Raw genomic sequence first — 56,764 nt, 5'->3', positions numbered from 1 at the left:
GCATCACCTACGACTCGGGCGGCATCTCCCTGAAGCCGGCCGGCCACAACGAGACGATGAAGTGCGACATGAGCGGCGCCGCCGCCGTGTTCGCCGCGGTCGTCGCCGCCTCCCGCATCGGCCTGGCCGTCAATGTCACGGGCTGGCTGGCGCTGGCCGAGAACATGCCGTCGGGCTCCGCCACCCGCCCCGGCGACGTGCTGCGCATGTACAGCGGCAAGACCGTCGAGGTCCTCAACACCGACGCCGAGGGCCGGCTCGTCCTCGCCGACGCCATCACCAGGGCCTCGGAGGAGCACCCGGACGCGATCGTCGACGTGGCGACGCTGACCGGCGCGATGGTGCTCGCCCTGGGCAACCGGACCTTCGGCATCATGGCCAACGACGACGACTACCGCACCGCGATCCACGAGATCGCCGAGGAGGTCGGCGAGCAGTCCTGGCCGATGCCGCTCCCGGCGGACCTGCGCAAGGGCATGGACTCCCCGACCGCGGACATCGCGAACATGGGCGAGCGGATGGGCGGCGGCCTGGTCGCCGGTCTGTTCCTGCAGGAGTTCGTGGGCGAGGGCATCACCTGGGCGCACCTCGACATCGCCGGCCCGGCCTTCCACGAGGGCGCTCCCTACGGCTACACCCCCAAGGGCGGCACCGGCTCCGCGGTCCGCACCCTGGTGAAGCTGGCCGAGCGGACGGCCGACGGCGAGCTCTGAGCCGTCGTGTGACGTACACGGCCCCGGGGACCCGCTCCCCGGGGCCGTTCCCGTTGCGCCCTCGACGAAATCCGTAGGTTCGCACGCCTCTGTTACCCGCCCGTACGGACGATCCCCCCGTCTCAGACACCGGCCCCGCGTCCCGCCTTCCGGCAACAAGTGCGAAGATGGGTTCTCGGCAGGACAGGGCCCCCACCACAGGGCCGACATAAAAGCGGCCGAACACCAGCCGCCGCCCGGTCATCGGAGACCGGCGACCGGCGCACATGCATGGAGGACGTGACGTGGCGAACGACGCCAGCACCGTTTTCGACCTAGTGATCCTCGGCGGCGGTAGCGGCGGTTACGCCGCGGCGCTGCGCGGAGCGCAGCTGGGCCTGGACGTCGCACTGATCGAGAAGAACAAGCTCGGCGGCACCTGCCTGCACAACGGCTGCATCCCGACGAAGGCCCTGCTCCACGCCGGCGAGGTCGCCGACCAGGCCCGCGAGGCGGAGCAGTTCGGTGTCAAGGCCTCCTTCGAGGGCATCGACATCAAGGCCGTCCACAAGTACAAGGACGACGTGATCTCGGGCCTCTACAAGGGCCTGCAGGGTCTGGTCGCCTCTCGCAAGGTGACATACATCGAGGGCCAGGGCCGCCTGTCCTCCCCGACCTCCGTCGACGTGGACGGCCGCCGCGTCGAGGGTCGTCACGTCCTCCTCGCCACCGGTTCCGTGCCGAAGTCGCTGCCGGGCCTGGAGATCGACGGCAACCGCATCATCTCCTCGGACCACGCGCTGACCCTGGACCGCGTCCCGGAGTCCGCGATCATCCTCGGCGGCGGCGTCATCGGCGTCGAGTTCGCCTCCGCGTGGAAGTCCTTCGGTACGGACGTCACGGTCATCGAGGGCCTGAAGCACCTGGTCCCGGTCGAGGACGAGAACAGCTCCAAGCTTCTTGAGCGCGCCTTCCGCAAGCGCGGCATCAAGTTCAACCTCGGCACCTTCTTCCAGTCCGCCGAGTACACCGACAACGGCGTCAAGGTCACCCTGGCCGACGGCAAGACCTTCGAGGCGGAGGTCCTGCTCGTCGCCATCGGCCGCGGCCCGGTCTCGGCCGGTCTCGGCTACGAGGAGCAGGGCGTCGCGATGGACCGCGGCTACGTCCTGGTCGACGAGTACATGCGTACCAACGTGCCCACGATCTCCGCGGTCGGCGACCTCGTCCCGACCCTGCAGCTGGCGCACGTCGGCTTCGCCGAGGGCATCCTGGTGGCGGAGCGTCTGGCCGGTCTGAAGACCGTTCCGATCGACTACGACGGCGTGCCGCGGGTGACGTACTGCCACCCCGAGGTCGCCTCCGTCGGCATCACCGAGGCCAAGGCCAAGGAGATCTACGGTGCGGACAAGGTCGTCGCCCTGAAGTACAACCTCGCGGGCAACGGCAAGAGCAAGATCCTGAAGACCGCGGGCGAGATCAAGCTCGTCCAGGTCAAGGACGGTGCCGTGGTCGGCGTCCACATGGTCGGTGACCGCATGGGCGAGCAGGTCGGCGAAGCGCAGCTGATCTACAACTGGGAGGCGCTGCCGGCCGAGGTCGCGCAGCTCATCCACGCCCACCCGACGCAGAACGAGGCGCTCGGCGAGGCGCACCTGGCGCTGGCCGGCAAGCCTCTGCACTCCCACGACTGACGCTCACGTCATCCACGGGCGCGACGACCACTTTCCGCAATTCGTTAGGAGCAACTGAAACCATGTCGGTTTCCGTAACCCTGCCGGCGCTCGGCGAGAGCGTCACCGAGGGCACCGTCACCCGCTGGCTCAAGGCCGAGGGTGAGCGTGTCGAGGCCGACGAGCCGCTGCTCGAGGTCTCGACCGACAAGGTCGACACCGAGATCCCCGCCCCCGCCTCGGGCGTGCTGGCCTCGATCAAGGTCGCCGAGGACGAGACCGTCGAGGTCGGCGCCGAGCTGGCGATCATCGACGACGGCACCGGTGCGCCGGCCGCCGCCGCCCCGGCCGCCGAGGCCCCCGCGGCCGAGGCCCCCGCCGCCCCGGCTCCGGCCGCCGAGGCTCCGGCCGCCCCGGCGCCCGCCGCCGAGGCCCCCGCCGCGGCTCCGGCCGGTGGCGCCTCCGGTACGGACGTCGTCCTGCCGGCGCTGGGCGAGTCCGTCACCGAGGGCACCGTCACCCGCTGGCTGAAGTCGGTCGGCGAGACCGTCGAGGCCGACGAGCCGCTGCTCGAGGTCTCCACGGACAAGGTCGACACCGAGATCCCCGCCCCGGCCTCGGGTGTCCTCCTGGAGATCGTCGTCGCCGAGGACGAGACCGCCGAGGTCGGCGCCAAGCTGGCCGTCATCGGTGCCGCGGGTGCCGCCCCGGCCGCCGCTCCGGCCCCGGCCGCCCCTGCACCGGCCGCCGCTCCGGCTCCGGCAGCACCGGCTCCGGCCGCTCCGGCTCCGGCTCCCGCGGCTCCGGCCGCCCCGGCCGCCGCTCCGGCCCCGGTCGCGCCCGCCGCCCCGGTCGCCGCCCCGGCTCCGGTCACCCCGGCCCCGGCCGCCCCCGCCGCTCAGCCGGCGGACGACGGTGCCTACGTGACCCCGCTGGTCCGCAAGCTCGCCTCCGAGAACGGCATCGACCTGGCGTCCGTCAAGGGCACCGGCGTCGGCGGCCGGATCCGCAAGCAGGACGTCCTCGCGGCCGCCGAGGCCAAGAAGGCCGCCCCGGCCCCCGTCGCCGCCGCCCCGGCCGCCGCGTCGAAGGCCCCGGCCCTGGAGGTCTCCCCGCTGCGCGGTCAGACCGTCAAGATGACCCGCATGCGCAAGGTCATCGGCGACAACATGATGAAGGCGCTGCACGGCCAGGCGCAGCTGACCTCGGTCGTCGAGGTCGACATCACCAAGCTGATGCGCCTGCGCGCGCAGGCGAAGAACTCCTTCGCCGCCCGTGAGGGCGTCAAGCTGTCCCCGATGCCGTTCTTCGTGAAGGCGGCGGCCCAGGCGCTGAAGGCCCACCCGGTCATCAACGCCCGGATCAACGAGGACGAGGGCACCATCACGTACTTCGACTCGGAGAACATCGGCATCGCCGTGGACTCCGAGAAGGGTCTGATGACCCCGGTCATCAAGGGTGCGGGCGACCTGAACATCGCCGGTATCGCCAAGAAGACCGCGGAGCTCGCGGGCGCCGTGCGCGCCAGCAAGATCACGCCGGACGACCTCGCCGGAGCGACCTTCACGATCTCCAACACCGGCTCGCGCGGTGCGCTGTTCGACACGATCATCGTGCCCCCGAACCAGGTCGCCATCCTGGGCATCGGTGCCACGGTCCGTCGTCCGGTCGTCGTGAACCACCCGGACCTGGGTGAGACGATCGCGATCCGCGACATGACGTACGTCGCGCTCTCCTACGACCACCGTCTGGTGGACGGCGCCGACGCGGCCCGTTACCTGACGGCCGTCAAGGCGATCCTGGAGGCCGGCGAGTTCGAGGTCGAGCTCGGCCTGTGAGCGCAAGCTACTGAGCTGTAACAAGCCTCACCTGCGGCGCCCCCACCTGGAAGTGTTTCCGGGTGGGGGCGCCGCCGTATTGTCTTGGGTGTCAACGCGTCTCCTAAGGAGCGGCTTCATGAGCGTGCCCGTCGTCCACTCGCTGCGCGAACAGATCCGCGAGCACATCGTGGAGGGCATCGTCAGCGGTCGCTGGAAGCCGGGCGAGCGGATCGTCGAGCGCCGTATCGCGACGGAGCTGGAGGTCAGCCAGACGCCGGTGCGCGAGGCGCTGCGCGAGCTGGAGTCACTGCGGCTGATCGAGTCGTCGCCGAACAAGGGCGTACGCGTACGGAACCTCACCGCGGCCGACCTGGAGGAGAGCTACCCGGTCAGGGCCGGCCTGGAGCAGATCGCCGCGGAGCTGGCGGCGCAGCGCCTCGCCGCCGACTGCTCGGCCCTGGAGCCGCACGTGACGGCGCTGTACGAGGCGGACCGGACGGCCGACGGGACGGCGCAGGTACGGCACACGGTGGCCTTCCACCGGGAGCTGGTGAAGGCCGCGGGGAACAGCGTGCTGCTGCACACCTGGGAGGGCCTGGGCATCGAGGTGTTCACCGCGCTGTCGATCCGCTGGCTCGGGACGGTCCAGAAGTCGTACGCGGAGGAGCACCAGGAGCTCGTGGAGGCCTTCCGTCGCGGCGACCCGAACATCGGCGCCCTGGTCAAGGCCCATGTCCTCGGCTGCGCGCCGAGAGCCTGAAGCAGCGGGGGCCCGGATCGTCCCCGTACGCCCCGGATTAACCTGAGACCTCCCCGAAGTCTCCCTGAGCGTCTTCCTGAGCGGACCCACCCCCGGTGGGTCCGCTCATTCGTGCGACCCCCCTCTCATTCGCCCTCCCACCTGCGAAAACAAGGCACCGGGTGCCCCTTTTCGCGGCACCCTGTGCCGACTTTCTCGATCTGAAGAGGTTTTCCCCTTCAACCCTTTGATCGATCATCGATCGGCGGCTTACAGTCTTCGGCGGGCCGCTACCCGGCCCTTCGCCCTGTCCTGCCAGACAAGGCACCCCTTCTCCACCCCCACCTGTCCGGAAGGCGGCGATCATGACCGATCCCGTAGGCAAGATTCCGAGTGAGCTCGACCAGCTCCCGGACCGTGACACCGAGGAGACCGCCGAGTGGGCGGCCTCCCTGGACGCCGTCACCAAGGCCGCCGGCCCGCACCGGGCCGCCTACCTGATGCGCCGCACCCTGCAGCACGCCGAAGGCGCGGGCCTCGCCCTGCCCAAGCTGCTGGAGACCGACTACGTCAACTCCATCCCCACCTCCGCGGAGCCCGTCATCGACGGTGACGAGGAGATGGAGCGGAAGATCACCGCCTGGAACCGCTGGAACGCGGCCGCCATGGTCACCCGCGGAGCCAAGCACGGCGTCGGCGGCCACATCGCCACCTTCGCCTCCGCCGCCTGGCTCTACGAGACCGGCTTCAACCACTTCTTCAAGGGCAAGGAGTCCGGGGACGCCGCCGGCTCCGGCGACCAGCTCTACATCCAGGGCCACGCCTCCCCCGGCATCTACGCCCGCGCCTTCCTCGACGGACGCCTGAACGAGGCCCACCTCGACAACTTCCGGCAGGAGTCGGGCGGCAACGGCCTCCCCTCCTACCCGCACCCGCGCCGTCTGCCCTGGCTGTGGGAGTTCCCCACCGTCTCCATGGGTCTGGGCCCGCTCTCCGCCATCTACCAGGCGCGCTTCAACCGCTACCTCACCAACCGCGGCATCAAGGACGTCTCGTCCTCGCACGTGTGGGCGTTCCTCGGTGACGGCGAGATGGACGAGCCCGAGTCGACCGCGGCACTCGCACTCGCCGCCCGCGAGGGTCTGGACAACCTGACCTTCGTCATCAACTGCAACCTGCAGCGCCTCGACGGCCCGGTCCGCGCCAACTTCAAGATCGTGCAGGAGCTGGAGGCCCAGTTCCGCGGCGCCGGCTGGAACGTCGTGAAGTCGCTGTGGGGCGGCGCCTGGGACGAGCTGTTCGCGCTCGACACCACCGGCGCCCTCGTCCGCCGCCTCCGCGAGGTCCCGGACGCGCAGGTCCAGACGTACCAGACCCGTGACGCCGCCTACATCCGCCAGGACTTCTTCGGCTCCGACCCGGCGCTCGTCGCGATGGCGCAGCTGCTGAGCGACGACAAGATCCTGGAGTGCTTCCACCTCTCGCGCGGTGGCCACGAGCCGCGCAAGGTGTACGCCGCGTACAAGGCCGCGCTGGAGTTCAAGGGCGCGCCGACGGTCGTCCTCGCGCAGACCGTCAAGGGCTTCACCCTCGGCGAGGGCTTCGCCTCCAAGAACGCGAACCACCAGATGAAGAAGCTCTCGGTGGACGAGTTCAAGAACATGCGCGACCTGCTCGACCTGCCGATCTCGGACGCGCAGTTCGTCGACGGTGTGGTGCCCTACGGCCACCCCGGCGCCGACTCCCCCGAGGTCCGCTACCTCCAGGAGCGCCGCGCGGCCCTCGGCGGCCCGGCCCCGGCCCGTCGCGTCCAGCCGCTCGCCCCGCTGCCGGCCCCGGCCGAGAAGGCGTTCGCCGCCTTCGACAAGGGCTCCGGCACGCAGTCGATGGCGACCACGATGGCCTTCGTCCGCCTGGTGAAGGACCTGATCCGCGACAAGGAGACCGGCAAGCGCTGGGTCCCGATCGTCCCGGACGAGGCCCGTACCTTCGGCATGGAGTCGCTGTTCCCGTCGCTCGGCATCTACTCGCCGAAGGGCCAGACGTACGAGCCGGTCGACCGCGACCAGCTGATGTACTACAAGGAGGCCGTCAACGGCCAGATCCTCAACGAGGGGATCACCGAGGCCGGCTCGATGGCGGACTTCATCGCCGCTTCGTCGTCGTACGCGACGCACGGCGAGGCGATGATCCCCTTCTACATCTTCTACTCGATGTTCGGCTGGCAGCGCACCGCCGACCAGATGTGGCAGCTCGGCGACCAGCTCGGCCGCGGTTTCCTCGTCGGCGCCACCGCGGGCCGTACGACGCTGACCGGTGAGGGCCTCCAGCACGCGGACGGCCACTCCCCGATGATCGCGGCGACCAACCCGGCCGCCCTGACGTACGACCCGGCGTTCGCCTACGAGGTCGCGGCGATCGTCAAGGAGGGTCTGCGCCGGATGTACGGCGAGGCCGCCGAGGGCGAGGACCAGAACGTCTTCTACTACCTCACGGTCTACAACGAGCCGATGCCGCAGCCGGCCAAGCCGGAAGGCGTCGACGAGGGCATCGTCAAGGGCCTGTACCGCTTCAACACGGCGGAGTCGGCCGGTCTGGACCTGCCGGCGGACGCCGCGCGGATCCAGCTGCTGTCCTCGGGTACGGCGATCCACTGGGCCCTGGAGGCGCAGAAGCTGCTCGCCGCCGAGTGGGGCGTGGGCGCCGACGTGTGGTCGGCGACCTCGTGGACGGAGCTGCGGCGCGACGCGCTGGAGTCCGACGCGGCGCTGCTGCGCGGCGAGGAGCAGATCCCGTACATCCGCAAGGCGCTGGAGGGTGTGGAGTCCCCGGTCCTCGCGGTCTCGGACTACATGCGCCAGGTCCCGGACCAGATCGCCCAGTGGGTCGAGCAGGACTGGTCCTCGCTCGGTGCGGACGGCTTCGGCCTCTCCGACACCCGTGAGGCTGCCCGCCGTCACTTCGGCGTCGACGCGCAGTCGGTCGTCGTCGCGGCCCTCGCCCAGCTCGCCCGCCGCGGCGAGGTCCCGGCCTCGGCCGTGAAGGAGGCGCGCGAGCGCTACGGCCTGTGACACGGCCCAGGGGCGAGTGAGCCCGCTCGGTTCCCCCGGCCCCGCCGGGGGAACCGAGCCTTCACAATGGGTGCATGCGTGCCGCCCGGCTGATCAAGATGGTCCTGCTGCTCCAGTCCCGTCCGTCGATGACGGCGGCCGAACTGGCCACGGAGCTGGAGGTGTCCGAGCGGACCGTCACCCGCGATGCCCTCGCCCTCTCCGAGGCGGGGGTTCCGGTGTACGCGGACCGGGGCCGGGCGGGCGGCTACCGGCTGATCGGCGGGTACCGCACCCGGCTGACGGGGCTGGCCCGCGGTGAGGCCGAGGCGCTGTTCCTGTCCGGACTGCCGGGCGCGCTGCGGGACATGGGGCTCGACGACGCGGCCTCGGCGGCCCGTCTGAAGGTGTCGGCGGCCCTGCTGCCCTCGCTGCGCGACGCCCCCGAGTCGGCGGCCCATCGCTTCCACCTGGACGCGCCCGGCTGGTACCAGGAGCCGCAGAGACCCGAGTTGCTGGCCCCGATCGCCGAGGCGGTCTGGGACGACCGGACGGTCTCGGCCCGCTACCGGCGCGGGGAGACCGAGGTGGAGCGCGAGCTGGCTCCGTACGGGCTCGTGCTGAAGGCCGGGGTCTGGTACCTGTGCGCGCGCTCGGGCGCGGCCTTCCGTACGTACCGGGTGGACCGCTTCGTGGCGGTGGCACTCCGCGAGGAGCGCTTCGATCGGGACGAGGATTTCGACCTGCCCGCCTTCTGGGCGGAGCGCGCGGCGGAGTTCGCCCGGTCGATCCTGCGCGCCGAGGTCGTCCTGCGGCTCTCCGCGCCGGGGGCGAAGCGTCTGCCGTACCTGACGGACCGCGCGGCGGCGGAGGAGGCGCTGGCGTCCGCGACGGCGGACGCCGAGGGCAGGCTGACGGCGACGCTCCGCGTGGAGAACGAGGACGTCGCCTTCAGCCAGTTGCTCGCGCTGGGGCCGGAGGCGGAGATCCTGGCCCCCGCCTCGCTCCGGGCCCGATTCGTGGCGGCGGCGGAGGCCCTGTCGGGGCTCTACCGGTAGTCCTCCACCGACACGTCGCCGCCCTTCTCCTTGGCGATGATGAAGCCCCAGGCGTCCGGCTGCGAGCCGTCCGCGTCCGTGAAGCCGTACTCCCTGGCCAGCTGGCCGCTGGAGAGCGACGTGCCGTTCCAGCGGGCCCGGTCGGGGTCGGCGGCGAGGGCGGCCACGGCCCGGCCGACGTAGACGGGCGACTCGGCGACCGCGAAGTCGGGGAGCTTCTCCGTCGCGTCGCGCCAGTTCGCCTCGGTCACCCCGAAGTGGTCCAGCATCTGTTCGGACCGCAGCCACCCCGGAGTGAGCGCCACCGCGGTCCCGCCCACGTCCTTCAGGTCGTGGGAGAGCGCGTACGCCATCCGGATCGGGGCGTTCTTGGTGAGGTCGTAGAAGAAGTTCTCGCGGAACCGCCTGTTGTACTCGGCCGTTCCGTCGGTCACCTCCACGACGAGGCCGCCCGGGTTGCGGACGAGCAGCGGCAGCGCGAGGGCGCTGGTGATGGCGTGGGTCTTCACACCCAGTTCCAGCATCCGCAGGCCGCTGTCGAGGTCGGTCTCCCAGATCTTCTTCCCGAAGGCGGGGACGAGGAGGTGCTCGCCTCCCCAGACGTCGTTCACCAGGAGGTCGAGCCGGCCCCGCTCCTCGTCGATCCGTTCGACGAGCGCGCGGACCTGGTCGATCTCCAGATGGTCGGTGGGAACGGCGATGCCCTCGCCGCCGGCCGCCGTCACCAGCTCGGCCGTCTGCTCGATGGTCTCGGTCGTGCGGCCGACCTCGCTGACCTTGTCCCGGGTGGTGCGCCCGGTCACGTACACGGTGGCGCCCGCGGCGCCCAGCTCCACGGCGATGGCCCGTCCGGCGCCGCGCGTCGCGCCCGCGACCAGTGCGATCCTGCCGCTGAGCGGCTTGGTTTCCGTCTCCATGGACCGAGCGTGACAGGAAAGTACGACATCTCCTGTCCGGTTTCATTTTGGTCGTTTCCGGGTGCGTCGCCCTCCGGCAAGGTCGATGCTTGGTCCGTGATGGACGAGACGGAGTTCTGGGAGATCATCGACTCCACCCGCGAGGCCGCCGAGGGCGACCCCGAGGAACACGCCGACCTGCTCGTCGAGCGGCTGTTGCGGCTCGACCCCGACTCCGTGCTCGACTTCGCCCGCCACTTCGAGGCCCGCTACAACCGCGCGTTCCGCTGGGATCTGTGGGGCGCGGCCGCGCTGCTGCTCGACGGGGCGGGCGACGACGCCTTCGACTACTTCCGCTGCTGGCTGATCGGGCAGGGCCGCGAGGTCTTCGAGGGCGCGGTGCACGACCCCGACGCACTGGCCGAGCTGCTGGTCGAGTTCGACGAGGAGATCGACGGGGACGGCGAGGAGCTGGGCTTCGCCGCCGACGAGGCGTACGAGCAGCTCACCGGCGCGGAGGCGCCGGATCTGGGGATTCCGCCGCAACCGGCGGAGCCGGAGGGCGTGGCCTTCGACGTGGAGGACGACGCGGCGCTCGCGGCGCGCTATCCACGCCTGTGGGAGCGGTTCGGCGGTTAGGGCTTCCTTCCGGATCACGCCGGGCGCGCGGCGCCCCGGTGCTCCCGCGTGGTGGGGGTACGGATCCGGGGGCCGTCCCTCCCCGGATCCGTACCGGTCCGTCAGCCGGGCCGCAGCCCGGATCCACCTGACCGAGGACCGTGTCCGGCCGTGCGGTCAGCGCCTCAGAAGTGCGTGCCGCCGTCGACGCGGACCTCGGTGCCGGTGATGAACTTCCCGTCCTCGCTGGCCAGCATGGCCACCACTCCGGCGACGGTCTCCGGGCCCGCGAAGCCCTCGCCGAGGGCGGGGGCGAGCTTCGCGAAGAGGGACCAGTCGGTGTCCTCCGGGAGACCGGGGCCGACGGACTGGCGGCTGGCGCCGGTGCCGTCGGTCATGCCGGAGGAGATGGAGCCGGGCTGGACGGCCGTGAAGCGGATGCCCTGCTTGGCGTACTCGGCGGCGAGGGCGTGGGTCATGGACTGGATGCCGCCCTTGCTCGCCGCGTAGGCGGCCATGTAGGGGTGGGCGAACATCGCCGAGGTGGAGGAGAAGTTGACCACGGCGGAGCCGTTGCCCTCCAGGAGCGCCGGGATCGCCTCGCGGATCACGAGGAAGGTGCCGGTCAGGTTGATCCGGAGGACCTGCTCGAAGGCGTCGAGGGTGGTCTCGTGCGTGTGCGAGGAGCGCAGGATGCCGGCCGCGTTGACCAGGACGTCGAGGCCGCCGAGCGTCTCGACGGCGGTGGCGACGGCCGCGCGTACCGAGGTCTCGTCGGCGATGTCGACGACGACGGTGGTCAGCCGGTCGCCGGCGGCGCCCGCCTTGGCCACGGTGTCCTTCAGGCCGTCCTGGCTGACGTCCGCGGCGACGACGGCGCCGCCCTCGGCGAGTATGCGCAGCACGGTGGCCTGGCCGATGCCGGAGCCGCCACCGGTGACCAGTGCGCGGCGTCCTTCGTAGCGGTTCATGTCCTGTCCGACCTCTCGACGACGAGGCTCCCGATGGCGAGCCCACGATGTACCGACACCGTACGTCCATGTGGCACGTTTTGCCATAGCTGCACGAAATGCATGGTCGGCAGGGGTGGGGCGTACCCTTCGTACGGTGAGCACCAAGCCCCCCTCCCTGACGGAGCGCCGCAAGGCCGCCACCCAGCTCGACATCGCCCGGGCCGCCGCCGAGCTCTTCACCGAGCGCGGCCCCGACGGCACCACGGCCGAGGACATCGCCCTGCGCGCCGGGGTCGCTCTGCGGACCTTCTACCGCTACTTCCGCTCCAAGCAGGACGCCGTCGCCCCGCTCCTGGCGGGCGGCGCGGACCGCTGGCGCGAGTCCCTCGCGGCGGCGGAGCCGGGCTCGACGGTGCCGGCGGCGCTGGAACGGTCGATCCGGGAGGCCCTCGCGGCGGCCGACGAGGAGGCCGCGGAGGGGCTGCGCTGGACGCGGGGACTGCTGCGCGCGGCGGCCGCGGATCCGGCGCTGCGGGCGGTCTGGTACCGGGTCAACCAGGAGTCGGAGGAGAGGCTGCTGGCCGTGGTGGCCGGGCTCGCGGGCCCGGACGCCGACCCGCTGGAGGTGCGGCTCGCGGCGGCGGCGGCCACCGACGCGATCCGGGTGGCGCTGGAGGCATGGGCGGAGACGGACGCGCCGGTACGGGGCGAGGGGTCACCGGCCGAGCTCGCGGTGCGCTGCCTGCGCGAACTGATGGGCGGGATGGGCCCGTTGACGCCCCGGAAGGCGGAGGGCTAGGGCGAGCGACCCTGGAGCCGGCGGGAGACCCGCCCCGTCACACCTGGGGCGTGACCGTGCGGCCCATCAGGATGTCGTCGACATAGGCGCCGTCCAGGAGGAACTCGCCCGGCAGGACGCCCTCCACCACGAAGCCCTCCGACTCGTACAGGGCGCGCGCCGGCTTGTTGTGGCCGAGGACGCGCAGGGTGAGCCGGGTACAGCCCTGCCGCCCGGTCTCCGCCACGGCGGCGCGCAGCAGGGCGCGGGCCACGCCCCGGCCGCGGGCGCTGTCGGCGACGGCGAGGCCCTGGATCTGGCGGACGTGCGCGTTGCTGGCGAGCGGGGTGGGCGGCACGAGCCGCAGGTAGCCGACGACGGCCCGCTCCCGCTCCGCGACCAGATAGTCCTCCGGCCGGTGCCGCTCGTCGAAGAACGGTTCGTACGGGGGTTCCGGCGCGGGCGTCACGGCGTGCAGCGGCGACCAGGTGGCGCGGTCCAGCTCCCCCAGGGCGCCCTCGTCGGTGGGCAGGGCCCTTCGTATGTGCGTCTCCGGCGCGATCATGTCGGCAACTGTGCCATGTACGGACCCGGGAAGGCAGGATGTCCCCATGGAACGCTCCCGAATCGCGGTCACCGGCGCCTCCGGACTCATCGGCTCCGCCCTGGTGCGCTCACTGCGCGCCGACGGCCACCAGGTGTCCCGCCTGGTGCGGCGGCCCGCCCGGACCGCGGACGAGGTCGAGTGGGACCCCGCGCGGCTGTACGTGGACGCGGCGGGGCTCGTCGGCGTCGACGCCGTCGTGCATCTGGCGGGCGCCGGCGTCGGTGAGCGCCGCTGGACCGAGGCGTACAAGAAGGAGATCCGCGACAGCCGCGTGCTCGGCACGACGGCGATCGCGCAGGCCCTCGCCTCGCTCGCCGAACCGCCGAAGGTCCTGGTGTGCGGCACGGCACTGGGCTACTACGGCGACACCGGCTCGCGCCCGGTGGACGAGAGCGCACCCGCGGGAGAGGGGTTCCTGCCCTCGGTGTGCGTGGAGTGGGAGGCCGCGGCAGCGCCGGCCGAAGAGGCCGGGATCAGGGTCGCGTACGCCCGGACGGGCCTGGTGGTGGCCCGTGAGGGCGGGGCCTGGGGCCGGCTCTTCCCGGTCTTCCGCGCCGGAGTGGGCGGCCGGATGGGCGACGGCCACCAGTACTGGAGCTTCATCGCGCTGCACGACGAGGTGGCCGCCCTGCGGCATCTGATCGAGACCGACTCCCTCTCGGGCCCGGTGAATCTGACGGCCCCCGAACCGGTCACCAACCGCGAGGTGACCGCGGCGATGGGCCGTGTCCTGCACCGCCCCACGATCTTCACCGTCCCCGCGCCGGCGCTCCGGCTCGTCCTGGGGGATTTCGCCCAGGACGTGCTGGGCAGTCAGCGGGTGCTGCCGGGGCGGCTGTCGGAGTCCGGCTTCCGTTTCGCCTTCCCGACGATCGACGAGGCGATCCGCGCGGCCGTCTGACCACGGCCGGAGCACGGCGTGTGCGACCCCGTGCTTCGTGCACCCCGCCGCGCGCTGCTGGCACCTGTGGGAGCGCTGCCTAGGCTGACAGGCCCTGAATGCGAACGCGGGCATTCCTGGGGCCCGTTGGGGGCATAGGCACCCCACCAGCCGCGCCGACCTGGGGAGGGGCACGTGCTCAGTACCGCACGCCATTCGGACGTCGTCACGGACGTCGTCGTCGTGGGAGCCGGAATCGCGGGGCTCGCGGCCGCCCACCGGCTGACCAGCGCCGGGATCGGCGTCACGGTCCTGGAGGCCGGGCCGCGCGTCGGCGGCCGGATGACCACGGACGACGTCGACGGCTTCCGGCTCGACCGGGTCGGGCCGCTGCTGACCGCCTCGTACGCCGAACTGTGCCGCACGCCCGGACTGGGCGGGCTGACGCTCCGACCGTTCGCACCGGGGGCGCTGGTGCACAGCGACGGACGGTACGTCAGGGTCGGCGAGGCGTTCCCGCACGCGCCCTGGCGCGTCGGGGTCGCGCGGGGCGCCCGGGGCACGGCGAGGGGGGCCGCACAGGGACCCTGGGGGTCCCCGCACCCACCCCGGCGCGCAGGGGGAGCTTTCACCGTGGCGCGCGCCCTCGCGAGCGCCCCTCGCCATCCGGCCGCCTCGCTCGACCAGGCACGGCTGAGCGCCTCGCTGGCACGGCTGGCAGCCACGCCCGCACAGCGGCTGCTGACCCGTCAGGAGCGGGCCGCGCGCGAGGCCCTGACGGCCCGGCTGCCGGCCCGTACGGTCCAGGGGGTGCTGCGGCCTCTGGTCGCCGCGCTGCTCGGCGATCCCGATCTCGCCACCTCCAGTCGCTGGACCGATCTGGCGCTGCGCGCGTTCGCCCGGGGGCGGCTGTGCGCGCCGGAGGGCGGCTCGGGCGCGCTGTCCGACCTGCTGGCGGCGACGCTGCCGCCCGGCACGGTCCGTACCGGCGTCCGGGTCACGGACGTCGCGGTCGACCGGGTCGTGACGGCGGAGCACGGAGTGTTCCGCTGCCGCTCGGTGGTGCTGGCGACGGGGGCGCGCACGGCCGCCGAGCTGCTGCCCGGGCTGCGGACCCCCGCCTTCCACCCGGTCACCGTGCTGCACCACACGGCTCCGGCCGCGCCGACGGCCGACCCGGTCCTGCTCCTGGAGTCCGATCCCGGCGGTCCGGTCGCGCACACGGCGGTGATGAGCGCGGTCGACCCCACCCGGGCACCGGCGGGCCGGGTGCTCGTCACCTCGACGGTCCTGGGCGCCCCGCCGGACGACACCGACCGGCGGGTCCGCAAGCACCTCGCGACGCTGTACGGCACGTCGACGGACGAGTGGGAGCTGCTGGCCCTGCACCACACCCCGGACGCGATTCCGGCGATGCCGCCGCCGCACGACCCGCGCCGGCCGGTCCGACTGCTGGCGGGCCTGTACGTCTGCGGCGACCACCGCGACACGTCCACGCCCCAGGGCGCCCTGTCCTCGGGCCGCCGCGCGGCCCAGGCGGTCCTGGGGGACCTGGGCGTCCGCGCCCGCGAGGAGTCGACCCCGGAGGCGGCCTGACAGCCCGGCCCCGTGTGGGCGGTCGCGTCCCGCTCCCCTCCCGGTGGGGGCGGCGCGGCCGGGCGGGTCAGCCGATCGCGGCGACGCGGTCGCGGTACGTGCGGACGGCCGCCGCGTCGCGGTACGGCTCCAGGCGGCGCTCGAAGTCGCGGACGTACTCCACCGCGCGCGCCGAGCGCATCTCGGACGCCTGCTGCGCCGCCTCCGCGCCCAGCGCGCACGCCTGGTCCAGCTCGCCGAGGCCCAGCCGGGCCGTGGCGAGGACCACACGGCAGAAGAGGCGGCTGCGGGCGAAACCCGGCGCGCGCAGCTGGAGGGAGCGCTCGGCGTGCTGCGCCGCCGGGCGGTACTGCTGGAGGTCCCGGTGGCAGTGGCCGAACTCGTCGGCGAGCTGTGCCTCGTCGAAGGGACGCGCCCAGTACGGCACGTCGTCACCGGGCCGCGCCGCCTCGAGCGCCCGCTCCGCCCGGGCGAGGGACGCGCTGCACGCCCGCGCCTCGCCGAGCACCCCGTGCCCCCGCGCCTCCACCGCGTGCAGCAGCGCCTGGACGACGGGCGGCGCCGAGGAGCCCACGCCCTGCTGAGCGACCCTCGCCAGCTGTACCGCCTCACGCCCGTGGCCGAGGTACACCGCCTGCCTGCTCATGGTGATCAGGACGTACGAGCCGTACGCGCGGTCCCCCGCCGCCTGCGCGAGCCGCAGCGCCTGGACGAAGTACCGCTGGGCGAGGCCGTGGGCCGCAATGTCGTACGAGGTCCAGCCGGCGAGCCTCGTCAGGTCGGCGGCCGCGGCGAAGAGGCGCCGGCCGACGGACTCCCCGTACGTGCCGCGCAGCATCGGCTCGGCCTCGTGCTCCAGGTAGCGGACGAGGGCCTGGCGGGCGTGCCCGCCGCCGTAGGCGTGGTCGAGGGTGCGGAAGAGCTCGCCGACGGACCGGAGGGCCGCGATGTCCCCGCTGGAGACCCGCTGCCCGGGGCCCCGGTCGGTGCCGCGCTGACGGGGGACGGCGACCCTGCCCTGCTGCGGCACCCGGGGGTCCTGAACCGGACGGCGCGCCTCGGTGGCGAGCCGTCCCCCCTCCCCGCCCGGACGCGCCTCGGCGCCGTGCCGCCCCTCCGTCACGAGCCGGGCGTCGGATCCGGCCCGCCCCTCGGAGCCGTGCCGGCCCTCGGCACCCAGCCGCCCGCCCGGCGGCCCCATCTCCCCCCGCGCGACCCGCTCGTCGGCCCGGCCGATCAGCCAGTCCCGGCTCGGGACCACCAGCCCGGCCGGCGTGAAGGCGATCTTGCGGAGTTCGACATGGCTGCCGGAGTCCTTCCGCCACAGCCCGCTGACGATGTCGACCGCTTCCTCGGGCGTCGCCGCGAACTCCAGCCCCGCGTAGACGGGGGCGCACGCGTCGAGGCCGAGGTCCTGCGCGGAGAGGCGGCGGCCCAGGCGCCGGGTGAAGACCTCGGCGATCAGGGCGGGAGTGGTGCCCCTCGGCTGCTGACCGCGCAGCCAGCGGGTCACGGAGGTCTTGTCGTACCGCAGGTCGAGTCCGTGCTCCAGGCCGAGCTGGTCCACCCTCCTGGCCAGGCCCGCGTTGGAGAACCCGGCTTCGGCGATGAGCGCGGCGAGCTGGCGGTTCGGGATGCGCTGCGGGGGTCGTTCCGTCATCAGCTGTGCGGTCTCCTGCCTTCCGGGCCCGGGAGCAAGCCCGTACGGACCCTCATGGAACGGCGTGAATTTAGCGGCCCACACCGCCCATACCGCCTCCTAGGCCCCACATTCATCCGATCGTGTGAGGATCGGGGCCATCGCTGACGCAAACGTCCTCGTCACCGGCCTCGCACACCTGCCGGACCGCTTTCCACCGGGCGGCCGTACAGTGGCATGGGCGCGAATGACGCATGGTGCCGAGCCGGCCCCGGGACGATCCCCGGAACCCGCACCGGCACCCAGGAGGAGGCTTTGCCGTGAGTGAGCTGCGATTCGTCCGTCTGGGCTTCGGCGACGACGCCGTCGAGTACCGGGCGGCCTGGGACAAGCAGCGCGAGATCCATGCCGCCCGGTTCGCCGACGAGATCACCGACACCTGTCTGCTCCTGGAGCACCCGCCCGTCTACACGGCGGGCCGGCGCACCGAGGAGAGCGAGCGCCCCCTCGACGGGACGCCGGTCGTCGACGTGGACCGCGGCGGAAAGATCACCTGGCACGGCCCCGGCCAGCTCGTCGGCTACCCGATCATGAAGCTGCCGCGCCCGGTCGACGTGGTCGCCCACGTGCGCCGCCTGGAGGACGCGCTGATCCGCACCGCCGCGGAGTTCGGCGTGGAGACCACCCGGATCGAGGGCCGGAGCGGCGTCTGGGTCCTGGGCGATCCGGTGGAGCGGCGTCCGTCGCTCGGCGGCCTCTCGCTGGACTTCGACCCGCGGCTGAGCGATCCGGAGTTCGACCCCCGGCTCAACGGCCCGGAGTACGCCCCGTCCAACGCCGGCCAGCGCCGCGAGGACCGCAAGCTCGCCGCCATCGGCATCCGGGTCGCCAAGGGCGTCACGATGCACGGCTTCGCCCTCAACGTGAACCCGGACAACGCCTGGTTCGACCGGATCATCCCTTGCGGGATCCGGGACGCGGGCGTGGCCTCGCTGGCGGGTGAGCTCGGCCGGGACATCACGATCGAGGAGGTCCTGCCGGTGATCGAGAAGCACCTGCGGGCCGTCCTGGAGGACGCGGAGCTGAAGCCGCGCGATATCGAGACGTCTCCCGTCGAGGCGCACGCCTAGGGAATGCCGGGCTCTGGCCACAGGTTGCCCAGGCGTAAACAAAACCGCATGAACAACGGGCGTACCCTGGTGTGCGCCGAAGAATCGAAGCTACAGGGAGCCGGTCGTGTCCGCAGTCGCACCCGACGGACGCAAGATGCTGCGCCTGGAGGTCCGTAACGCCCAGACCCCCATCGAGCGCAAGCCCGAGTGGATCAAGACCCGGGCGAAGATGGGCCCCGAGTACACGAAGATGCAGAGCCTCGTGAAGAGCGAGGGCCTGCACACGGTCTGCCAGGAGGCGGGCTGTCCCAACATCTTCGAGTGCTGGGAGGACCGTGAGGCCACCTTCCTCATCGGTGGTGACCAGTGCACGCGGCGCTGCGACTTCTGCCAGATCGACACGGGCAAGCCCGAGGCGCTGGACCGTGACGAGCCCCGCCGCGTCGGCGAGTCGGTCGTCACGATGGACCTGAACTACGCCACCATCACCGGCGTCGCGCGCGACGACCTGGAGGACGGCGGCGCCTGGCTGTACGCGGAGACCGTGCGCCAGATCCACGAGCAGACCGCCGGCCGCGCCGACGGCCGGACGAAGGTGGAGCTGCTCGCGCCCGACTTCAACGCGGTGCCCGAGCTGCTGGCGGAGGTCTTCGCCTCCCGTCCCGAGGTCTTCGCGCACAACGTCGAGACGGTGCCGCGGATCTTCAAGCGGATCCGTCCCGGCTTCCGCTACGAGCGTTCGCTGGACGTCATCACCCGGGCCCGTGACTACGGTCTGGTCACGAAGTCGAACCTGATCCTCGGCATGGGCGAGACCCGCGAGGAGATCAGCGAGGCGCTGCAGCAGCTGCACGCCGCCGGCTGCGAGCTGATCACGATCACGCAGTACCTGCGCCCGTCGGTGCGCCACCACCCCGTGGAGCGCTGGGTGAAGCCGCAGGAGTTCGTGGAGCTCAAGGAGGAGGCCGACGAGATCGGCTTCTCCGGTGTGATGTCGGGCCCGTTGGTCCGTTCGTCCTACCGCGCGGGCCGGCTGTACCAGCAGGCGATGGAGAAGCGCGGCGAGACGGCCGGCACGCCGACCGTGTGAATCGAAGCACAAGTGGTTACCGGCCAGTAGTGGCCGAATTCGTCGCGGCCCGTACGCACCCGCAGGTCAGGGGGTGCGTACGGGCCGCGTCGGCGTTCACGGGTTCGTACGAATGGCCGCATCAACGTTTCATCAGTGTTTGACCACCGAGTCACGCGCTGGTAACACCAATCTGTGAGCCTGGGTTCACACACCGCCACCACGCGAGCGACCACTCTCGCTCAGCCCCCCACCTCATCTCATCCACGCTTGAGGGAGGACCCCGTCATGCAGGCCGCGACCCACGTCCGCGCCACCGCGATCCCGTCCGTCACCGATGCCCTGCGGGCCGTGGAGGCCGTGCTGCTCGGCAGCGGCCAGCGGACCGCCCGCCGCAACGCCTGGAACTCCGTCCTGGAGGACCGGCGCCGGGCCAAGGACCGGGTCGAGGCCCAGCATGTGATGGAGGCGGTGGCTGGTCGCGCCTCGCGGGCCACGTAAACTTCAGGACATGGCGAGGACTGCAAACACGGGCAGCGGTGACGCTGCGAACCAGGGGCGACTGAAGCAGATCGCCCTCACGTACAAGATGACCCGAAAGGCCGACCCGAAGGTCGGGCTTGTCGTCGCGGGCGTGGGCATCGTCGTACTCGGCGTTCTCCTCGCGATCGGCTTCCTGATCGGGCACCCGGTCTACCTGGGCATCCTGGGCTTCATCCTGGCGCTGCTGGCGATGGCGATCGTCTTCGGTCGACGTGCCGAGCGCGCGGCCTTCGGGCAGATGGAGGGCCAGCCCGGCGCGGCGGCCGCCGTCCTGCAGAACGTCGGGCGCGGCTGGACCACGACCCCCGCGGTCGCGATGAACAAGAACCAGGACGTCGTGCACCGCGCGGTCGGCAGGGCCGGCATCGTGCTGGTCGGCGAGGGCAACCCGAACGGCCTGCGGTCGCTGCTCGCGGCCGAGAAGAAGCGGATGGCCCGGATCGTCGTGGACGTCCCGGTGACCGACATCGTCGTCGGCAACGGCGAGGGCCAGGTGCCGCTGAAGAAGGTCCGTACGACCATGCTGAAGCTGCCGCGCGTGCTCTCCGGCCCGCAGGTGACGGCGGCCAACGACCGGCTGCGCGCGATGGGCGACCTGATGAGCAACATGCCGCTGCCGAAGGGACCGATGCCGAAGGGCATGCGGATGCCGCGCGGCGGAAAGATGCGCTGACCCACGTGACGGCGAAGGGGCCCGGAACCGATCGGTTCCGGGCCCCTTCGCCGTACGGGGCTTCTTCGCCGTACGGGGGCTTCCTCGCCCGCCGGACAGCCGGCGCCCTCGGCGTCCTCGCTGTCGTGCGGGCGTCCTCGGCGTCCTCGACGTCGTACGGGCGTCCTCGACGTCGTACGGGCGCCTCGGCGTAGTGCGGGCGTGCTCGTCGTCGTACGGGCGCTTCGGCGTCGTACCGGTGTCAGATCCGGACCTGGACGGCGCCGGAGAGGCGGTCGTGGAGGCCGCGGCCGTCGCGGTCCCAGATGAGGGCCGGGATGGCGAGGCAGACCAGCACGCTGCGGGCGACGACACGGACGAAGCCGAGCCGGCCGCCGTTCACCGACGCGACCCGCAGGCCGAAGATCCGCTTGCCCGGGGTGGAGCCGATGGTTCCGACCGTGAGCACGCTCAGGACGAGCAGGATGAGGAGCGCCCAGTTGCCGGTCGCCTGGCTGTAGCCGTCCGTGACCAGCCCGTATGCGATCACCATGCAGAGGGCCCAGTCGACGGCGAGGGCGCCGATCCGGCGGCCGGGGCGGGCGATCGAACCGGGCCCCTCCTCGGGGAGCCCGAGCTGCTGACCTCGGTAACCGAAGTCGACGCCTGCGTTCTCGGCCGCCGCGCGGGGGCCGGACAGCCATGATCCGAGTGCTTCCCTGTTGTCCACGGGACAACGGTACTGCGCCCGTTTTCGATCACTTCGGCCCGGGTAGGCGAGGAGTTCCGAAGAGCGGACCAGCACCCAGCCCGGTTAACTTGGGCGAAACAAATGGGTCACGCTTGAGAAATCCCGTCTGCCTATGGTCGGGTCCAGCGTGTGCCACCGCACTGGCCGCACGACCGAGCTGCAACCCCGCCCCTCCCCGGGCCGGGAGTAGGAGGAGTTGGATGTTCCAGAACGCCGACGAGGCCAAGAAGTTCATCAAGGACAACGACGTCAAGATGGTCGACGTCCGTTTCTGTGACCTCCCGGGAGTGATGCAGCACTTCACGATCCCGGCGACGGCGTTCGACCCGTCCGAGGAGCTCGCCTTCGACGGCTCGTCGATCCGCGGCTTCCAGGCCATCCACGAGTCCGACATGGCGCTGCGCGCCGACCTGTCGACGGCCCGCCTGGACCCGTTCCGCCGCGACAAGACGCTGAACATCAACTTCTTCATCCACGACCCGATCACGGGCGAGCAGTACAGCCGTGACCCGCGGAACATCGCGAAGAAGGCCGAGGCGTACCTCGCCTCCACCGGCATCGCCGACACCGCCTACTTCGGCCCCGAGGCCGAGTTCTACGTCTTCGACTCGGTGCGCTTCAACACCACCGCGAACGAGGGCTTCTACCACATCGACTCCGAGGCCGGCGCCTGGAACACCGGTGCGGTCGAGGACAACCGCGGCTACAAGGTCCGCTACAAGGGCGGCTACTTCCCGGCCCCGCCGGTCGACCACTTCGCCGACCTGCGCGCGGAGATCTCCCTGGAGCTGGAGAACGTCGGCCTCCAGGTCGAGCGCCAGCACCACGAGGTCGGCACCGCCGGCCAGGCGGAGATCAACTACAAGTTCAACACGCTGCTCGCCGCGGCCGACGACCTGATGCTCTTCAAGTACATCGTGAAGAACGTCGCCTGGCGCAACGGCAAGACCGCGACCTTCATGCCGAAGCCGATCTTCGGTGACAACGGCTCCGGCATGCACGTCCACCAGTCGCTCTGGTCGAACGGCGACCCGCTCTTCTACGACGAGCAGGGCTACGCGGGCCTGTCGGACACCGCCCGCTACTACATCGGCGGCATCCTGAAGCACGCCCCGTCGCTGCTGGCCTTCACCAACCCGACGGTGAACTCGTACCACCGCCTGGTGCCCGGCTTCGAGGCCCCGGTCAACATGGTCTACTCGCAGCGCAACCGCTCCGCGGCCATGCGTATCCCGATCACGGGCTCGAACCCGAAGGCCAAGCGCGTCGAGTTCCGCGCGCCGGACCCGTCCTCGAACCCGTACCTCGCCTTCTCGGCGCTGCTCCTCGCGGGCCTCGACGGCATCAAGAACAAGATCGAGCCGGCCGAGCCGATCGACAAGGACCTGTACGAGCTGGCTCCCGAGGAGCACGCGAACGTCCAGCAGGTCCCGACCTCGCTCCCGGCGGTCCTCGACGCCCTGGAGGCGGACAACGAGTACCTGCAGGCCGGCGGTGTCTTCACCTCGGACCTGATCGAGACCTGGATCGACTACAAGCGCACGAACGAGATCGCCCCGATCCAGCTGCGCCCGCACCCGCACGAGTTCGAGCTCTACTTCGACCTCTAGATCGCGGACCTGTCGACGGCCTGGGCCGCCACCCCCGTTCCGGGGGCGGCGGCCCTCGCCGTTGCCGGGCGGAGACCGGCGAAGGGCTTTCAGCCGTCCGCGCGGAGAAGGTCCGCCTGGGCGACGAGCCACGCGGAGCCGACGACCTCGACGTTGCCGCCCAGCGCCTGGGCCGCGCGTACCAGGGCGTCGGCGGCGGCACGGGGGCGGGGGACGGCGCGGGCGCGGGCGGCCTCGGCGAGTGCGTGGGCAGCCGTCGCTTCGACGGCGCCCGCGATCCCCAGCGACCGTGCCGCCCGCTCGGCGGTCTCGGCCGCCTGCGCGAACTCTCCTTCGCACCAGTGGGCCCAGGCCAGGTTGCAGAGGCAGACGCCTTCCGCGCGGGGGTTCTCCATCAGCGACGCCTCGTCCAGCGCCTCCTGGAGCACGGGCACCGCCTCCGTCGCACGGTCCAGCGCCAGCAGGGCGATGCCCTGGGCGTTCAGTGCGTACGTGATGGCCTCGTGGCTGTCCGCAGCGCGGTAGGCGCGTGCGGTCAGGTCGCCCGAGGCGATCGTCTCCTCCCAGCGTTCGAGTGTCAGGAGCGCGATCGTGCGGGCGTTGCCCGCGCGGGCCTGGGTGAGGAGGTCGCCGGACGTCCGGCCCAGGTCGGCCAGGCGGTCGGCGCTCGCCAGGGCCGTTTCTCCTTGGCCCAGGGAGCTGTGTGCCAGGCTCAGGGACAGGATCGCGTGCACCTCGCCCTCCCTGTCGCCGTTCTCGTGGGCCAGGTCGGCCGCCCTGGCCAGCGGGCCGACCGCCGCGTCGAGGCGGGCGAGCTGCCGGTACGCGTCGCCGAGACCGAACACGGCGTTCTGCAGCGCATGCCGGTCGCCGAGCCGCTCCGCCAGCTCGGCGGCCTCGGTGAACAGCTCGACCGCGTGCTCCATCGGCCCGGCCGTCAGCCTGGCGTGCCCGAAGGAGCCGAGGTGGGCGAGGCGGGCCCGGTCGTCGGTCAGGCGGCCGTCGATGGCCAGGTGCATGGAGATCACCCCGAGCACCGAGCCCTGCCAGACCAGCCACTCCCCCATCTCGCCGAGGACCATCGCGGCGGCGTCGACGTCTCCGGCGCGCACCAGATGGTCGAACTGCCGGCGCAGCGGCCGGACGTCGTCCGCGCTCTGCCAGGCCGCACGGGGCGGGGCGGTGTTCGCGTACCAGTCGGCGATCCGCCGCTCGACGGCCGTGCGGCCCGTCGGGCCGTCCCCGGGCAGCTCGCCGTAGGCCAGGTCGGCGTCCATGGGGTGCAGGGCGAAGGTGCGGTGCCTGCGGTCCACCGACAGCAGGTGGATCCGTACCAGGTGGGCCAGGGTGTGCGCCACGTCGAGCGCGGGATCGAGACCGGCGACGATCGTCCGGATCACCGGGTGGGGTACGGGGGTGCGCAGCGCCGCGAGGACACCGACGACCGTACGGCTGCCGGCGTCGAGCTGGCGGTGGCGGTCCTGGACCAGGCCCTCGACCACGTCACGGCGCTGGGCGTAGTCGGCCAGGACCTCCTGCAGGGTGGGCAGCATCAGGTCGTCGTCGGCCATGGCTCCGACGAGGAGTTCCAGGGCGCGCGGTACCCCGTGCATGCGGACGGCGGCGTGGAGCAGTTCCTCGTCGGACAGGTGCGCGATGCCGAGGGAGCCGTCACGGTCCAGCTCCCGCAGCAGCGCGACGGACTCGGCGGGCCGCAGCCCCTCGGCGAGGTCGATCTGGGCGACGAAGCGGCGCAGTTCGGGGCCGAGGCGTACCGGGATCTGGGTCGTCACCAGGAGGCGGGGGGTCGACCGGGCCCGGAAGAGGCAGTCGAGGAAGAGCGCCACTTCCTCGTCCCTGATCCGGCCGTCGTCGTGGAGGAGGTCCTCGACGTTGTCCATGAGGATCACGAAGAGCCGGTCGCCCATCGCGGCGAACAGCTCGTCGAGCTTCTCCTGGACGGGCAGCTGGGCGGCCCAGGTCTCGTGCAGTCGGGTCCGGTGGTCGCCGCCGAGCAGCTGGGCGCAGTCGAAGTAGAGGCGTTCCAGCGAGATGCCGGAGGTACGGGTGCTGAGGTTGACCAGTCCCGCGGGCGGCGGCGCCTCGGTGTGGCCGGGCCACTCCCCCTGGTCGAGGAGGTCCATGACCTTGGCGGCGAGCGCGCTCTTGCCCATGCCCCGCCGTCCGGTGATCGTCACCATGCGGACGGCGGGATCGCCGAGGTGGCGGCCGATCAGGTCGAGTTCGCGGGTGCGGTTCTTGAACAGCTCGATGCCGTGGGCGACGGGCAGCCCGATCACCCGGGAGCGGGCGGGGGCGCTCGCGTCCGGCTCTTCCTCGTGCGCTCCGTGGAGTCGGGTGCCCGCTTCGGGCAGCGTCCGGGGGTCGTCGATCGCCAGCAGTGCGGCGGGGGCGGTCGCGGGCGGTGCGCCCGCAGGGAGCAGGGCGGCGTCGATCCGGGCGGCGGTCAGCCGTCCGGATCCCTCCCAGCGGTGGTGCTCGGCGACGACGCCGACGATGAGGTCTCCGGCCCAGACCGCCGCGCCCGACATGCCGGACCACGGTGACACCTGCGGGTTGGGGTCGGCTCCGGCGGGTGCGACGGTGATCTCCAGCGTGCCCGTGCGCAGGTTGGACAGGGCGGCGACGGTGCCGTCGGTCTGGTGGAGTTCCCGGAACTGTCCGCCGTCGGGCCTGCGGCGCTGCTTCCACAGCGGGAAGCCCGCGGCGTGGACGGCGATGACGGCGTGGTGGTCCGAGGGGATGCGCCCGAAGGGCGCGGGGGTGACGGCCGGGGCGGTCGACGGCGGTTCGAGGGTGAGGACGGCCACGTCGCTGCCGGCGTCGTACCAGGCCACGTCGGCCGGGGCCTCCCACTGCCCGGGCCGGTCCACGTCGAAGCGGACCCGGGTCGCGGCGGTGTCGGTCACGACGTGCGCGGCGGTGAGCACCGTCGTGTCGGTGACCCGGTAGCCCGAGCCGCGCCGGCGGCCGGTCGGCGTGGTGACGATGACCTCGGCGATGCGGTGCGGGTCGAGTCCGCCGGCGGCGTGCCTGCTGGTGTCGGGCATGGTGGGCTCAGTCCTCACCGAGCAGTTCGTCACCGGAGATCAGCACCGAGCGGTCCGGTGCGTCGGGACGTACGGGCTTGAGGGTGAGGGTGAGCCGCTGGGTGTCGGTGGTCGCCTGCCGCGCGGTGGCTCCGGCGTCGAACACCCAGAACCGGACCTTCACTCCCGGTTCCCGGCTCCGCTCGACGCCGACGGTCAGCTCCAGCTCGATCTGTTCCGCCTGGAAGCGCAGGTCGGTGCCTTCGCCTTCCGCCATGGCGCGGCTCAGGTCCTGGCGCAGCTGCGCGATGATGTCCGCCAACTCCACGGCGTTGTCCACCGGTGTGCCCCCTCGTCCCCCGTCGCCCCGGGGCCTGTCGCTCCTGGGCTCGAACGGCCTTGCGTCTAGGCGGAGATCATATCGGCGGGGGCGGCCGGGGGCGGCTCGACGATCGGCACCGGATCCTCGAACGGGCTGTACGGAGGGCGAGTTGGCCGGACGGGGCCGCCACCCCCGGTCAGGGTGGCGGCCCCGTCCGGGCCGGATGCCGTGGACGGGTCAGCGACCGTAGCGGATCAGGGCGCGGACCATGCGGCAGGTGGTGTCGGACGGCGGGTGGATGCCGAGCAGTTCGGCCGTGGTGCGTATCTTCGCGTTGTCGGCGCGCGCGGGGTCGTGGACGCCCGCGTCGAGCAGGACGATCGCGAGGCGCATGGCCTTCAGCCGGCGGTTGTGGGCGATGTACCACTCCCGGGGTCGGCCCGCGGGGAGCGGCCTCTTCTGGAGGGGCTTCCAGGGTTCGAGGGACGGTGTCCGGATCACGGCGAGAGCCATGGGCGACCTCCTGGCGAAAGCTGGGTGCGGGCCCTCCCCGGGACCCTCACCTTCACCCCCTATTTTAGGTGCCCCCACTGACAATCGCCCCTGGCCAGACAGGGTTTGGGGGGTGGTGGAGCGAGGTGGAGGGGGTACCGTGTGGCGCATGGAGATCTGGATCAATCCCGCCTGTTCCAAGTGCCGCAGTGCGATCGGTCTGCTCGACGCGGAGGGCGCCGAGTACACCGTGCGCCGCTACCTGGAGGACGTGCCGGACCCGGACGAGATCCGCGCCGTTCTTCGGCGGCTCGGCCTCGAACCGTGGGACATCACGCGGACCGGCGAGGCGGACGCCAAGGAGCTGGGCCTGAAGGACTGGCCGCGGGACGAGGCGAACCGGGACCGGTGGGTGGAGGCGCTCGCCGCTCATCCCAGGCTGATCCAGCGGCCGATCATCACGGCGGAGGACGGCACGGCCGTGGTGGGCCGGACGGAGGAGGCGGTGCGGGACGCGCTGTCGCGCTGATCCCGGCGGCCTCACCCGGACACGCCGTCCCGCTGATCCCGGCGGCCTCACCCGGACACGCCGTCCCGCTGACCCCGACGGCCACACCCGGACACGCCGTCCCGCTGACCCCGACGGCCTCACACCGCCGTCAGGAAGCCCGCGACGCGTTCGTACGTCTCCGGCGGGGCGCCCACCGGCAGGGTGTGGTGCGTGGCACCGGGCAGTGTCGCCGTCTCCAGGTGGGGGACGGCCGCCCGCGCCCTGGCGGCGACCTCGGCGACGTCGTGGGCGCGCCCGCGCTCGGCGAGCAGGAGCAGGGTCGGCGGCTTCAGGGTGCTCAGTCGCGCGGGAGTGGGGCGGGGGCCGGTGACCGGGCGGGCGGCAGGGAAGTCCGCGGCCAGTGCGTGCAGGTGCCGCCACCGCGGGTCGAGGTCCGCGCCGCCCGTCTCCCACCGCAGGAACGCGGCGTTCCGTGCCGGGGTCGGGCGCAGCAGGAGCGGCAGGGCACGGAGCAGGTAGCGCGGGCTGAAGCCGGCGAAGCAGTTCGTGGGGTCGAGGAGGACGAGCCGGTCGACGCGGTCCGGGGCCGTCAGGGCGTACCGGAGTGCGATCCAGGCTCCGTAGGAATGGCCCGCCAGGCGGGCGGAGCGCAGCCCGAGGGCGTCGAGGAGGCTGCCGAGCCAGGTCGTCAGATCGTCGGTGGTGCGGAGGGGGCTGCCGTCCCGCGGGACGCTGCGGCCGGGTTCCCCGATCAGGTCGACGGCGTGGACGCGATGTGTCCGGCCCAGTGCGGCGGCCATGGGGTACCAGCCGGTGGCGGTGGCGCCGCCGCCCGGCAGCAGCAGGACGGGCGGGGCGCCCTCGGGCCCGTGGCTGATGAGATGGGTCGTGCCGTGTGCCGTCGTGAGGGTGGAGGTGGTGGTGCCGGCGGGCCAGCGGGCGAGGACCGCGTCATAGGCGGCGAGGAAGGCTCCGGAGACGGCGACGGGCATGACGGAGGACCTCTCGCTCGACGATAATCTCGCTGAACGAGATAATAGACAGAAGGGCGGCGGAGTGACAGACACACCGGAGCTGCGGATCTTCCATCTGCTGCGTGCGGTCACGGTCGAATTCGGCCTGCGGCAGGGCGAGTTCGCCGATCGCCACGGCATGCACGCCACAGACGTCCGGGCCCTGATCCACCTCCTGGACGCCGAGCGCGCGGGGACGGACGCGACCGCCGGATGGCTCGGCGCACAGCTCGGTCTCCACTCCGCGGGGACGACCTCCGTGATCGACCGGCTCGAACGGCTCGGTCACGTCGCCCGGTTCCGGGACGACCGCGACCGCCGCCGCGTCCTGCTGCGGGTCGAGGAGAGCGCCAAGGAGCTGGGCCGGACGTCCTTCGGGCCGCTGATCGACCGGACGGTCGCGCTGCTGGACACCTTCGACGAGGCCGAGGTGGAGACCGTACGGCGGTTCCTGACGGGCGTACGGGAGATCATGTCCACCGCCGGGCCCGGAACGACGCAGGGGTAGGGATGTCATGGTCGCCGTGTACGCATCGGCTCCGGGCGGTGTCGCCCGTGTCGCCGCCGGCCCCGCGCTCCCCGAGAGCGCCGTGGCCGCCGTCCCCCACGCCGCCGCCGGAGCGGACGCGTGAGCGAGGGGAGTGAGGTCGCCGAGGTCCTCGGCGTCGATCTGCATCTGGAGCTGGGCGGGGCGGGCAGCCGGCGGGCCGCGCTGATCCGCGCGTTGCGCGAGGCGGTACGGAGCGGGCGGCTGGCCGCGGGAACGCGCCTGCCGCCCTACCGGTCGCTCGCCGCCGATCTGGGGGTCGCCCGCAACACCGTCGCCGACGCGTACGCGGAGCTGGTCGCCGAAGGGTGGCTCTCCTCCCGGCAGGGATCGGGGACCCGGGTCGCCGGGCACGTCGCGGCCCCGGAGCCGGAGGGAACGCGGGAGGAGACCGTACGGGCGCTGCCGTACGACCTCGTCCAGGGCAAGCCCGATCCGGCCGCCTTCCCCCGTACCGCCTGGCTCGCCTCGGCGCGACGGGCGCTGACGGCCGCGCCGAACGACGCCTTCGGCATCGGCGATCCGCGGGGGCGGGTCGAGCTGCGCGGGGAACTCGCCGCCTATCTGGCGCGGGTGCGCGGAGTGCGGACCGGCCCGGACCGGATCGTCGTCTGCTCGGGCGCGGCCCATGCGCTGCGGCTCCTCGCCCGGGTCGTCGCCGGGCGCCCCTGGGCGGTGGAGGCGTACGGGCTGCCCTTCCACCGTGGGCTGCTCGCCGAGGCTGGGGTCCGTACCGTGCCGGTGGCCGTGGACGAGGAGGGAGCACGCGTCGACGGGATCCAGCGCGGCTCGGGCGCCGTCCTGCTCACGCCCGCGCACCAGTTCCCGACGGGCGGGCCGCTGGGTCCCGAGCGGCGGGCGGCCGTCGTGGACTGGGCGCGCAGGACCGGCGGACTCGTCCTGGAGGACGACTACGACGGGGAGTTCCGCTACGACCGCCGGCCCGTGGGAGCCCTCCAGGGTCTCGACCCCGACCGGGTGGCCCTCATCGGGTCCGTCAGCAAGAGCCTCTCCCCCACGCTCCGCATCGGCTGGATGGTGCTGCCGGGCGCGCTGGTGGACGGTGTCGTGGCGGCGAAGGGCGAGCGCGAGCCGTACTCCTCCGCCACCGAGCAGCTCACTCTCGCCGACTTCCTCGCCTCCGGCGCCTACGACCGGCATGTGCGGCGGATGCGGCGTCACCATCGCGGGCGCCGCGACCGACTGGTGGCGGTCCTCGCCGAGCGGGTGCCGCGGGTACGGGTGACGGGGATCGCGGCCGGGCTGCACGCGGTGGTGGAGCTTCCGCCGGGGACGGAACGCGCGGCGCTCGCGGCGGCGGAGCGGCACGGGGTCGCCGTGGAGGGGCTGAGCGGGTATCAGCATCCGGACACGGCGATTCCGTCGGACGAGGACGGGCGGGAGGGGCCGGCGGGACGGGACGGGCTGGTCGTGGGCTATGCGACCCCGCCCGAGCGGCTGTACGGCGGGGCGCTCGACGCCCTCTGCAACGCCCTTGATTCCGCACTGCGTTGAGCAGAACCGGCGGGCACCTCGTATCTGACGCCACAGGAACCGACAGGTAACGAACGGAGCCTCACGTGTCACGCAGGAAAACGCTCAGCCGGAAGAAGAAGATCGCGCTGTTGGCGGGTGCCCTCGTCCTCGCCGGGGGCACGGCGGTCGTCGTGGCCGGTACGAGTCAGGCGTCCGTGGCCTGCGACGGCCTGGCCACGGCGCTCGCCAACAACGAGCGCTTCATCGCGGACCAGCGCGCCAACCCGGACGCGCTGTCGCAGGCGCGGATCGCCAACCGGGAGGCGGTGATCGCCGAGATCCGGCGCAAGCAGGCGGCGTCGGGGTGCGGGGGCGACGCCGAGGCGGCCCCGCCGGCGCAGACGGCGCCCCCCGCCGCGCCGCCCACCGAGGCCGCGCCACCGGCTGAAGCCGCGCCGCCCACCGAGGCCGCGCCGCCCACCGAGGGCGGGAACGGCGGGGGCGGGAACGGCGGGGGCGGGGCCGGGGAGGTCGTCTGCGCCGGTTCCACCGTGACGCTCTCCGGCGAGGGCGGTGCCCCGGCCGCGTCCAGCAACCAGTTCCCGATCGGAACGCGCCTCAAGGTGACCAACCTCGACAACGCGCAGTCGACGACGGTCGAGGTCACCTCCGTCTCCGGCAGCTGTGTGCTCCTCAACAACGCGGCCTTCGAACAGGTCCGTGAGCCCGGCAAGTTCCTGATCCGCAAGGCCCGGATCGAGCGGGTCGGCTAGCGGCGGTCGGGCCCGGCGCGGCGGGACGCGCGCGGAGCCGGTGCCGGGCCTCAGCCGGTGGGTGTCCCGGGGCCCGTCGCCTCTTCCGCCAGGGCAAGGATCTCCGTGAGCCGCACGCCGAACCGGGCGTCGCAGGCGTGCGGCACACCGGTCCGGGCCGAGTCGACGAGCGCGTCCACCGCGGCGGCGAACGCGCCCAGGGCGCCGTCCCACGCCGGCAGCGTCGCCCGGCCGCGCTCCCCGTGCAGGGTGAGCGCGGCCTCCGCCGCCTCGGCCGGGGCCGAGAGGGTCAGCGTCGCCGTGCTGCTCGCGCCCGAGGTGTGCCGCAGGACCAGGTGACTGGTGTCCCCCTGGCCCCGTACCGACGTCACCTCGGTGACGTCGCCCAGCACCGGCAGGTACACGGAGAGCACGTGCGGGCCGACGTCCCAGAGGCCGCCCTTGTCGCGCCGCCACGGCGACTGCGCGTACGCGCTCCGCGATCCGGGGCCGTACAGCGAGCCGAGCCAGTGCGCCTCGCCCAGGAACCAGCCGCCGGCCGCCGCCTGCTCCTCGATCCACCGGGCCGTCGGCTCGGCGAACCTCAGCGTGCAGAAGACCACCGAAGCGACCCCGGCCCTCTCCGCCGCCTCGGCCACCTCACGGGCCGCCGCCGGCGTCGTGGCCACGGGCTTGTCCAGCAGCAGATGGCATCCGGCGGCCGCCGCCCGGACGGCGAGCGGTGCCTGTACGTCCGGGGGCAGGGCGAACGCGACGGCGTCGCAGGCCGCGAAGAGCGCGTCCACGTCCTCGTACGCGGTCGCCCCGGACGCGGCGGCGATCTCGGCCGCCGCCTCGGGCCGCCGGCCCCACACCCCCACGAACTCGACGCCGTCGTGCGCGGCGAGCGCGGGCGCGTGCGCGCGGGCGGCCCAGGGGCCGGTGCCGAGGAGGCCGATACGGGGCTTCACACCCGAGTGCTTGGTCATGGGCCCAGTCTGCCGGTCGCCGCCGACGACGGGGTCCGCAAATCCACTGGCCCCCCGCCCCGCCCCTGGTGTTACGTTGCGTCCGCCGGCCGCGGGACTCCGGTGCGACTTCCGGGACCTGCCTTTGCAGCAACGTTTTCGCTGTTCGCTCCCCCATTCCCCGGCCGGCACCCATGCCACTGCGAGGGAACCCATGACCACGCCGACGGACACGCTCTCCGACCTCATCGCCGCCGAGGACGTCCTGCTCTTCGTCAACGCGGCCGTCACCGCCACCGGGCAGCGGGAGTTCCGCTCGTCGGCCGGCGAGCAGCGGCTGTCCCTCGCCTTCCTCCACGAGTACGTCCGCGTCAACTACCGCCCGGTGTACGCGGCCGCCCTCGCGCTCGACATCAACGACCACAACGCGGCGACGATCGTCGAGCAGTTGCTGCGCACCGCCGACGAGGCCGGCGGTCCGGAGGAGAAGCGGGCCGAAGGGCGGCTGATCGCCGCACGGCTCGGGCGGATGCCCCCGCAGCGGGTCTACCGGCTGTTCCACGCGCTGCGCGCCGCGAAGGTCAACAACCGCCGCACGCGCGCCATCGTCCGCGGTCCGTACGGCGGGACCTGGGGCCGGGTCGCGGCGGTCCTCGACGACAGCTACTCCGCCTCCGGATCGGCCGTGAAGCGGCGCCGTCCCCTGGCGGTCGCCCTGGGCTGCCACTTCCTCCTCGACGCGCTGGCGGCACCGGGGGCGTACTCCGCGTACTGGACCTCGGGGGCGACCGATCCGCTGCTCGTCCGGCCGTGGGGGCCGACCCCGCTGGGGGCGAGGATCCTCGACGCCCTGGAGGGCCCGGCCGTCGTCGACCGGCTGGTGATCGTCTCGGACGGCTGGGACAACGCGCCGCCGGGGCTCGCCGGCGAGGTGCTGCGCGTCTGGCGTACCCGGCTCGATCCCGAGCGCCGGACGAGCGCCGTCCATGTGAACCCCGTATACGACGCGGCCGGTTTCGACGTGCGCAGGCTGGCGCCGAGCGTGCCGACGGCCGGGATCCGGGACGCGGAGGACCTGGCCGCGCTGGTGGAGATCGCCGGGTTCGCCGAGGGGCGGACGGGGCTGGCGGACCTGCTGGCCTTTCTGGACCGGAGGGTGGAGCTGTTCCTGAAGGAGGCGTCGCGATGACCCGGATCGATCTCACCGGTCTGGAGGTCCGCCCCGCGCAGGTCTGGGGCGGTGTCCGGCTGGTCCCGCTCGTCAGGGCGGAGCCGGCGGAGGGTCTGCGGCTCCACCGCGAGCTGTACGGGGCCGGCGGCGTCGTCGCGCTGGGGGACCGTACGACGTACACCTCGTACATCCCGCACGGCTTCGTCGCCGACTGGTCCGGGGACGGCGCGGAATCGGCCGCGTACGGGACCCGGCTGGGTGACGACGAGCCGCGCACCGTTCCGGTGCGCCGCCACCACCGGCTCGCCAAGCGCCGGTACAAGAACGGGCAGGCGGAGAAGAGGTTGCGCTTCCTCCCTCTCCACCTCGCCCTGGAGGGCTATCTGGCGCTCCATTTCGGGGGCCCGTCCGTCGTCTGGGACGAATGGTCCCAGCAGGCGGTACGACAGGGGCTGTCGCCCCGGGCCGAGGCCGCGTACGCGGGGTGGAGCGTGCCGGGGCTCGCGGAGGCGCTGCGGATCTTCGAGATCCATCCGGGGCAGTGCGGGCTGATGCTGTACGTCGCCGACGCGCCGGCCGCCGCGTTCGTCGTTCCGCACCCGGAGGACTACCGCGTCCTCCACCCGACGCTGGTCGAGGACCTGTACGGGGAGCTCGTCCACCAGTACGCCTTCTACGGCGCCCCGGTGCCGGAGTTCACGGCACGGATCCGGGACGAGGCCGGTTCGGTCCGCACCCTCGCCGATCTGCGGGCGGCGGCCCGCGCGCAGGAGCGGTCGTGGGCCGAGGCCCACGACGGGCTGATGGCCCGGGACCTGCTGGGGACGTCGTACGCCTTCGAGCGGGTGTACCGGATGGATTCCTACACTCTGTACCGCTTCCTCCCTCCGTTCCAGCGGGCGGGCCAGGAGCAGCACATCGGCGAGCTGATCACCGACCGCAAGGGCCGGACGCTGTATCTGAAGACCTTCCGGCTCTCCGAGAACCAGATCAGGCGGGGCCATCTCCTCCACCGTCTCGCGGACTGCGACTGGCATCCGGGCCGCGCGGCGGAGGCGCTCGGAACGACGTATGCCGAGCTCGTACGGCGTGTCGAGAACGCCGGCCTCGGCGCGCTCCTGAACAGCCACGTGGTCGCACAGCGGCTCCGCGAAAAGCAGGAAAGCTGAGTAACACGGGGTTCACAAACGAGCAACGGGCGGGAAATCCCGTGTTGCGAAGCTGCGCGCAGACACCACGCAGCTCTCGCAGCGTCGCGAGCCGCAGCAGACCCCGCAGCAGCACGCCAAAGGATGAGGCCCGTGACCTTCAAGGCTGAGTACATCTGGATCGACGGCACCGAGCCGACCGCGAAGCTTCGCTCGAAGACGAAGATTCTGCCGGGCGAGGGCGCGACTCTGGAGGAGCTGCCGATCTGGGGCTTCGACGGATCCAGCACGAACCAGGCCAAGGGCCACGCCTCGGACCGCGTCCTCAAGCCGGTCTTCGTCTGCCCGGACCCGATCCGCGGCGGTGCCGACATCCTCGTGATGTGCGAGGTCCTCAACACGGACATGACGCCGCACGAGTCCAACACGCGTGCCGCGCTGGCCGAGGTCTACGCGAAGTACGCCGCTCAGGAGCCGATCTTCGGCATCGAGCAGGAGTACACCTTCTTCGACGGCGAGCGTCCGCTCGGCTTCCCCGTCGGCGGCTTCCCGGCCCCGCAGGGCGGCTACTACTGCGGTGTCGGCGCCGACGAGATCTTCGGCCGTGACGTCGTCGAGGCGCACCTGGAGAACTGCCTGAAGGCGGGCCTGGGCATCTCCGGCATCAACGCCGAGGTCATGCCGGGCCAGTGGGAGTTCCAGGTCGGCCCGCTGGCGCCGCTGGACGTCGCGGACCAGCTGTGGGTGGCCCGCTGGCTGCTCTACCGCACGGCCGAGGACTTCGGCATCTCCGCGACGCTGGACCCGAAGCCGGTGAAGGGCGACTGGAACGGCGCGGGCGCGCACACCAACTTCTCGACGAAGGCGATGCGCGAGGGCTACGACGCGATCATCACCGCGGCCGAGTCGCTGGGCGAGGGCTCGAAGCCGCTCGACCACGTCAAGAACTACGGCGCCGGCATCGACGACCGCCTGACCGGTCTGCACGAGACCGCCCCGTGGGACCAGTACTCCTACGGCGTCTCGGACCGCGGCGCCTCGGTCCGTATCCCGTGGCAGGTCGAGCAGGACCAGAAGGGCTACATCGAGGACCGCCGCCCGAACGCGAACGTGGACCCGTACACGGTGACCCGCCTCCTGGTGGACACCTGCTGCGAGGCCCTGGAGAAGGCCGGCCAGGTCTGACCCGCACCCGCTTCCCGACAGGGGCGCCCACCGTCGAACGGTGGGCGCCCCTGTCGTATGTGGCAAGGAAGACAGGGGGTTTGGCCGGGGTGGGACTCGTCGACGGTATTCCCTTCTGGTTCAATAGGGATATGGCCATCACCCAGAACGACACCGCGACAGGTCGTCCCGACCTCGAGCCGTTCTGGCCTTCGCGGCAGCACCACGACTTCGACCGGTGCTGTCGGCGCGTGAGGAACGCGTCGACCCCCTAACGCCCGACCGGCCATCGTCCGGTTCCGCGGCCTTCGGCCGACGCGCACGACGCACGACACCCGTCCGTTCGTTTCTTCGCGCGAAAGAGCTGAGCTCTCATGGCCCACACCCAGACCGGTACCGCGTCCCTGACCGCCGTCCGCCCCCTCCGGCCACGGCTCCGTGCCGTCGATCCCGACGAGGTCGTCGACCTGTCCCGGGTCGCGGACTTCCTGCCACCGGGCGCCACGCTGCTTCCGGCGCCCGCCCACGCACTGCCCACGCTGCCGGGTCGGCCGCCGATGGTCGGCTACCTGGTGCTGCTGCCCGTCGACCAGGAAGCACCGGCCCCCGCCTCCGCGGGCGTGGCCGAGGAGCGGGGGCCGGTGGCCATCGACAGCGCCAAGCGCGTCGCCGTCGTGGACGGGCAGCCGCTGGACCTGACGTATCTCGAGTTCGAACTGCTCTCCCACCTCGTCGCCCACCCCCACCGGGTCCACACCCGGGACCAGTTGGTCACGACGGTCTGGGGGTACGGGCACGTGGGCGACGGGCGGACGGTCGACGTCCATGTCGCCCGGCTGCGCCGCAAGCTGGGCGCCGAGCACCGCCGCACGATCCAGACCGTGCGGCGGGTCGGCTACAAGTACACGCCCTGATCAGGCCCGGGACCTCGCCCTGGCCACCAGGCCGAGGGCGAGGTCGACCACCAGGAACGCCAGCAGGCTGACACCCAGCATCGGGACGAACCAGCCCACGAGGGCCGTCGCCGCGAGCAGCGGCAGCAGCATCGTGACCGGCACCTTCCGCCAGGCGCCGCGCGCGACCGGCCGGCCGGGGCGGCGGAGCCACCACATGCGGTAGCCCCAGACGATCAGCAGGATGAGCGCGAGGGCGAGGGCCGCCAGGGCCAGCTGATTGACCAGGCCGAAGGTCACACCCATGTGCATGTCGATGCCGAAGCGGGTCAGCTGGGCGAGTACCGGGTAGTCGGCGAACCGGAGCTCGTCGATGACGGCGCCGTCGGCCGGGTTCACCGCCACGGAGTCCAGGTGGACGGGGAACTGGGTGTCGGTCTCCTTGACGACGTACCCCTTGCCCTCGGAGGGCAGGACGACGGAGATCCTGCCCTCGACGCCCTTCGCGCGGGCCGCCTCGACGACCCGGTCGATGCCGACGTCCGGGCCCGTGGCGGCCGGGGCCTGGTGGCCGTCCCCGTGGCCCTCGTGCTCCGAGGAGCCGCCGGCCGCGCCTTCGAGGGTCGCGGAGACGGTCGGGGTGGCACCGCCGAGCTGGTCCTGGACCGCGCCGATGTTCTCACCCGCGTACCGCGACCAGGTCAGACCGGTCGCGGAGAGCACGACGAGTCCCGCGACCGCCCACAGGCCGACCGTGCCGTGCCAGGACAGCGTGCGGCGGCGGGACTTGGGGCCGCGCTCGGGGACGACGAGGGACCGGCGGTTCTTGCGCTTGCGGCCGATCCAGAGCGCCAGGCCGCCGAGGGCGATCACCCACAGCCAGCTGGCGGCCAGCTCGCTGTAGTTGCGGCCGAGGTCGCCGAGGTGCAGATCGCGGTGGAGTTCGTCGATCCAGGTGCGCAGCGGAAGGGCGCCGGAGCTGCCGTAGCTGGGCAGCTGGCCCCGTATCTCCGCGGTGTACGGGTCGACGAAGACGGCGAGCGACGTGCCCTCCTCGACGTCGGGGTCGGCCATCAGGACGCGGGTGGTGGCGCCGTCCTCGGCGGAGGGCCAGACGGCGGTGACGGTGCCGTCGGGGTTGACCTTGGTGGCGGCGTGGACCTGCTGGGAGAGGGGCAGGACCTTGTCGCCGACGGGGGCTTCCAGCTCGTGCGCGTAGATGACCTTCTCGGCCTGGAAGGAGAGCGCGTAGAGCAGGCCGCTGGCGGCCGCGACGAGCAGGAAGGGGGCGATGAGGACGCCGGCGTAGAAGTGCAGGCGCAGGACCAGCGGGCGCAGTGCGCTCCAGGTGCTCTTTCCGTCGCTGCTCGCCGGTGGCGTGTCGGGGTGGGCGGGCGCTGCCTCGGTGTCCGGGCGCGCGGGATCGTCAATGGTCATGGCTGTCCTGGGAGTCGGTGTCGACAGGGGGAATCGGCCCCCGGGTCAGACGTGTGCTCCGAGGGCTGTGGCGCGGGGTGCGGACGGCCGGGGCGGGCCGCGCCGGGAGAGGGTGTGCGCGAGGACGACGCCGTGCAGCCGGCGGGTGCGCGGGCGCGGGCGTACGGGGTGGGGGAGTTCGGGGACGCGGACGACGGCGAGCAGCAGCCGCAGCGGGGTGAAGGCGAGGGCCCCGATCGTCCGGGCGAGCGCGAAGAAGGCGGCCTCGCCCCGTGCCAGCCAGACGCCGCAGACCAGGGCGGCGAGGAGGTGGGCGGCGATCATGCCGAGGGAGGAGTGGCCGGCGGCCGTCTCCATCGCCGGGAGCATCGCGGGGTCCATGGCCGTGTGGCCCATGGTCGCGTGGTCGGCCGTCGCCGTGTGGTCCCCGGCGCCCCGCTCCTCGCCCGCGGAGAAGATCAGGTGCAGAGCGGTCTGTACGGCGACCAGTCCGCCGGAGATCGCGTACGTCCCGCGCCTGCGGCCGGTGGCAGGCCAGGCGAGGAGCGCCGTGACGGCGAAGGCGGTGTACAGCGATCCGACGGGGAGGTCGTGCGCAGACATGGACGAATGCCCCACCGCGGCCAATGTCACGCACACCGCCGCGAAGAGCGCGGCTCGCAGGGCGCGTATCGGCGAGCGGGTGTCCGTCATGATTCGGCCATGGTGACACCCCGTGGCCGGAAGCGGGAGACCGCCTCCCCACCTTTCCCGCCCGCCGCCCACTTTCTCCCGTAGAGGAATGAGTGGGCATCGCCTCGTTCCGCGATGCACAGTCGTGACATGAGACTTCTGATCTTGGGTGGTACCGAGTTCGTGGGGCGCGCCGTCGCCGAGTCCGCGCTCGCGCGGGGATGGGAGGTGACGGTCTTCCACCGTGGCAGGCACGAACCGCCCGCGGGGGCGGTCTCGTTGATCGGCGACCGGGTCGCCCCGGGCGGGATGGCCGCCCTCACCGAGGACGAGAAGTCGTCCTGGGACGTGGTCGTGGACACCTGGTCCGCGGCTCCCTCGGTGGTCCGGGACGCGGCCCGGCTGCTCGCGGACCGGGCGGGCCGCTTCGTCTACGTGTCGAGCCGTTCCGTCTACGTCTGGCCGCCGGCGGCCGGTCTGAGTGAGGACGGTCCGCTGGTCGAGGGCTCGCGGGACGCCGGGGAGGTGCCCTACGGGGAGGCGAAGCGGGGCGGCGAACTGGCCGCGGTCGACGCGTTCGGCGCGGACCGCTCGCTCCTCGTCCGCGCGGGGCTGATCATCGGCCCGTACGAGAACATCGGCCGGCTGCCGTGGTGGCTGGGCCGGATCGCCCGGGGCGGGCCGGTGCTCGCGCCGGGGCCGCGTGAGCTGCCGCTCCAGTACATCGACGCGCGTGATCTGGCCGAGTGGACGCTCGACGCGGCGGAGGCCGGGCTCTCGGGCCCGTTCAACATGATCTCGGCGCCCGGGCACACCACGATGGGCGAGCTGCTCGACGCCTGCGTGCGGGCGACCGGCTCGGACGCCGAACTGCGTTGGACTGAGCCGGAGAAGCTGCTCGCGGCCGGTGTCGAGCCCTGGTCCGACCTGCCGGTGTGGATCCCGCCGGGCGAGACGTACGACGCGATACACACCGCCGACGTCTCCAAGGCGCTCGCGACGGGGCTGCGCTGCCGGCCGGTGGCCGAGACGGTCGAGGACACCTGGGCCTGGCTGCGGTCGATCGGCGGGTCGGCGCCGCAGCGTCCGGACCGGCCGCGGCTGGGCCTCGACCCGGAGCGTGAGGCGGCGCTCCTCGCGGACTGACGCGGACCGGTGCGCTCGGGCCGGCTCTGATCGGGACGGGCTCTGATCGGGCCGACTCCCGGCCGGGCTCTCCGGGGCGCCGCCGGCCGGTCGGAGCGTTCGGACTGATGTCCGTGTCGAAGCGGTTGAACGCGTGGGTCCCTCCGTCCGTATCAAGTCCCATGCGACGCACAAGAAAACGTTCGACACGCGCGAAACGAGCGGTGGCCGCCTCCGTCGCCCTGATCCTGGGCGGGGGCGGCCTGATCGCCGCCAATGTGTATGCCTCGGCCGGCCAGGGCTGGGGTGATCCGCCGCCGCCTGACCGGCAGAACGCGGTCTCGACGATCGACTGTCCCGATGTCTCCCAGGAGCTGACCGAGGTACCGGAGTCCGCCCGGGCCTCGGTGGACCGGGAACTCGCCACGCTGGACAGCCAGATCACCGTCGCCTACCAGCGCTTCGCTGACAACAGGGAGCGGGTGGAGAGCGATCCCGCCTTCGCCGAGCAGCAGATCCTCACCCCCCTGAGGAACGAGCGGCTGAACATCCTGCAGCGGATCACGCAGCTGACCGGCAGGCAGTTGGACAGCATGGCGCCCTGCACGCTGCGCGCCGACGACGACGGCGACAACGGCGCCGGACAGGGCGAGGGCGGCGACAACGGTGACGGCGAGGGCCAGGAGGAGCCGGAGGGGCAGTCCGGGAACGGCCCCGAGGCGTCCGACTTCGTCGACATCCAGTCCGTGCAGCCGAACGTGAAGCGGCCGCAGCAGCGCCGCGGCGCCTCGCGCGGCACCTTCGCCACGAACTGCGGGCGCAACGAGAACGGCAAGTTCAACCCGGACAACGTGATCGTCGCGCCGGGTGTGAGCAACGGCGCCCACCACATGCACGACTACGTCGGCAACCAGGCCAACGACGCCTTCGCCAGTGACGACGACCTGGCTCGGGGCCGGACCACCTGCCGCAACCAGGGCGACCGGTCCACGTACTACTGGCCGGTCCTGCGGCTCCAGAACGGGCAGGCGGAGGACGACGCCCAGGCCGACGGCGGCGGCAAGGACCAGAACGTCGGCGAGATCCAGACGCCCGCGCAGGTCACGCTGAACTTCGTCGGAAGCCCGGTCACGAAGGTGACCGCGATGCCGCGCTTCCTGCGCATCATCACCGGCGACGCCAAGGCGTTCACGAACGGCGACGCCAACGCCAACGCGTCGTGGTCGTGCACCGGCTTCGAGGACCGGCAGCTGAAGGACAAGTACCCGATCTGTCCGCAGGGCAGCAAGGTGGTGCGCACGTTCAAGTTCCAGAGCTGCTGGGACGGCCGGAACACCGACAGCGCCAACCACCGTACGCACGTGGCCTTCGCGGACCCGGCGAGCGGGCGGTGCGGGAACGGCTTCCGGGCCATCCCGCAGCTGGTGCAGCGGATCGTCTACGACGTGCCGCCTGGGCCCGGTTTCGCGCTCGACTCGTTCCCCGAGCAGCTGCACAAGCCGGGCACCGACCACGGTGACTTCATCAACGTCTTCGACGAGCGGCTGATGCGGAAGGTGGTGAGCTGCATCAACGAGGGGCGCCGCTGCAGCTAGACCCGCGTCGCGGACAGATCCCGAGGGGGTGTCCGGCCCGCCCGGCCGGACACCCCCTCCGTCATGCCCTAGTGATGTCCGGCGGAGTGGGACGCGTGCGGCGACTGGGAGGGGTGCGATCCGTGCGGCTCGGTGGTCTCGACCTGACCGCCGAGCCGTTCGCGTACCTTCTCCACGGTCCCCGAGTCGCCCGACACGGTCCACTTGCGGCCCACGAGGTACGAACCGCCGTAGTCCTTGGCCTGGTTGAGCCACTCTCGCTGGCCGCGGTCGGTCGCGAAGGTGGTCAGGACGTACGTCCCGTCGTCCGTCGCGCACTTCGCCTGCCGCAGCTCGGCCGCGTCCGTCTGGACGTCGGGCGCGCACTCCGCCTTCGTGGCGATCTCCTCCAAGGTCCCGCTCGCCTCTTCGGGCGTGGACGCGCACCCCGCCAGCATCACGAGCACCGCCACCGCCACCGTTCGTCGCGTACGCATCAGCATCCGCCCATCCTGCCCGCCCGGTCGCGCCCGGAGAAGCGAAATCCGATCGGTTACGGTTTGCTCCGATAGGTCACGATATGGAGGAGTCGACGCCATGCCCGCCATCCCCGCCGCCACCGTCGCCAACCTCCGCGACCTCGGCTCCCTCCCCCTCGGCGGGGGACGCAGCGTCCGTCCTGGCCGCGTCTTCCGCTCCGCCCAGCTCGACCGGCTCGACCCCACCGAGCCCCGGGTCGCGGCGCTCGGCATCCGCACGGTCGTCGACTTCCGTACCGAGAGCGAGCGGGCGGAGCGCCCGGACCAGCTTCCGCCCGGCGCGCGGGTGCTCGTCGCGGACGTGCTCGCCGACCATCTCGCGACCAGCGGTCTGCCGCCCGCCGCCCGGCTGAAGCAGTTGCTGAACGACCCGGCGCTCGCGGACGAGTACCTGGGGGGCGGCAGGGCCCAGGACGCCTTCCGCCGGACCTACCGGGCCTTCGTGAGCTCCGACTCGGCGCGCGCGTCCTACCGGGCCTTCCTCGGCGAGCTCGGCGATCCGCGGACCGGTCCGCTGCTCTTCCACTGCACGGCCGGCAAGGACCGCACCGGGTGGGCGGCGGCGATCGTGCTGTCGCTGCTCGGCGCGGACGAGGAGACGGTCCTCGCGGAGTACCTGTCGGTCAACCCGGCCGTACGCCTGGCGTTCGCGCCGATGATCGAGGGGTTCACGGCGCAGGGCGGCGACCCGGAACTGGCCCTGGCGCTGATCGGGGTCGTCCCCGCGTACCTGGAGGCGGCGCTCGACGAGGTGGCGGTCCGGCACGGCTCGATGGAGAAGTACGTCCGGGAGGGCCTGGGCGTCCCGGACGAGGTGACGGCCGTCATCCGCGAGCGGCTGACGGTGTACGAGGCGTGAGGCGCCGCGACCCGAGCGGGCGCCGGGGCCGCGCTCCGGGAGATCCGGAGCGACGCGGTCCGGCCGGGGTGACCATCGGATGATTCGCTCGTTCTGCTGAACGTGAGCACCCAGGAACTCGCCCCCACCCCTCTCGGCCCGGTCGATGTCGAACAGGCCGAGGCCGCGCTGGTCGAGCACTATCCGCGCCTGGTCCGGATCGCCTATCTCGTGCTGCCGCCGACGCTGGGCAGGAACCGCCGGGTGCTGACGGCGCATGCCCTGGTCCAGGGGGCGCTGCCGCGCCGCAGGACGTCCGGCGGCGTCCCCGGGCCGCGTCGTACCGAGGACGCCGTCGACCCCGGGTACGCGTACGTGCGGGGCGAGGCGCTGCGGCAGGCGCTGATCGCGGGGCTGCCGCTGAGACGCCGGGCGCTGCCGCGGCGGGCGCAGTTCCCTCCGCTGCTGCCGCACGTATGGGGGCTGCGGCTGTTCCCCCGGGCCGGCGGCGCCGACGAACTGGCCCTGGACCAGCGGCTCTCCGCGCTGTCCGGGCCGGCGCGCGCGGTGTACGTGCTGCGGGGGCTGGAGCGGCAGGGCGACCCGGAGGTGCTGCGGGTGCTCGCGGCGGCGGGGGTCCCGGCGGCGGAGGCGGCGGCCGCGCTGGAGGAGGCGGACGGCGTCGAGGCGATGTACGCGCTGCTCGACTCACCCGAGTTCGACCCGTGTTCGCTGCAGGCCCGGCCGACGGATCTGATGCGCCGCCGTCAGCACGGCAGGGCCGCGCTCGCCGCGGCGGCGGCCGTGCTGGTGTGCGGGACGCTGCTCGGTCTGCCGGGGGACGGCTGGGGGCGAAGCGGCGCCGCGGCGCCTGCGTACGCGCGCAATCCGGCGGCCGAGGCGGCACTCGACCCGGGGACGCTGAAGCGGGTCCCGGCGGGCTTCTGGCAGAGCTCGGCACGTACGGACTTCTCGGTGTGGCCGGCCCGGGGCGGGCTGACGGGCGACCGGGCGCTGCTGGGGCGGGCACTGGCGGTCTGGGCGCGCCCCGGTCCCTCGGTGCGGTCGTCGGCGACGCCCGGGACACCGGTCGGACCGCCGATGGGGCCGTCGCAGCTGCTGTTCGCGGGGGAGGTCGACGGATCGCGGGTGGTGCTGCTCCACGACGGGCTGCGGGCGGTGCGGTACGCGGAGCCGGCGGCGGGGGCGGGAAGGGGTGGGGCGGCGCTGGACTTCGCGCGCACGGACGGGGCGGACGCGGTCGGCTCCGCGGCCCTCGTCGTCTCGCGCACCACGGCGAACGTGCGCTATCTGACGGCCCCTTGGGTACGGGAGACGGCGGTACGGGACCTGCTGGCTCCCACGAAGACACCCTGGCGGCTGGAGCGGGACGCGTACGGGGTGACGGAGGTGATGCTCAGTCCGGCGCAGGCGCGCGACTGCACGGCGTGGAACACGCTCCAGGTGCGGGACGCGACAGGGGTGCGGCTGCTGACCGACCTGGGCGAGCTGGTGCCGGCCAGGCTGACCTCGGGGCCGCCGGGCACCGCGCCGGTGGACGGGACGGGGGCGGCGGCCCGGACGGCGTGGGCGAGCACGGCCTGCCGGCTGACGACGGTCCGTTCGCACGGGGTACGAGCGGTCAACGCCTGGCAGTTCGCCACGCAGCGGCTGCCGGAGGGTGGGGGCCGGGCGGCCTGGCTGTGCACCCGGGCCGAGACCTGGCGGGGCACGGGCAGCAGGGTGCTCGCCGAGTTCGCGGCCCCCGCGCCGGGCGGGAGCACGGCCGGCGGGACCGTGCCCGGCGGTACCGCGGCCGTCGTGGCGAAGGCCGAGGAGTCCCCCGCGTGCGGGCCGCGTGAGCCGCGGGTGCTCTCCGGGGTGCTCTGGCAGGCGAAGAGCGGGCAGTGGTACGTCCTGGCCGCCGGCAGCGAGGACTTCGCCTCCCTGCGCACCACCGGCGGGGTGCGGGGCGAGGCCGAGGGGCGACTTCTCGCGGTGAAGGCGAAGGCGGGCGCCCGGGCGGACCTGAACGGCACGCTGGACGACGGGACGAGGGTCGGCGCGCTGCGCTAGTCGATGCCGGCCGGGCGGCGCGGCACGTCGCCGTCCCGGCCCGAAGATTCCGCATGCACGAGCCTGTTGCCAACTGCTTACTCCTCAGTACATTGACGTCATGTCTAATACGCAGCCTGCACCGGTGGCGTCGGAGCACATCGAACTCAAGGCCCGCAAGGTCTCCTTCGACTGGGAGGAGACCCCGCTCCACTGGGTTCCCGGCGACCCGTTCACGACCCACACCATCAACGTGCTGCACCTGCTCCTCCCGGCCGGCGAACGCTGGTTCGTGCACGTCTACAAGCAGGTGCTCCCCTTCATCACCGACGACCGGCTGCGTGCGGACGTCATCGGCTTCATCGGCCAGGAGGCCGTGCACTCCCAGGCGCACGACGACGTGCTCCCGCACCTCAAGAAGCTGGGCCTCGACCCCACTCCGTACACCGCCCAGGTGGACTGGTTCTTCGAGAAGCTGCTCGGCGACCGGACCCTGCCGCCCGGCCGACCCCGCCGCTGGTGGCTGATGGAGCGGGTCGCGCTCATCGCCGCCATCGAGCACTACACCGCCTTCCTCGGCAACTGGGTCCTCAACGCCGAGGAGCTCGACCGCAGGGGCGCCGACCCGACCATGCTGGATCTGTTGCGCTGGCACGGCGCCGAGGAGGTCGAGCACCGCTCCGTCGCCTTCGAGCTGTTCATGCACCTCGACGGCGGCTACCGGCGCCGCGCCCGCACCTGGGCCACGGCGTTCACCGCGATGGTCTTCCTCTGGCAGCGCGGCACCCGCTTCTTCATGGAGAACGACCCCACCCTCGTCAACGGCAGGGCCTCGGTCGGACAGCTGGTCCGCAAGGGCCGGGAGGGCGTGCTGCCCTCCACGCCCGATCTGCTGCGCGCGGTCCCCCGCTACCTCAGCCGGACCTACCACCCCTCCCAGGAGGGGAACACCGCCCAGGCCGTCGCCTATCTGGCCAACTCCCCCGGCGCCAACGGAGGTCGCTGACCATGCCACGTCTGCGTACCGTCGTCCTGATCGCCGGGGCCGCGGTCCTCGCCAAACGGGCCGTGCGCCGCCGGATCGACGCCGCCCCGCTGTGGCCGATGCCCGCGCTCGACGAGCCCGTCTCCGGCCGTGGCCGGCTCGCGACCGTCACCAGGAGGGTGCTGGTCACCGAGCGGGCCGAACCGGCCGAGGGCGTGGTCCGGCTCCGCCTCGAAGGCACCGGCCTGCCGGCCTGGCAGCCCGGCGCCCATGTCGACCTGGTGCTTCCGTCCGGTCTGGTGCGCCAGTACTCGCTGTGCGGGGACCCGGCGGACAGCGACGCGTACACGGTGGCGACCCGGCTGATCGAGGACGGCCGCGGGGGCTCGCGCGAGGTGCACGAACAGCTCCACGAGGGCACGGAGATCGAGATCCGCGGCCCGCGCAACCGCTTCCCGCTGGTCGACTCCCCCGCGTACGTCTTCGTGGCGGGAGGCATCGGCATCACCCCCGTGCTGCCGATGCTGCGGGCCGCGGAGGCGGCCGGCGCCGACTGGCGGCTGCTGTACTGCGGCCGCAGCCGGGCCACCCTGCCCTGGCTGGACGAGATCGAGGGGCTGGGCGCGGAGCGGGGAGGCCGGGAAAGGGTGACGGTGATCACCGAGGACGAGTCGGGGCCGCCCGATCTGGGCTTCCTCGCCGAGGTCCCCGAGGAGACGGCGGTGTACTGCTGCGGCCCGGAAGGACTGATGGACGCCGTGACCGCCGCGATGCCGGCGGGCAGGACCCCGCATCTGGAGCGCTTCTCCCCCGCCGCGGCGGCCGGCGGCGGCGCCTTCGAGATCGAACTGCGCCGCTCCGGTCGTACGGTGACGGTGCCGGCGGACCGGTCGGTGCTCGCCGCGGTGCGCGACGAGCTGCCGGGCATCGTGTACTCCTGTGAACAGGGCTTCTGCGGAACCTGCCAACAGCGCGTCCTGGAGGGCGAGATCGACCACCGCGACGAGCTCCTGACGGACGCGGAGCGCGGCGACTCGATGCTGATCTGTGTCTCCCGCTGCGCCGGGGAGCGGCTGGTCCTCGACCTCTAGCGAGCGGCGAGCCCGGCCCCCGGCGCGACGAAGGGCCCGTTCGAGCGCTCGAACGGGCCCGCGCCGGGCGCGGTGTCCGTCACGGAAGGATCAGCCAGTCGAAGACGAGCGCCGCGGAGAGGCCGCCCACCAGGAGCCAGGTGCCCAGCCGGGTGCGGCCGTTGCGGGAGAGCTCGATCACCACGCCGCAGAGGATCATGGCCAGCCCGTACACCCCGACGACCAGGACGGACGTGCGGCTCGCGAGCCTGATCACCAGGACCGCCGCCATGGCGACCAGCAGAACGGACGCGGCCGCTATCCGCAGTTGGCGTGCCTGCTTCGGGCTCAAACCGGAGGTGCTCATGTCGTGGGAGCGTAACGGACGGCGGTTAGGCTGTTCGCATGACGACCGGGGTGCGACGCAGGATGGGCGTCGAGGAGCGCAAGCAGCAGCTGATCGGGGTGGCTCTCGAACTGTTCAGCCACCGCTCTCCCGACGAGGTCTCCATCGACGAGATCGCCGCGGCCGCGGGGATCTCGCGGCCGTTGGTCTACCACTACTTCCCCGGCAAGCAGAGCCTGTACGAGGCGGCGCTGCGGCGGGCGGCCGACGAGCTGGCCGCCCGCTTCCTGGAGCCGCCGCACGGTCCGCTCGGGACGCGGCTGCTGCGGGTGATGGGCCGGTTCTTCGACTTCGTGGACGATCACGGACCGGGTTTCGCGGCGCTGATGAGGGGCGGTCCCGCGGTGGGCTCCTCCACCACCAACGCGATGATCGACGAGGTGCGGCAGGCGGCCTACGAGCAGATCCTGGCCCATCTGAACGTCGGGAAGCCGTCCGCCCGGCTCGAACTGGTCGTCCGCTCCTGGGTGTCGCTCGCCGAGTCGACGGCGCTGATCTGGCTGGACGGGCGCCGCGTGCCGCGCGCCGAGCTGGAGTTGCAGCTGGTGCACGACTTCGCGGCGCTGGCGGCGGTGAGCGCGGCGTACGACGAGGAGATGGCGGACGTCCTGGTCCGGATCCTCGCCGACGAGCCGTCCGACGGGCCGTTCGGCGACCTGGTGGGCCGGCTCGCGGCCCTGGTGCCGCGGGTGCCCGCGCAGCGGCCGGCGTAGCCGCCCGGCCCCTCCCGGGCCCGTCGTCGGCCTCGGTTCTCGCGGTGGGAGGGTTCGAGGCCGCGATCCGCGGCCCGGGGGCACTCCCGGTGGAACGGATGTCCGGCCGGACCTTACGGTGATCGTCATGAGCGCACACGTGACCTTCCGGCAGGCGGACGACCGCGACAGGGACCTTCTCGTGGGGATCTTCGACGGGCTCGCGCGGTGGATGGTCCGACGCGGGATCGACCAGTGGAAGCCGGGCGACAAGACCGCGGAACACTTCCGGGCGCGGATCGCCGACGGCGAGGTGTGGCTGGCCTCGGCCGGGGGCCGGGTCTTCGGCGCGTACGAGCTGTGGTGGGACGACGAGCAGGCGTGGGGTCCGCAGCCGCCGGTGGCGGGCTACGTCCACCGGCTGATGACCGACCGGGAGTCCGCCCCCGCCGGCGCGGGCCGGACGCTCCTCGCCCACGCGGAGGGGCGGATCAGGGCGGGCGGGCGGGGGGTGGCCCGGCTGGACTCCGTCTCGCGCAATCCGCGACTGCGGACGTACTACGAGGCCGCGGGGTACACGGCCGTCGGTGAGGAGCCGGGGAAGACCGCCGCCGACGGCACGCGGTACGGAGTGATCCTGCGGGAGAAGCCACTGGTCTGACCCGGCCGGGCCGGAACGCGCGGCGAGGCCGGCCGGGAGTTCCCGGCCGGCCTCGCCTCGTGTGCGCCTGCCCGGTCAGCGGGCGGTGAAGACCGCCACGGTGCGGGCCGGGACCGTGAAGGTGCCCGAACCCGTCTCGTACGACGCCGACTTGACCACGGAGTCCGCGCCCGCGGCCTGGACCGGGTGGAGGGTGTGGCTCTTTCCGGCCAGGGCGGCGACCCGCTGGGTCTGCCGCTCGGGAGTGGCGTTGAAGACCACGACCAGGCCGCCGAGGCGCATGGTGATCACGCCCGGGGTCTCGCCGGTGCCGGAGAGCGGGAAGGACAGGGCGTCCTGGACCTGCCCGGCGGTGGCGAGGGAGAAGGCGGACTCGGTCGTCCGGATCTTCTGGAGGTCGCGGTAGGCGGCCGAGGCGCCGTCGATCTGCGCGCAGCCGACGGTGAGCGACGGGGCGGTCAGCAGCGGCTTTCCGTAGCCCCACTTGGCCTTGTTGTCGGCGGCGGGGGGCAGCCCCCGGCCGAAGCCGTTGCCGTTCCGGCAGTCCCAGTGGATCGCGTTGTACCAGTCACCGCTGTCGTACGAGTTGCGGTCGAGCGACTTGGAACGCAGCAGGTCCGAGCCCGCCTGGGAGAGCGCGGGGCCCTGCGAGAGGGTCGCCGTCGCCATGGCGAGGACCTGCATCCTGGCCCGGTCGGCGGCCGAGGTGGTCGCCGGGAGCTTGAAGGCCAGCGCGTCGTACAGGGTCTCGTTGTCGTGGGCGTCGGCGTAGGCCAGCGCGTCGCCGGGTGCGGCGGCGTATCCGGCCGGGGCACCGTTGTAGTCGACCTGGCTGCCCTTGACCGTACGGCCCGAGGTGTCGGTGAAGGTGTAGTCCGCGAGGTTGCCGCTCAGACCGACCTTGATCAGGTCCTGGTAGTGCAGCAGCCGGGCCTTCTGCTGTTCGGGGGTGCCGTTGGCGGTCGAGGAGTTGGGGTCGGTGAAGAGGCCGGAGGCGAAGCCCTGGACGCCCGGGTCCTCGTCGAAGGGGCCCCCGCCGCGGACGGCGTCGCGGGCCCGGTCGGAGAAGGTCGCGACGCCCGTGCCGGCCATGTTCTTCTGGGTGGCCTGGACGAAGCGGGAGTCGTCGGCGATCTCGCCGAAGTTCCAGCCCTCGCCGTAGAGGACGATCGCCTTGCCGTCGACACCGTCCTTGGCGACGGTCAGCGCGTCCAGGGCCTTGCGGACGGCGAGGATGTTCTCCTTCGGGTGGTGGCCCATGAGGTCGAAGCGGAAGCCGTCCACCTTGTACTGCTTGGCCCAGGTGACGACGGAGTCGACGACGAGCTTGCCCATCATGGCGTTCTCGGGCGCGGTGTTGGCGCAGCAGGTGGAGGTGGCCACGGAGCCGTCGGCCTGGAGCCGCTGGTAGTAGCCGGGCACGACCCTGTCGAGGACGGACTTGTCGGACTGGCCGCTCGCCACGGTGTGGTTGTAGACCACGTCCATGACCGTGCGCAGTCCGGCGCCGTTGAGGGACTGGACCATCTGCCGGAACTCGACCGTGCGGCGGGTGCCTTCGGGGTCGGTGGCGTAGGAGCCCTCGGGGACGGTGTAGTGCAGCGGGTCGTAGCCCCAGTTGTAGGCGTCCTTGGCCGCGGCGGCGGCCACGCAGACCTGCTGCTCCTCGGAGTCGGGGGCGTAGACCTTCAGGTCGCAGGCCGGCTCGGTCTGCGCGGACTTCTTCTCGGGGATGGTGCCGATGTCGAACGCCGGGAGCAGGTGGACGTAGGACGTCCCCGAGGCGGCGAGGGCCTTCAGGTGCTGTGAGCCCTTGCTGCCGGCGTCGGTGAAGGCGAGGTAGGTGCCCTTGTGCGCCGGGACGGTCGTGCTGTCCGCGAGGGAGAAGTCGCGGATGTGGAGCTCCTGGATCTGGGCGTCCCGCAGCGGTACGGCCGCGGGCTTGGCGAGGCTCTGCCAGCCCTTGGGGGCGAGCTTCGGGTCCGCGAGGTCGACGAGGAGGCTCTGGGCCGAGTCGGTGGTCAGGGCGGTGGAGTAGGGGTCGGTGACCTTGTTGGTGACGAGCTGCCGGACGCTGGGCGCCCAGACCTTGACGACGTACCGGTACGGCTTGCCCGTCCAGGCGCGCGTGCCGGTGACCGACCAGACGCCGGAGGCGTCGTCGCGGCGCATGGGGACGGCCCTGCCGTCGAGTTCGAGGGAGACGGACTGGGCGGTGGGCGCCCAGAGGGACAGGGTGGGGCGGCCGGCCCGGAACACCGGGCCGAGCGCGGCGCCGGTGGCCTTCGCCGCGTAGAGGTCGTCGAGGACGCCGGCGAGCTGGACGCCCGTGGCGGTCAGGACGGCACCGTTCGCGGCGTACTGGGCGGCGACGAGCTGCCCCTTGAGCGCCCCGCGGACGCGGTCGCGGTCGCGGTCGCGCGGGTCGACCGTGAAGGCGCCGTAGGACTTCAGGTGCGGGAAGGCGGCCTTCTGGGCGTCGGTGAGCTGCGTCGGGTTCAGGCGCAGGACCTGGCGGTCGCCGGTGAGCGTCCCGTTCTCGACCGTGATCGAGCCGTCGCGGGAGGCGAGCAGGACGCTGGAGGCGGCGGTGTCGGCGCCGTTCCAGGCGAGGGTGGTCTCGTCGATCCAGATCGCCTGGGCCTTGGTGAGGTCGAGCGCGGCCCCGCTGCCCTTGGGCTGCGGGAGCAGGTACTTCTCCTGGCCGCCGAGGAGCCACACCTCGTGGCCGTCGGCCTTCAGGTCGAGGGACTGGTCGGTGGGCAGGTCCTTCTCGTCGCCCTTGTGCAGGATGTACGAGAGGGAGGTGGCGCCGGCCGCGAGCGGGACCTCGTAGACCGCTCCGTAGGCGTCGGTGCGCACCGGCTCCAGCGGCTTGCTCCAGTCGGTGGGGTTCGCGGCACCGGTCCAGGTGTGCAGGCCCCAGCCCGCGTGGTCGCCGTCCGCGCGCTTGTAGTGCAGGACGGCCTTCGTCGTGTCCTGCGGGGGGTACGCGCCCTCGGGCGCGGCGTCGAGGACCTCGGGCCTGCCCTGCTCGATCCAGACCTCGCCGGTCTTGGAGAGGTCGATGGCGCGGTCGGCGTCGGTGTCCTTGACGCCGTCCTTGTTCACGGCGATGAAGCCGACGGAGGAGGCGCCGGGCTTGAGCTTGACGTAGGCGAAGGCGCCGTAGGCGTCACGGCCGGTGAAGGGCTTGCCGGCGGGCCAGGTGGTGCCTTCGCCGTCGGCGATGTCGCCCCAGGTGTACAGGCCCCAGTCGGCGTAGTCTCCGTCGGCGCGCTTGTAGTGGACGATGGCGTAGTCGCGCTGGGTGGCCGTGGGCGGCTGTTCGACGGCCGGGGCTCCGCTGGTGGTCGCGGCGGTCGCGCTCGCCGTGCGGCCGGCGCTGTCGACGACGACGGCCTTGTAGCGCAGGGCGGTTCCTTCGGGCGCGGTGACCTTCTGGGTGACCTTGTAGGGGGCGTGGTCGGCGGAGCCGAGGACCTGCCACTTCCCGTTGCCGGTCTGGGCGGCGAAGACGACGCGGTTGAGCTGTCCGCCCTGGACGTCGGCGGTCAGCTCGACGGTGCCGGTGGCTCCGGCCTCCGGGGCCTTGAGCGTGATGGCCGGTGCGGCGGCGGGCGCGCCGAGCGGCTTGGCCGCCTTGAGGACGAGGGAGCCGAGCGCCGGGACGGTCACCTTGATCTTCGTGTCGCCGGCGCTGGTGACGCGGGTGTCGCCGCCGTGGATCGCGGTGAAGGCCATGCCCGCGGAGCCGGTCGGGATCTCGACGGTCCTCGCCTCGGTGGAGCTGTTGGCGGCGACGACGTACTCGGTCCTCGCGCGGGCGTCGGTGCGGGAGAAGGCGTAGACGGAGCCCTCGGCGTACCGCTGCTGCTGGACGCCGTCGCGCAGCGCGGGGTGCTCGCGCGTGAGCTTCGAGAGGGCGGCGATCTGCCGGTAGAGGGGGTGGTTCGGGTCGTACGCGTCGGTGGCGTGGGTGCGGTCGGTGCCGAGCTGGTCGTCGTCGAGGTAGTCGGCGGTCTTCGAGGCGAAGAGGGTCTGGCGGGAGTCCTTGTCGCCGCCGGCGCCGGTGTAGCCCTGTTCGTCGCCGTAGTAGACGACGGGGTTGCCGCGGCCGAGGAACATCAGCTCGTTGGCGAGGCGGTAGCGCTGGAGCAGTTCGGCGTCGCCGGCCTGCGGGTTGTCCTGCTTGAGGAAGGTGCCGAAGCGGCCCATGTCGTGGTTGCCGAGGAAGGGCACCGACTCGTAGGCGTTGGCCTTGTCGGTGGTGTAGCGGTAGTCCTGGCCGAAGAGGTTCGCCAGCTTGTCCGCGGAGCCGCCCTGGGAGGCGAAGGCGCGGGCGGCGTCCTGGAAGGGGAAGTCGAGGGTGGCGTCGAGCCGGCCCTCGGTCACGTACGGGGCGGTGATCGCCGGGTCGGCGGAGTAGACCTCGCCGAACATGAAGAAGTCGTCGCGACCGCGCTTGGCGGCGTACTCGTCGAGGGCGGTGGCCCACTGGGTCCAGAAGGCGGTGTCGACGTGCTTGACGGTGTCGATGCGGAAGCCGTCGATGTCGAAGTCGCGGACCCAGCGCTGGTAGATCTTCTCCATGCCCGCGACGACCTCGGGGCGCTCGGTCCACAGGTCGTCCAGGCCGACGAAGTCGCCGTACTGGGAGGACTCGCCGGCGAAGGTCGAGTCGCCCCGGTTGTGGTACATCGTCGGGTCGTTGAGCCAGGAGGGAACCTTGAGGTTCTTCTTCTCGGCCGGGACGACGGGGGTGCGGGGGAAGGAGTCCGTGTCCACGCGCGGGAACGTTCCGTCGGTCGCGGCGGCGCGGTCGTCGAAGGGAACGCCGTCCTTCGTCAGGTACGGGAAGGCGCCCTTGGAGAGGTAGTCGTAGGTCTTCTCCTTGTAGTCGACGACGTCCGCGGTGTGGTTGGTGATGACGTCGAAGAAGACCTTCATGCCCTTGGCGTGGGCCTGGTCGATCAGCATCTCCAGGTCGGCGTTGGTGCCGAAGTGCGGGTCGACCTGGGTGAAGTCGGTGATCCAGTAGCCGTGGTAGCCGGCGCTGGCGTCCTTGCCGGTGCCCTGGACGGGCTGGTTCTTGAAGATCGGCGCCATCCAGATGGCGGTGGTGCCGAGTCCCTTGATGTAGTCGAGCTTCCGGGTGAGGCCCTTGAGGTCGCCGCCCTGGTAGAAGCCCTTGTCGGCGGGGTCGAAGCCGGTGTCGAGCCGCGTTCCGGTGAGACCGCCGCGGTCGTTGGAGGTGTCCCCGTTGGCGAACCGGTCCGGCAGGACGAAGTAGAACTGCTCCCGGGTGAGGTCGTGACGCGCGGGCTGAGCGGCGAGCGCCTTGTCGGACGGCGGGGGTGGGGGCGGGGGCGCGGCGGCCGCGGGGAGGGCGGGCACCAGCGCCGCGCACAGGGCGGTGGCCACGGCGGCCGCCGTTCTCTTGCGTATCACGGTTCTCCCTGGAGGTACGGGAAGGGGGGCCGCCCCGGCGGGGCGGCCCTGGTGGGAGGTGCTGTCAGTTGCGGAAGGTGTCGTTCAGGACGATCTGGCCGGAGGCGGGGACCGTCGCGGTGCGGTTGGCTCCGGATTCCCAGGTCACGTTGCCCGCGGCGTCCTTGCGGACGTACTTGTACTCGAAGGTCGTTCCGGCGGGCAGCGAGACGTCGAGCTTCCAGACCGGGTACGAGGCCGGGTCGAGCTTCGGGGCCGCGGACGGGGACCAGTTGCCCAGCTCCGCGCGGTTGCCGGTCACGTGGATGTTCTGGCCGACGGCCGTGGTGGCGTCGACGTTGAAGGCGGCTCCGCCGCTCGCGGGCGGCGGGGTCGTCGTGCCGCCGCCGCAGCTGCGCGCGTTCACGTGCAGGGCGAGCGCCGTGTTGGACGGCAGGGTGGCGGTGAACTGGCCCGCCGTGTTCACCGTCACGCCGGTGTTGGACTGCACGTCGCAGTAGGTACCGGCCGGCAGTCCGGTCTGGAAGGTGCGGGTCAGCGACGAGCCCTCGTGGTTGAGGGCGACGTACGCCTTGTCACCCCGGCCGAACGCGATCGCGTTGTTGCCGTTGTCCCACCAGTTGCCGACCGCCGTGCCGCGCGCGGCGTTGCGGAAGCCGACCATCGAGGCGATCTCGCGCCAGGCGTGCTGGCACTTCCAGCCGTCGCTGTAACAGGCGTTGACCTGGCCGGCGTTGGGGGCGCCCGCGTCCTTGTCGGACCACTCGTAGCCGGAGTGGACGTCCGGGGAGCCGTAGGGCCAGGCCAGCATGAAGACGCTCGCCAGGGTGTAGGTGGCGCCGTTCTTGTAGTTGAGGGTGTCGCCGCCGCGCTCGGTGTCGTGGTTGTCGACGAAGACGCCGGACTTCCCGGAGGCCATGTAGCCCCAGGACTCGCCGAAGTTGCTCAGGTACGCGAGCTTCTCCGAGCCGAAGATCCGCTTGAGGTCCCGTGCGTAGCGGAACTCCTGGACGTCCCCGTTGCCCAGGTACTCGCTCGGCGCGACCGCCTCGCCGGCCCCGTATATCGCCTCCTGCTTCCAGTAGACGCCCGGGTTGCTCAGCCGCGACTTGATGTTCGCGAGGTCCGCGGCCGGCATGTGCTTGGCGGCGTCGACGCGGAAGCCGTCCACGCCGAGGGAGAGCAGGTCGTTCATGTAGGCGGCGATCCGGCCGCGGACCCAGTCCTCGCCGGTGTCGAGGTCCGGGAGGCCGACGAGCTCGCAGTTCTGGACGTTCGCCCGGTCCTGGTAGTTCGAGATCGTGGCCCGGCAGTCGTCCATGTCGGCGCCCGAGTACAGGCCGGGGTAGTCGTACTTGGAGAACGAGGTCCCGCCCGTTCCCGTGCCCGACGCGTTGGCCATGTGGTTGATGACGGAGTCGGCGACGACCTTCACGCCCGCCGCGTGGCAGGTGTCGATCATGGACTTGAAGGCGGTGCGGTCGCCGAGAGGGCCGGCGATCTTGTAGCTGACCGGCTGGTACGCGGTCCACCAGGTGGAGCCCTGGATCCGTTCCTGGGGCGGCGAGACCTGGACGTATCCGTACCCCGCGGGGCCGAGTTGCTCGGTGCAAGCCTTCGCCACGGAGGCGAACTTCCACTCGAACATCACCGCGGTGACGTCCTTCTCACCGGGCGGGGCGGCCTGCGCGGGGGTCGGTGCCGTGACGGCCACAGCGGCTCCCGCCACGAGGGCGAGTGCAGCGGCCACGGTCTTACTGGCCATGTTGTCCTCCTGCTGACTTCACTGTCGCAAGATGTTGCCGAAACTAGCAGCAACTGTTTTCAGCCGTGACCGTACGAGTGCCCCGACCCCCGGTCAACCCTTGGGACCCCTCAATGCAGGGAGTTACGCAAGGAGTTGCAGCGAGGTTCCGGCCGGCGGCTGCGCCGTGGACCCTCGCACCACCAGCTCCGGCTGGAAGACGAACTCCGTGCGCTGCACGGGGTTTCCCTCGACCTCTTCCAGGAGCGCGCCCACCGCCGCCGTGGCCATCGCCTGCACGGGCTGGCGCACGGTGGTGAGCGGCGGGTCCGTGAACGCGATCAGCGGCGAGTCGTCGAAGCCGACGACCGACACGTCACGGGGCACGTCGAGGCCCCGGGCGCGGACGGCGCGGATCGCGCCGAGGGCCATCAGGTCGGAGCCGCAGACGATGCCGGTGCAGCCCTGGTCGAGCAGGATGTCGGCCGCCGCGTGCCCGCCCTCCACACCGAACAGGGTGGGGCGGACGAACCGTTCGGCCTCCGCCCGCTCGATCCCGAGCAGGTGGTGCAACTCGGCCGCGAACCCCTCCGCCTTGCGGCGGGAGGGGACGTAGCGCGTGGGGCCGATCGCCAGACCGATCCGCTCGTGGCCCAGCTCGACCAGGTGCCGTACGGCCATCCGCGCCGCGGCGCGGTCGTCGGGCGAGACGAAGTTGGCGTCGACCCGCTCGTTGAAGCCGTTGATGAGGACGAACGGGACGCCCCGCGCGGCCAGCCGGACGTACCGCTCCGGGTCCGCGCTCGCGTCGGCGTGCAGCCCGGAGAGGAAGATGATGCCGGTGACCCCGCGCTCCTCCAGCTGCTCGACCAGCTCGTCCTCGGTGGCGCCGCCCGGCATCTGGGTGCAGAGCACCGGGGTGTAGCCGTGCCCGGCCAGGACCTGCTCGATGACCTGGGCGAAGGCCGGGAAGATCGGGTTGGTCAGCTCGGGCACGACCAGACCGACCAGACCTGCGCTGCGGCGTTTGAGCCGTACGGGACGCTCGTAGCCGAGCACGTCGAGCGCGGCCAGGACCCGGTGCCGGGTCGCTCCGGCCACGCCCGCCTTGCCGTTGAGGACCCGGCTGACGGTGGCCTCGCTGACGCCCGACTGGGCCGCGATGTCCGCGAGCCGCGGGGGGGCGGGGGCGGCCCCCCCCCGGGGGGGGGGGGGGACGGCCCCCCCCCCACGGGGGGGGGGGGGGGGCGGGGCCCCGCCCCCCCCCCCCGG

Annotated in this window: 48 protein-coding genes (1 of these 48 cut by a window edge); 31 read left to right on the top strand and 17 right to left on the bottom strand. The window is 72.5% G+C overall.

The genetic code is table 11. From position 1 onward, the window contains the following. From AB0D99_RS27125 to AB0D99_RS27100, 6 genes are all read left to right on the top strand, one after another. Positions 1–713 carry the final stretch of a leucyl aminopeptidase gene (locus tag AB0D99_RS27125; protein ID WP_362367550.1) on the top strand. The gene continues 802 nt to the left of window position 1, outside the view, so the window shows 713 of its 1,515 coding nt (coding positions 803–1,515); the start codon falls outside the window, past its left edge; it ends in the stop codon at positions 711–713. A gap of 284 nt (positions 714–997) precedes the next feature. Then, a complete protein-coding gene (gene lpdA / locus AB0D99_RS27120; RefSeq protein ID WP_362367547.1) occupies positions 998–2,386 on the top strand; it encodes a dihydrolipoyl dehydrogenase in 1,389 nt (462 codons plus the stop codon). Positions 2,387–2,448: 62 nt separating this feature from the next. Next, complete coding sequence (gene sucB / locus AB0D99_RS27115; RefSeq protein WP_362367544.1) at positions 2,449–4,203, top strand: 2-oxoglutarate dehydrogenase, E2 component, dihydrolipoamide succinyltransferase; 1,755 nt, start codon at positions 2,449–2,451, stop codon at positions 4,201–4,203. A 118-nt stretch (positions 4,204–4,321) separates the two neighbouring features. Then, entirely contained in the window at positions 4,322–4,945 is a 624-nt protein-coding gene (locus AB0D99_RS27110; protein ID WP_362367541.1) for a GntR family transcriptional regulator, read from the top strand. A gap of 344 nt (positions 4,946–5,289) precedes the next feature. Next, positions 5,290–7,995, top strand: a complete 2,706-nt coding sequence (gene aceE / locus AB0D99_RS27105; protein ID WP_362367538.1) for a pyruvate dehydrogenase (acetyl-transferring), homodimeric type — start codon at positions 5,290–5,292, stop codon at positions 7,993–7,995. A 74-nt stretch (positions 7,996–8,069) separates the two neighbouring features. Then, complete coding sequence (locus AB0D99_RS27100) at positions 8,070–9,032, top strand: WYL domain-containing protein (RefSeq protein ID WP_362367535.1); 963 nt, start codon at positions 8,070–8,072, stop codon at positions 9,030–9,032. Here AB0D99_RS27100 and AB0D99_RS27095 read toward each other — a convergent pair. Next, the gene (locus AB0D99_RS27095; protein WP_362367532.1) at positions 9,023–9,949 is read right to left on the bottom strand and encodes an SDR family oxidoreductase; all 927 of its coding nucleotides are present in this window, start codon (positions 9,947–9,949) and stop codon (positions 9,023–9,025) included. The two genes, AB0D99_RS27100 and AB0D99_RS27095, sit on opposite strands and share 10 nt — an antisense overlap. Before the next feature lie 99 nt (positions 9,950–10,048). On the opposite strand from AB0D99_RS27095, the gene AB0D99_RS27090 reads away from it, so the two are divergent. Continuing rightward, positions 10,049–10,567, top strand: a complete 519-nt coding sequence (locus AB0D99_RS27090; protein WP_362367615.1) for a DUF4240 domain-containing protein — start codon at positions 10,049–10,051, stop codon at positions 10,565–10,567. A gap of 164 nt (positions 10,568–10,731) precedes the next feature. Here the strand turns inward: AB0D99_RS27090 and AB0D99_RS27085 are convergent, their stop codons facing one another. After that, positions 10,732–11,517 (bottom strand): SDR family oxidoreductase, encoded by a 786-nt coding sequence (locus AB0D99_RS27085; RefSeq protein WP_362367529.1) that lies wholly within the window; start codon positions 11,515–11,517, stop codon positions 10,732–10,734. Positions 11,518–11,653: 136 nt separating this feature from the next. Between AB0D99_RS27085 and AB0D99_RS27080 the strand changes: the two genes are divergently transcribed. Further along, the gene (locus tag AB0D99_RS27080; protein WP_362367526.1) at positions 11,654–12,298 is read left to right on the top strand and encodes a TetR family transcriptional regulator; all 645 of its coding nucleotides are present in this window, start codon (positions 11,654–11,656) and stop codon (positions 12,296–12,298) included. A 37-nt stretch (positions 12,299–12,335) separates the two neighbouring features. On the opposite strand, the gene AB0D99_RS27075 is transcribed toward AB0D99_RS27080, so the two are convergent. Then, positions 12,336–12,842, bottom strand: coding sequence for a GNAT family N-acetyltransferase (locus AB0D99_RS27075; RefSeq protein ID WP_362367523.1), 507 nt, complete (start codon positions 12,840–12,842; stop codon positions 12,336–12,338). Between the two features lie 46 nt (positions 12,843–12,888). On the opposite strand from AB0D99_RS27075, the gene AB0D99_RS27070 reads away from it, so the two are divergent. Continuing rightward, on the top strand, positions 12,889–13,785 hold the full coding sequence (locus AB0D99_RS27070) for a TIGR01777 family oxidoreductase (RefSeq protein ID WP_362367520.1): 897 nt from the start codon (positions 12,889–12,891) through the stop codon (positions 13,783–13,785). 174 nt (positions 13,786–13,959) lie between these two features. After that, positions 13,960–15,360 carry an NAD(P)/FAD-dependent oxidoreductase gene (locus AB0D99_RS27065; RefSeq protein ID WP_362367517.1) on the top strand — a complete coding sequence of 467 codons (1,401 nt, stop codon included), beginning with the start codon at positions 13,960–13,962 and terminating at the stop codon, positions 15,358–15,360. Between the two features lie 67 nt (positions 15,361–15,427). On the opposite strand, the gene AB0D99_RS27060 is transcribed toward AB0D99_RS27065, so the two are convergent. Beyond that, positions 15,428–17,020: a regulator gene (locus AB0D99_RS27060; protein ID WP_362367514.1), complete on the bottom strand. Its 1,593-nt coding sequence runs from the start codon at positions 17,018–17,020 to the stop codon at positions 15,428–15,430. 299 nt (positions 17,021–17,319) lie between these two features. On the opposite strand from AB0D99_RS27060, the gene lipB reads away from it, so the two are divergent. From lipB to AB0D99_RS27040, 4 genes are all read left to right on the top strand, one after another. After that, on the top strand, positions 17,320–18,129 hold the full coding sequence (lipB, locus tag AB0D99_RS27055; RefSeq protein WP_362367511.1) for a lipoyl(octanoyl) transferase LipB: 810 nt from the start codon (positions 17,320–17,322) through the stop codon (positions 18,127–18,129). Positions 18,130–18,235: 106 nt separating this feature from the next. Beyond that, positions 18,236–19,201 carry a lipoyl synthase gene (lipA, locus tag AB0D99_RS27050; protein ID WP_362367508.1) on the top strand — a complete coding sequence of 322 codons (966 nt, stop codon included), beginning with the start codon at positions 18,236–18,238 and terminating at the stop codon, positions 19,199–19,201. A 267-nt stretch (positions 19,202–19,468) separates the two neighbouring features. Further along, positions 19,469–19,681: a hypothetical protein gene (locus tag AB0D99_RS27045; protein WP_362367505.1), complete on the top strand. Its 213-nt coding sequence runs from the start codon at positions 19,469–19,471 to the stop codon at positions 19,679–19,681. A 10-nt stretch (positions 19,682–19,691) separates the two neighbouring features. Further along, positions 19,692–20,396 carry a DUF4191 domain-containing protein gene (locus AB0D99_RS27040; RefSeq protein WP_362367502.1) on the top strand — a complete coding sequence of 235 codons (705 nt, stop codon included), beginning with the start codon at positions 19,692–19,694 and terminating at the stop codon, positions 20,394–20,396. Between the two features lie 241 nt (positions 20,397–20,637). Here AB0D99_RS27040 and AB0D99_RS27035 read toward each other — a convergent pair whose 3' ends face one another. Then, complete coding sequence (locus AB0D99_RS27035) at positions 20,638–21,105, bottom strand: RDD family protein (protein WP_362367499.1); 468 nt, start codon at positions 21,103–21,105, stop codon at positions 20,638–20,640. 221 nt (positions 21,106–21,326) lie between these two features. On the opposite strand from AB0D99_RS27035, the gene glnA reads away from it, so the two are divergent. Then, the gene (gene glnA, locus AB0D99_RS27030; RefSeq protein WP_362367496.1) at positions 21,327–22,736 is read left to right on the top strand and encodes a type I glutamate--ammonia ligase; all 1,410 of its coding nucleotides are present in this window, start codon (positions 21,327–21,329) and stop codon (positions 22,734–22,736) included. Between the two features lie 89 nt (positions 22,737–22,825). Here the strand turns inward: glnA and AB0D99_RS27025 are convergent, their stop codons facing one another. The 3 genes from AB0D99_RS27025 to AB0D99_RS27015 form a co-directional block, all read right to left on the bottom strand. Then, positions 22,826–25,807, bottom strand: a complete 2,982-nt coding sequence (locus AB0D99_RS27025) for a trypsin-like peptidase domain-containing protein (protein WP_362367493.1) — start codon at positions 25,805–25,807, stop codon at positions 22,826–22,828. 7 nt (positions 25,808–25,814) lie between these two features. Then, positions 25,815–26,126 carry a trypco2 family protein gene (locus AB0D99_RS27020; RefSeq protein WP_362367490.1) on the bottom strand — a complete coding sequence of 104 codons (312 nt, stop codon included), beginning with the start codon at positions 26,124–26,126 and terminating at the stop codon, positions 25,815–25,817. A 219-nt stretch (positions 26,127–26,345) separates the two neighbouring features. Continuing rightward, positions 26,346–26,621, bottom strand: a complete 276-nt coding sequence (locus AB0D99_RS27015) for a hypothetical protein (RefSeq protein WP_362367487.1) — start codon at positions 26,619–26,621, stop codon at positions 26,346–26,348. A 148-nt stretch (positions 26,622–26,769) separates the two neighbouring features. Between AB0D99_RS27015 and AB0D99_RS27010 the strand changes: the two genes are divergently transcribed. Next, the gene (locus AB0D99_RS27010) at positions 26,770–27,129 is read left to right on the top strand and encodes an arsenate reductase family protein (protein ID WP_362367484.1); all 360 of its coding nucleotides are present in this window, start codon (positions 26,770–26,772) and stop codon (positions 27,127–27,129) included. Positions 27,130–27,248: 119 nt separating this feature from the next. On the opposite strand, the gene AB0D99_RS27005 is transcribed toward AB0D99_RS27010, so the two are convergent. Then, complete coding sequence (locus tag AB0D99_RS27005; protein WP_362367481.1) at positions 27,249–28,103, bottom strand: alpha/beta fold hydrolase; 855 nt, start codon at positions 28,101–28,103, stop codon at positions 27,249–27,251. A gap of 64 nt (positions 28,104–28,167) precedes the next feature. On the opposite strand from AB0D99_RS27005, the gene AB0D99_RS27000 reads away from it, so the two are divergent. The 3 genes from AB0D99_RS27000 (at position 28,168) to AB0D99_RS26990 (ending at position 30,920) form a co-directional block, all read left to right on the top strand. Next, a complete protein-coding gene (locus AB0D99_RS27000) occupies positions 28,168–28,632 on the top strand; it encodes a helix-turn-helix domain-containing protein (protein WP_362367478.1) in 465 nt (154 codons plus the stop codon). Between the two features lie 120 nt (positions 28,633–28,752). Next, on the top strand, positions 28,753–30,186 hold the full coding sequence (locus AB0D99_RS26995) for a PLP-dependent aminotransferase family protein (protein ID WP_362367476.1): 1,434 nt from the start codon (positions 28,753–28,755) through the stop codon (positions 30,184–30,186). Between the two features lie 65 nt (positions 30,187–30,251). Further along, positions 30,252–30,920 carry a hypothetical protein gene (locus tag AB0D99_RS26990; protein WP_362367473.1) on the top strand — a complete coding sequence of 223 codons (669 nt, stop codon included), beginning with the start codon at positions 30,252–30,254 and terminating at the stop codon, positions 30,918–30,920. 50 nt (positions 30,921–30,970) lie between these two features. Here the strand turns inward: AB0D99_RS26990 and AB0D99_RS26985 are convergent, their stop codons facing one another. Next, positions 30,971–31,888, bottom strand: coding sequence for a Gfo/Idh/MocA family oxidoreductase (locus AB0D99_RS26985; RefSeq protein ID WP_362367470.1), 918 nt, complete (start codon positions 31,886–31,888; stop codon positions 30,971–30,973). Between the two features lie 193 nt (positions 31,889–32,081). Between AB0D99_RS26985 and AB0D99_RS26980 the strand changes: the two genes are divergently transcribed. The 4 genes from AB0D99_RS26980 (at position 32,082) to AB0D99_RS26965 (ending at position 36,264) form a co-directional block, all read left to right on the top strand. Next, on the top strand, positions 32,082–33,056 hold the full coding sequence (locus AB0D99_RS26980; RefSeq protein ID WP_362367467.1) for a hypothetical protein: 975 nt from the start codon (positions 32,082–32,084) through the stop codon (positions 33,054–33,056). Continuing rightward, entirely contained in the window at positions 33,053–34,207 is a 1,155-nt protein-coding gene (locus tag AB0D99_RS26975) for a hypothetical protein (protein ID WP_362367464.1), read from the top strand. The genes AB0D99_RS26980 and AB0D99_RS26975 overlap by 4 nt, the downstream gene beginning before the upstream one ends. A 132-nt stretch (positions 34,208–34,339) precedes the next feature. After that, the gene (gene glnII, locus AB0D99_RS26970) at positions 34,340–35,371 is read left to right on the top strand and encodes a glutamine synthetase (RefSeq protein WP_362367461.1); all 1,032 of its coding nucleotides are present in this window, start codon (positions 34,340–34,342) and stop codon (positions 35,369–35,371) included. 353 nt (positions 35,372–35,724) lie between these two features. Further along, positions 35,725–36,264 carry a winged helix-turn-helix domain-containing protein gene (locus tag AB0D99_RS26965; RefSeq protein WP_362367458.1) on the top strand — a complete coding sequence of 180 codons (540 nt, stop codon included), beginning with the start codon at positions 35,725–35,727 and terminating at the stop codon, positions 36,262–36,264. Here AB0D99_RS26965 and AB0D99_RS26960 read toward each other — a convergent pair whose 3' ends face one another. Next, complete coding sequence (locus AB0D99_RS26960) at positions 36,265–37,680, bottom strand: PepSY domain-containing protein (RefSeq protein WP_362367455.1); 1,416 nt, start codon at positions 37,678–37,680, stop codon at positions 36,265–36,267. 45 nt (positions 37,681–37,725) lie between these two features. After that, positions 37,726–38,283, bottom strand: coding sequence for a hypothetical protein (locus AB0D99_RS26955; protein WP_362367452.1), 558 nt, complete (start codon positions 38,281–38,283; stop codon positions 37,726–37,728). A gap of 219 nt (positions 38,284–38,502) precedes the next feature. Between AB0D99_RS26955 and AB0D99_RS26950 the strand changes: the two genes are divergently transcribed. Further along, the gene (locus AB0D99_RS26950) at positions 38,503–39,498 is read left to right on the top strand and encodes an NAD-dependent epimerase/dehydratase family protein (protein ID WP_362367449.1); all 996 of its coding nucleotides are present in this window, start codon (positions 38,503–38,505) and stop codon (positions 39,496–39,498) included. A gap of 161 nt (positions 39,499–39,659) precedes the next feature. Beyond that, positions 39,660–41,072, top strand: coding sequence for a DUF1996 domain-containing protein (locus AB0D99_RS26945; protein WP_362367446.1), 1,413 nt, complete (start codon positions 39,660–39,662; stop codon positions 41,070–41,072). Positions 41,073–41,140: 68 nt separating this feature from the next. Here AB0D99_RS26945 and AB0D99_RS26940 read toward each other — a convergent pair whose 3' ends face one another. After that, entirely contained in the window at positions 41,141–41,548 is a 408-nt protein-coding gene (locus AB0D99_RS26940; RefSeq protein ID WP_362367443.1) for a hypothetical protein, read from the bottom strand. A gap of 100 nt (positions 41,549–41,648) precedes the next feature. Between AB0D99_RS26940 and AB0D99_RS26935 the strand changes: the two genes are divergently transcribed. The 4 genes from AB0D99_RS26935 (at position 41,649) to AB0D99_RS26920 (ending at position 46,559) form a co-directional block, all read left to right on the top strand. Further along, positions 41,649–42,449, top strand: coding sequence for a tyrosine-protein phosphatase (locus tag AB0D99_RS26935; protein ID WP_362367440.1), 801 nt, complete (start codon positions 41,649–41,651; stop codon positions 42,447–42,449). 93 nt (positions 42,450–42,542) lie between these two features. Then, positions 42,543–44,504 (top strand): hypothetical protein, encoded by a 1,962-nt coding sequence (locus tag AB0D99_RS26930; protein WP_362367612.1) that lies wholly within the window; start codon positions 42,543–42,545, stop codon positions 44,502–44,504. A gap of 100 nt (positions 44,505–44,604) precedes the next feature. Beyond that, positions 44,605–45,489 carry a metal-dependent hydrolase gene (locus AB0D99_RS26925; protein ID WP_362367437.1) on the top strand — a complete coding sequence of 295 codons (885 nt, stop codon included), beginning with the start codon at positions 44,605–44,607 and terminating at the stop codon, positions 45,487–45,489. Then, complete coding sequence (locus tag AB0D99_RS26920) at positions 45,486–46,559, top strand: PDR/VanB family oxidoreductase (RefSeq protein ID WP_362367609.1); 1,074 nt, start codon at positions 45,486–45,488, stop codon at positions 46,557–46,559. Before AB0D99_RS26925 ends, AB0D99_RS26920 begins: the two co-directional genes overlap by 4 nt. A 79-nt stretch (positions 46,560–46,638) precedes the next feature. On the opposite strand, the gene AB0D99_RS26915 is transcribed toward AB0D99_RS26920, so the two are convergent. Then, positions 46,639–46,905 carry a hypothetical protein gene (locus AB0D99_RS26915; RefSeq protein ID WP_362367434.1) on the bottom strand — a complete coding sequence of 89 codons (267 nt, stop codon included), beginning with the start codon at positions 46,903–46,905 and terminating at the stop codon, positions 46,639–46,641. Between the two features lie 38 nt (positions 46,906–46,943). Between AB0D99_RS26915 and AB0D99_RS26910 the strand changes: the two genes are divergently transcribed. Both AB0D99_RS26910 and AB0D99_RS26905 read left to right on the top strand, forming a co-directional pair. Further along, complete coding sequence (locus tag AB0D99_RS26910; RefSeq protein WP_362367431.1) at positions 46,944–47,657, top strand: TetR/AcrR family transcriptional regulator; 714 nt, start codon at positions 46,944–46,946, stop codon at positions 47,655–47,657. A 127-nt stretch (positions 47,658–47,784) separates the two neighbouring features. Then, on the top strand, positions 47,785–48,297 hold the full coding sequence (locus AB0D99_RS26905; RefSeq protein WP_362367428.1) for a GNAT family N-acetyltransferase: 513 nt from the start codon (positions 47,785–47,787) through the stop codon (positions 48,295–48,297). 75 nt (positions 48,298–48,372) lie between these two features. On the opposite strand, the gene pulA is transcribed toward AB0D99_RS26905, so the two are convergent. The 3 genes from pulA to AB0D99_RS26890 form a co-directional block, all read right to left on the bottom strand. Beyond that, complete coding sequence (gene pulA, locus AB0D99_RS26900) at positions 48,373–53,748, bottom strand: pullulanase-type alpha-1,6-glucosidase (protein WP_362367425.1); 5,376 nt, start codon at positions 53,746–53,748, stop codon at positions 48,373–48,375. A 64-nt stretch (positions 53,749–53,812) separates the two neighbouring features. Continuing rightward, positions 53,813–55,513: a carbohydrate-binding module family 20 domain-containing protein gene (locus AB0D99_RS26895; RefSeq protein WP_362367422.1), complete on the bottom strand. Its 1,701-nt coding sequence runs from the start codon at positions 55,511–55,513 to the stop codon at positions 53,813–53,815. A 123-nt stretch (positions 55,514–55,636) separates the two neighbouring features. After that, positions 55,637–56,656: a LacI family DNA-binding transcriptional regulator gene (locus AB0D99_RS26890; RefSeq protein ID WP_362367606.1), complete on the bottom strand. Its 1,020-nt coding sequence runs from the start codon at positions 56,654–56,656 to the stop codon at positions 55,637–55,639. Positions 56,657–56,764 lie beyond the last annotated feature (108 nt).

Origin of the sequence: Streptomyces sp. NPDC047971, from assembly GCF_040653355.1 — a bacterium.
In the GTDB taxonomy this organism is placed as follows: domain Bacteria; phylum Actinomycetota; class Actinomycetes; order Streptomycetales; family Streptomycetaceae; genus Streptomyces.
This window is presented reverse-complemented; position numbering and strand designations above follow the sequence as displayed.

Excerpts from the sequence above, each read along its gene's own strand:
- AB0D99_RS26980 (WP_362367467.1), top strand. The coding sequence starts at position 32,082 with ATGACCACGCCGACGGACACGCTCTCCGACCTCATCGCCGCCGAGGAC.
- aceE (WP_362367538.1), top strand. The coding sequence starts at position 5,290 with ATGACCGATCCCGTAGGCAAGATTCCGAGTGAGCTCGACCAGCTCCCG.
- AB0D99_RS27090 (WP_362367615.1), top strand. The coding sequence starts at position 10,049 with ATGGACGAGACGGAGTTCTGGGAGATCATCGACTCCACCCGCGAGGCC.
- AB0D99_RS26985 (WP_362367470.1), bottom strand. The coding sequence starts at position 31,888 with ATGACCAAGCACTCGGGTGTGAAGCCCCGTATCGGCCTCCTCGGCACC.
- AB0D99_RS26905 (WP_362367428.1), top strand. The coding sequence starts at position 47,785 with ATGAGCGCACACGTGACCTTCCGGCAGGCGGACGACCGCGACAGGGAC.
- AB0D99_RS27060 (WP_362367514.1), bottom strand. The coding sequence starts at position 17,020 with ATGACGGAACGACCCCCGCAGCGCATCCCGAACCGCCAGCTCGCCGCG.
- AB0D99_RS26960 (WP_362367455.1), bottom strand. The coding sequence starts at position 37,680 with ATGACCATTGACGATCCCGCGCGCCCGGACACCGAGGCAGCGCCCGCC.
- AB0D99_RS27100 (WP_362367535.1), top strand. The coding sequence starts at position 8,070 with ATGCGTGCCGCCCGGCTGATCAAGATGGTCCTGCTGCTCCAGTCCCGT.
- AB0D99_RS26945 (WP_362367446.1), top strand. The coding sequence starts at position 39,660 with ATGCGACGCACAAGAAAACGTTCGACACGCGCGAAACGAGCGGTGGCC.
- AB0D99_RS27075 (WP_362367523.1), bottom strand. The coding sequence starts at position 12,842 with ATGATCGCGCCGGAGACGCACATACGAAGGGCCCTGCCCACCGACGAG.
- AB0D99_RS26950 (WP_362367449.1), top strand. The coding sequence starts at position 38,503 with ATGAGACTTCTGATCTTGGGTGGTACCGAGTTCGTGGGGCGCGCCGTC.
- AB0D99_RS27005 (WP_362367481.1), bottom strand. The coding sequence starts at position 28,103 with ATGCCCGTCGCCGTCTCCGGAGCCTTCCTCGCCGCCTATGACGCGGTC.
- AB0D99_RS26965 (WP_362367458.1), top strand. The coding sequence starts at position 35,725 with ATGGCCCACACCCAGACCGGTACCGCGTCCCTGACCGCCGTCCGCCCC.
- AB0D99_RS26975 (WP_362367464.1), top strand. The coding sequence starts at position 33,053 with ATGACCCGGATCGATCTCACCGGTCTGGAGGTCCGCCCCGCGCAGGTC.
- AB0D99_RS27010 (WP_362367484.1), top strand. The coding sequence starts at position 26,770 with ATGGAGATCTGGATCAATCCCGCCTGTTCCAAGTGCCGCAGTGCGATC.
- glnA (WP_362367496.1), top strand. The coding sequence starts at position 21,327 with ATGTTCCAGAACGCCGACGAGGCCAAGAAGTTCATCAAGGACAACGAC.
- AB0D99_RS26925 (WP_362367437.1), top strand. The coding sequence starts at position 44,605 with ATGTCTAATACGCAGCCTGCACCGGTGGCGTCGGAGCACATCGAACTC.
- AB0D99_RS27040 (WP_362367502.1), top strand. The coding sequence starts at position 19,692 with ATGGCGAGGACTGCAAACACGGGCAGCGGTGACGCTGCGAACCAGGGG.
- AB0D99_RS27015 (WP_362367487.1), bottom strand. The coding sequence starts at position 26,621 with ATGGCTCTCGCCGTGATCCGGACACCGTCCCTCGAACCCTGGAAGCCC.
- sucB (WP_362367544.1), top strand. The coding sequence starts at position 2,449 with ATGTCGGTTTCCGTAACCCTGCCGGCGCTCGGCGAGAGCGTCACCGAG.
- AB0D99_RS26955 (WP_362367452.1), bottom strand. The coding sequence starts at position 38,283 with ATGTCTGCGCACGACCTCCCCGTCGGATCGCTGTACACCGCCTTCGCC.
- AB0D99_RS27070 (WP_362367520.1), top strand. The coding sequence starts at position 12,889 with ATGGAACGCTCCCGAATCGCGGTCACCGGCGCCTCCGGACTCATCGGC.
- AB0D99_RS26935 (WP_362367440.1), top strand. The coding sequence starts at position 41,649 with ATGCCCGCCATCCCCGCCGCCACCGTCGCCAACCTCCGCGACCTCGGC.
- AB0D99_RS26910 (WP_362367431.1), top strand. The coding sequence starts at position 46,944 with ATGACGACCGGGGTGCGACGCAGGATGGGCGTCGAGGAGCGCAAGCAG.
- AB0D99_RS27045 (WP_362367505.1), top strand. The coding sequence starts at position 19,469 with ATGCAGGCCGCGACCCACGTCCGCGCCACCGCGATCCCGTCCGTCACC.
- AB0D99_RS27095 (WP_362367532.1), bottom strand. The coding sequence starts at position 9,949 with ATGGAGACGGAAACCAAGCCGCTCAGCGGCAGGATCGCACTGGTCGCG.
- AB0D99_RS26940 (WP_362367443.1), bottom strand. The coding sequence starts at position 41,548 with ATGCGTACGCGACGAACGGTGGCGGTGGCGGTGCTCGTGATGCTGGCG.
- AB0D99_RS26895 (WP_362367422.1), bottom strand. The coding sequence starts at position 55,513 with ATGGCCAGTAAGACCGTGGCCGCTGCACTCGCCCTCGTGGCGGGAGCC.
- AB0D99_RS27025 (WP_362367493.1), bottom strand. The coding sequence starts at position 25,807 with ATGCCCGACACCAGCAGGCACGCCGCCGGCGGACTCGACCCGCACCGC.
- AB0D99_RS27085 (WP_362367529.1), bottom strand. The coding sequence starts at position 11,517 with ATGAACCGCTACGAAGGACGCCGCGCACTGGTCACCGGTGGCGGCTCC.
- AB0D99_RS27110 (WP_362367541.1), top strand. The coding sequence starts at position 4,322 with ATGAGCGTGCCCGTCGTCCACTCGCTGCGCGAACAGATCCGCGAGCAC.
- AB0D99_RS26915 (WP_362367434.1), bottom strand. The coding sequence starts at position 46,905 with ATGAGCACCTCCGGTTTGAGCCCGAAGCAGGCACGCCAACTGCGGATA.